62 protein-coding genes and 6 tRNA genes (2 of these 68 cut by a window edge) are annotated in these 53,521 nt (G+C 64.7%); 41 read left to right on the top strand and 27 right to left on the bottom strand.

Annotation, left to right across the window (positions count from 1 at the left end; genetic code table 11):
• Positions 1-1,251, top strand: the 3' portion of a protein-coding gene (gene ahpF / locus P0Y50_13830; protein WEK39598.1) for an alkyl hydroperoxide reductase subunit F. The gene continues 336 nt to the left of window position 1, outside the view; the window shows 1,251 of its 1,587 coding nt (coding positions 337-1,587); its start codon lies beyond the left edge, outside the window; the stop codon is at positions 1,249-1,251.
• Positions 1,252-1,445: 194 nt separating this feature from the next.
• Here the strand turns inward: ahpF and P0Y50_13825 are convergent, their stop codons facing one another.
• Entirely contained in the window at positions 1,446-2,195 is a 750-nt protein-coding gene (locus P0Y50_13825; GenBank protein ID WEK39597.1) for a glutathione binding-like protein, read from the bottom strand.
• Positions 2,196-2,549: 354 nt separating this feature from the next.
• Between P0Y50_13825 and P0Y50_13820 the strand changes: the two genes are divergently transcribed.
• Both P0Y50_13820 and P0Y50_13815 read left to right on the top strand, forming a co-directional pair.
• Positions 2,550-4,283: a site-specific integrase gene (locus P0Y50_13820; protein ID WEK39596.1), complete on the top strand. Its 1,734-nt coding sequence runs from the start codon at positions 2,550-2,552 to the stop codon at positions 4,281-4,283.
• A gap of 156 nt (positions 4,284-4,439) precedes the next feature.
• On the top strand, positions 4,440-5,342 hold the full coding sequence (locus P0Y50_13815; GenBank protein ID WEK39595.1) for a site-specific DNA-methyltransferase: 903 nt from the start codon (positions 4,440-4,442) through the stop codon (positions 5,340-5,342).
• On the opposite strand, the gene P0Y50_13810 is transcribed toward P0Y50_13815, so the two are convergent.
• Positions 5,327-6,394 (bottom strand): hypothetical protein, encoded by a 1,068-nt coding sequence (locus P0Y50_13810; protein ID WEK39594.1) that lies wholly within the window; start codon positions 6,392-6,394, stop codon positions 5,327-5,329. The genes P0Y50_13815 and P0Y50_13810 overlap by 16 nt on opposite strands.
• Positions 6,395-6,620: 226 nt before the next feature.
• Between P0Y50_13810 and P0Y50_13805 the strand changes: the two genes are divergently transcribed.
• Both P0Y50_13805 and P0Y50_13800 read left to right on the top strand, forming a co-directional pair.
• On the top strand, positions 6,621-7,193 hold the full coding sequence (locus tag P0Y50_13805) for a recombinase family protein (GenBank protein WEK39593.1): 573 nt from the start codon (positions 6,621-6,623) through the stop codon (positions 7,191-7,193).
• 9 nt (positions 7,194-7,202) lie between these two features.
• Complete coding sequence (locus P0Y50_13800; protein WEK39592.1) at positions 7,203-8,222, top strand: hypothetical protein; 1,020 nt, start codon at positions 7,203-7,205, stop codon at positions 8,220-8,222.
• A 966-nt stretch (positions 8,223-9,188) separates the two neighbouring features.
• On the opposite strand, the gene P0Y50_13795 is transcribed toward P0Y50_13800, so the two are convergent.
• A complete protein-coding gene (locus P0Y50_13795; GenBank protein WEK39591.1) occupies positions 9,189-9,428 on the bottom strand; it encodes a helix-turn-helix transcriptional regulator in 240 nt (79 codons plus the stop codon).
• 81 nt (positions 9,429-9,509) lie between these two features.
• Here P0Y50_13795 and P0Y50_13790 point away from each other — a divergent pair, with 81 nt between their 5' ends.
• Together P0Y50_13790 and P0Y50_13785 are read left to right on the top strand one after the other, a co-directional pair.
• The gene (locus P0Y50_13790; GenBank protein ID WEK39590.1) at positions 9,510-9,935 is read left to right on the top strand and encodes a hypothetical protein; all 426 of its coding nucleotides are present in this window, start codon (positions 9,510-9,512) and stop codon (positions 9,933-9,935) included.
• A 78-nt stretch (positions 9,936-10,013) separates the two neighbouring features.
• Complete coding sequence (locus tag P0Y50_13785; protein ID WEK39589.1) at positions 10,014-10,328, top strand: hypothetical protein; 315 nt, start codon at positions 10,014-10,016, stop codon at positions 10,326-10,328.
• A 116-nt stretch (positions 10,329-10,444) separates the two neighbouring features.
• Here P0Y50_13785 and P0Y50_13780 read toward each other — a convergent pair.
• The 7 genes from P0Y50_13780 to P0Y50_13750 form a co-directional block, all read right to left on the bottom strand.
• Positions 10,445-10,534, bottom strand: a tRNA-Ser gene (locus tag P0Y50_13780).
• Between the two features lie 87 nt (positions 10,535-10,621).
• On the bottom strand, positions 10,622-11,554 hold the full coding sequence (locus tag P0Y50_13775; GenBank protein WEK39588.1) for an NAD regulator: 933 nt from the start codon (positions 11,552-11,554) through the stop codon (positions 10,622-10,624).
• Between the two features lie 4 nt (positions 11,555-11,558).
• Positions 11,559-12,152 (bottom strand): HD family hydrolase, encoded by a 594-nt coding sequence (locus P0Y50_13770; protein WEK41582.1) that lies wholly within the window; start codon positions 12,150-12,152, stop codon positions 11,559-11,561.
• Positions 12,153-12,317: 165 nt separating this feature from the next.
• Positions 12,318-13,121 carry a methyltransferase type 11 gene (locus tag P0Y50_13765; GenBank protein ID WEK39587.1) on the bottom strand — a complete coding sequence of 268 codons (804 nt, stop codon included), beginning with the start codon at positions 13,119-13,121 and terminating at the stop codon, positions 12,318-12,320.
• A 73-nt stretch (positions 13,122-13,194) separates the two neighbouring features.
• A complete protein-coding gene (locus P0Y50_13760; protein ID WEK39586.1) occupies positions 13,195-14,055 on the bottom strand; it encodes a MoxR family ATPase in 861 nt (286 codons plus the stop codon).
• Between the two features lie 61 nt (positions 14,056-14,116).
• The gene (locus P0Y50_13755; protein WEK39585.1) at positions 14,117-14,311 is read right to left on the bottom strand and encodes a hypothetical protein; all 195 of its coding nucleotides are present in this window, start codon (positions 14,309-14,311) and stop codon (positions 14,117-14,119) included.
• Between the two features lie 18 nt (positions 14,312-14,329).
• Positions 14,330-14,773, bottom strand: coding sequence for a hypothetical protein (locus tag P0Y50_13750; protein ID WEK39584.1), 444 nt, complete (start codon positions 14,771-14,773; stop codon positions 14,330-14,332).
• Positions 14,774-14,918: 145 nt separating this feature from the next.
• Here P0Y50_13750 and flbT point away from each other — a divergent pair, with 145 nt between their 5' ends.
• Positions 14,919-15,341 (top strand): flagellar biosynthesis repressor FlbT, encoded by a 423-nt coding sequence (flbT, locus tag P0Y50_13745; GenBank protein WEK39583.1) that lies wholly within the window; start codon positions 14,919-14,921, stop codon positions 15,339-15,341.
• Positions 15,301-15,663, top strand: a complete 363-nt coding sequence (gene flaF, locus P0Y50_13740) for a flagellar biosynthesis regulator FlaF (protein ID WEK39582.1) — start codon at positions 15,301-15,303, stop codon at positions 15,661-15,663. Before flbT ends, flaF begins: the two co-directional genes overlap by 41 nt.
• A 267-nt stretch (positions 15,664-15,930) precedes the next feature.
• Here flaF and P0Y50_13735 read toward each other — a convergent pair whose 3' ends face one another.
• From P0Y50_13735 to P0Y50_13705, 7 genes are all read right to left on the bottom strand, one after another.
• Positions 15,931-16,569 (bottom strand): exopolysaccharide biosynthesis protein, encoded by a 639-nt coding sequence (locus P0Y50_13735; GenBank protein WEK39581.1) that lies wholly within the window; start codon positions 16,567-16,569, stop codon positions 15,931-15,933.
• A gap of 100 nt (positions 16,570-16,669) precedes the next feature.
• Positions 16,670-16,858 (bottom strand): DUF3008 family protein, encoded by a 189-nt coding sequence (locus tag P0Y50_13730; protein ID WEK39580.1) that lies wholly within the window; start codon positions 16,856-16,858, stop codon positions 16,670-16,672.
• 29 nt (positions 16,859-16,887) lie between these two features.
• Complete coding sequence (locus tag P0Y50_13725; protein ID WEK39579.1) at positions 16,888-18,057, bottom strand: isovaleryl-CoA dehydrogenase; 1,170 nt, start codon at positions 18,055-18,057, stop codon at positions 16,888-16,890.
• A gap of 43 nt (positions 18,058-18,100) precedes the next feature.
• Positions 18,101-19,210: a glycoside hydrolase family protein gene (locus P0Y50_13720; protein WEK39578.1), complete on the bottom strand. Its 1,110-nt coding sequence runs from the start codon at positions 19,208-19,210 to the stop codon at positions 18,101-18,103.
• A gap of 81 nt (positions 19,211-19,291) precedes the next feature.
• Positions 19,292-20,710, bottom strand: coding sequence for a magnesium transporter (gene mgtE, locus P0Y50_13715; protein ID WEK39577.1), 1,419 nt, complete (start codon positions 20,708-20,710; stop codon positions 19,292-19,294).
• A gap of 65 nt (positions 20,711-20,775) precedes the next feature.
• Positions 20,776-20,860, bottom strand: a tRNA-Leu gene (locus P0Y50_13710).
• 185 nt (positions 20,861-21,045) lie between these two features.
• Positions 21,046-21,354, bottom strand: coding sequence for a FliM/FliN family flagellar motor switch protein (locus P0Y50_13705; GenBank protein ID WEK39576.1), 309 nt, complete (start codon positions 21,352-21,354; stop codon positions 21,046-21,048).
• Positions 21,355-21,363: 9 nt separating this feature from the next.
• On the opposite strand from P0Y50_13705, the gene lipB reads away from it, so the two are divergent.
• From lipB to P0Y50_13685, 4 genes are all read left to right on the top strand, one after another.
• Positions 21,364-22,083: a lipoyl(octanoyl) transferase LipB gene (lipB, locus tag P0Y50_13700; GenBank protein ID WEK39575.1), complete on the top strand. Its 720-nt coding sequence runs from the start codon at positions 21,364-21,366 to the stop codon at positions 22,081-22,083.
• Positions 22,084-22,200: 117 nt separating this feature from the next.
• Entirely contained in the window at positions 22,201-23,679 is a 1,479-nt protein-coding gene (locus tag P0Y50_13695; GenBank protein ID WEK39574.1) for a hypothetical protein, read from the top strand.
• 74 nt (positions 23,680-23,753) lie between these two features.
• Positions 23,754-24,248: a peptide-methionine (R)-S-oxide reductase MsrB gene (msrB, locus tag P0Y50_13690; GenBank protein ID WEK39573.1), complete on the top strand. Its 495-nt coding sequence runs from the start codon at positions 23,754-23,756 to the stop codon at positions 24,246-24,248.
• A gap of 48 nt (positions 24,249-24,296) precedes the next feature.
• Positions 24,297-24,887, top strand: coding sequence for a hypothetical protein (locus P0Y50_13685; GenBank protein WEK39572.1), 591 nt, complete (start codon positions 24,297-24,299; stop codon positions 24,885-24,887).
• 79 nt (positions 24,888-24,966) lie between these two features.
• Here P0Y50_13685 and P0Y50_13680 read toward each other — a convergent pair.
• Positions 24,967-25,041, bottom strand: a tRNA-Thr gene (locus P0Y50_13680).
• An 81-nt stretch (positions 25,042-25,122) separates the two neighbouring features.
• On the opposite strand from P0Y50_13680, the gene P0Y50_13675 reads away from it, so the two are divergent.
• The 14 genes from P0Y50_13675 (at position 25,123) to P0Y50_13610 (ending at position 33,931) form a co-directional block, all read left to right on the top strand.
• Positions 25,123-25,437, top strand: a complete 315-nt coding sequence (locus P0Y50_13675) for a hypothetical protein (protein WEK39571.1) — start codon at positions 25,123-25,125, stop codon at positions 25,435-25,437.
• 102 nt (positions 25,438-25,539) lie between these two features.
• Positions 25,540-26,829 carry a UDP-N-acetylglucosamine 1-carboxyvinyltransferase gene (murA, locus tag P0Y50_13670; protein ID WEK39570.1) on the top strand — a complete coding sequence of 430 codons (1,290 nt, stop codon included), beginning with the start codon at positions 25,540-25,542 and terminating at the stop codon, positions 26,827-26,829.
• Entirely contained in the window at positions 26,819-27,304 is a 486-nt protein-coding gene (locus tag P0Y50_13665) for a DUF2948 family protein (GenBank protein WEK39569.1), read from the top strand. Before murA ends, P0Y50_13665 begins: the two co-directional genes overlap by 11 nt.
• Entirely contained in the window at positions 27,301-27,768 is a 468-nt protein-coding gene (locus P0Y50_13660; protein WEK39568.1) for a UPF0262 family protein, read from the top strand. Before P0Y50_13665 ends, P0Y50_13660 begins: the two co-directional genes overlap by 4 nt.
• 103 nt (positions 27,769-27,871) lie before the next feature.
• On the top strand, positions 27,872-28,090 hold the full coding sequence (gene infA, locus P0Y50_13655) for a translation initiation factor IF-1 (protein WEK39567.1): 219 nt from the start codon (positions 27,872-27,874) through the stop codon (positions 28,088-28,090).
• Between the two features lie 14 nt (positions 28,091-28,104).
• Positions 28,105-28,686, top strand: a complete 582-nt coding sequence (locus P0Y50_13650; GenBank protein ID WEK39566.1) for a Maf family protein — start codon at positions 28,105-28,107, stop codon at positions 28,684-28,686.
• On the top strand, positions 28,683-29,717 hold the full coding sequence (locus tag P0Y50_13645; protein ID WEK39565.1) for a ribonuclease E/G: 1,035 nt from the start codon (positions 28,683-28,685) through the stop codon (positions 29,715-29,717). Before P0Y50_13650 ends, P0Y50_13645 begins: the two co-directional genes overlap by 4 nt.
• 3 nt (positions 29,718-29,720) lie before the next feature.
• Positions 29,721-29,921, top strand: coding sequence for a DNA gyrase inhibitor YacG (yacG, locus tag P0Y50_13640; GenBank protein WEK39564.1), 201 nt, complete (start codon positions 29,721-29,723; stop codon positions 29,919-29,921).
• Between the two features lie 27 nt (positions 29,922-29,948).
• Positions 29,949-30,024: transfer RNA gene (locus P0Y50_13635), tRNA-Phe, on the top strand.
• 537 nt (positions 30,025-30,561) lie between these two features.
• Positions 30,562-31,443: a MotA/TolQ/ExbB proton channel family protein gene (locus P0Y50_13630; protein WEK39563.1), complete on the top strand. Its 882-nt coding sequence runs from the start codon at positions 30,562-30,564 to the stop codon at positions 31,441-31,443.
• A 5-nt stretch (positions 31,444-31,448) separates the two neighbouring features.
• On the top strand, positions 31,449-31,883 hold the full coding sequence (locus P0Y50_13625) for a biopolymer transporter ExbD (GenBank protein WEK39562.1): 435 nt from the start codon (positions 31,449-31,451) through the stop codon (positions 31,881-31,883).
• A 14-nt stretch (positions 31,884-31,897) separates the two neighbouring features.
• Positions 31,898-32,617: an energy transducer TonB gene (locus tag P0Y50_13620; GenBank protein WEK39561.1), complete on the top strand. Its 720-nt coding sequence runs from the start codon at positions 31,898-31,900 to the stop codon at positions 32,615-32,617.
• A gap of 154 nt (positions 32,618-32,771) precedes the next feature.
• A tRNA-His gene (locus P0Y50_13615) sits at positions 32,772-32,848 on the top strand.
• Between the two features lie 99 nt (positions 32,849-32,947).
• Positions 32,948-33,931 (top strand): aldo/keto reductase, encoded by a 984-nt coding sequence (locus P0Y50_13610; protein WEK39560.1) that lies wholly within the window; start codon positions 32,948-32,950, stop codon positions 33,929-33,931.
• Between the two features lie 73 nt (positions 33,932-34,004).
• Here P0Y50_13610 and P0Y50_13605 read toward each other — a convergent pair whose 3' ends face one another.
• The 3 genes from P0Y50_13605 to P0Y50_13595 form a co-directional block, all read right to left on the bottom strand.
• A complete protein-coding gene (locus P0Y50_13605; GenBank protein WEK39559.1) occupies positions 34,005-34,427 on the bottom strand; it encodes a DUF2147 domain-containing protein in 423 nt (140 codons plus the stop codon).
• 165 nt (positions 34,428-34,592) lie between these two features.
• The gene (locus P0Y50_13600) at positions 34,593-35,825 is read right to left on the bottom strand and encodes an acyltransferase family protein (protein ID WEK39558.1); all 1,233 of its coding nucleotides are present in this window, start codon (positions 35,823-35,825) and stop codon (positions 34,593-34,595) included.
• 55 nt (positions 35,826-35,880) lie between these two features.
• Complete coding sequence (locus P0Y50_13595) at positions 35,881-36,135, bottom strand: hypothetical protein (protein ID WEK39557.1); 255 nt, start codon at positions 36,133-36,135, stop codon at positions 35,881-35,883.
• A gap of 88 nt (positions 36,136-36,223) precedes the next feature.
• Here P0Y50_13595 and P0Y50_13590 point away from each other — a divergent pair, with 88 nt between their 5' ends.
• Positions 36,224-36,778, top strand: a complete 555-nt coding sequence (locus P0Y50_13590) for a LytTR family DNA-binding domain-containing protein (GenBank protein WEK39556.1) — start codon at positions 36,224-36,226, stop codon at positions 36,776-36,778.
• On the opposite strand, the gene ligA is transcribed toward P0Y50_13590, so the two are convergent.
• Complete coding sequence (gene ligA / locus P0Y50_13585) at positions 36,775-39,105, bottom strand: NAD-dependent DNA ligase LigA (protein WEK39555.1); 2,331 nt, start codon at positions 39,103-39,105, stop codon at positions 36,775-36,777. The two genes, P0Y50_13590 and ligA, sit on opposite strands and share 4 nt — an antisense overlap.
• Positions 39,106-39,215: 110 nt before the next feature.
• Between ligA and P0Y50_13580 the strand changes: the two genes are divergently transcribed.
• The gene (locus P0Y50_13580; protein ID WEK39554.1) at positions 39,216-40,172 is read left to right on the top strand and encodes a M28 family peptidase; all 957 of its coding nucleotides are present in this window, start codon (positions 39,216-39,218) and stop codon (positions 40,170-40,172) included.
• Complete coding sequence (locus P0Y50_13575; protein WEK39553.1) at positions 40,169-40,666, top strand: hypothetical protein; 498 nt, start codon at positions 40,169-40,171, stop codon at positions 40,664-40,666. The genes P0Y50_13580 and P0Y50_13575 overlap by 4 nt, the downstream gene beginning before the upstream one ends.
• Here the strand turns inward: P0Y50_13575 and P0Y50_13570 are convergent.
• Positions 40,663-40,845 (bottom strand): hypothetical protein, encoded by a 183-nt coding sequence (locus tag P0Y50_13570; GenBank protein WEK39552.1) that lies wholly within the window; start codon positions 40,843-40,845, stop codon positions 40,663-40,665. The genes P0Y50_13575 and P0Y50_13570 overlap by 4 nt on opposite strands.
• A gap of 116 nt (positions 40,846-40,961) precedes the next feature.
• On the opposite strand from P0Y50_13570, the gene P0Y50_13565 reads away from it, so the two are divergent.
• Positions 40,962-41,624 (top strand): sugar transferase, encoded by a 663-nt coding sequence (locus P0Y50_13565; GenBank protein ID WEK39551.1) that lies wholly within the window; start codon positions 40,962-40,964, stop codon positions 41,622-41,624.
• On the opposite strand, the gene rpiA is transcribed toward P0Y50_13565, so the two are convergent.
• Together rpiA and glmU are read right to left on the bottom strand one after the other, a co-directional pair.
• Entirely contained in the window at positions 41,621-42,304 is a 684-nt protein-coding gene (gene rpiA / locus P0Y50_13560) for a ribose-5-phosphate isomerase RpiA (protein WEK39550.1), read from the bottom strand. The two genes, P0Y50_13565 and rpiA, sit on opposite strands and share 4 nt — an antisense overlap.
• Positions 42,301-43,680 carry a bifunctional UDP-N-acetylglucosamine diphosphorylase/glucosamine-1-phosphate N-acetyltransferase GlmU gene (gene glmU, locus P0Y50_13555; protein ID WEK39549.1) on the bottom strand — a complete coding sequence of 460 codons (1,380 nt, stop codon included), beginning with the start codon at positions 43,678-43,680 and terminating at the stop codon, positions 42,301-42,303. Before glmU ends, rpiA begins: the two co-directional genes overlap by 4 nt.
• Positions 43,681-43,860: 180 nt before the next feature.
• Here glmU and P0Y50_13550 point away from each other — a divergent pair, with 180 nt between their 5' ends.
• The 4 genes from P0Y50_13550 to P0Y50_13535 all read left to right on the top strand — a co-directional run bounded on the left by P0Y50_13550 (position 43,861) and on the right by P0Y50_13535 (position 46,329).
• The gene (locus P0Y50_13550) at positions 43,861-44,574 is read left to right on the top strand and encodes an HAD-IA family hydrolase (GenBank protein ID WEK39548.1); all 714 of its coding nucleotides are present in this window, start codon (positions 43,861-43,863) and stop codon (positions 44,572-44,574) included.
• Between the two features lie 101 nt (positions 44,575-44,675).
• Positions 44,676-45,965, top strand: a complete 1,290-nt coding sequence (locus tag P0Y50_13545; protein WEK39547.1) for a dicarboxylate/amino acid:cation symporter — start codon at positions 44,676-44,678, stop codon at positions 45,963-45,965.
• 56 nt (positions 45,966-46,021) lie between these two features.
• Positions 46,022-46,096: transfer RNA gene (locus P0Y50_13540), tRNA-Val, on the top strand.
• Between the two features lie 77 nt (positions 46,097-46,173).
• Positions 46,174-46,329 (top strand): hypothetical protein, encoded by a 156-nt coding sequence (locus P0Y50_13535; protein WEK39546.1) that lies wholly within the window; start codon positions 46,174-46,176, stop codon positions 46,327-46,329.
• Between the two features lie 13 nt (positions 46,330-46,342).
• On the opposite strand, the gene P0Y50_13530 is transcribed toward P0Y50_13535, so the two are convergent.
• Complete coding sequence (locus P0Y50_13530; GenBank protein WEK39545.1) at positions 46,343-47,266, bottom strand: ROK family protein; 924 nt, start codon at positions 47,264-47,266, stop codon at positions 46,343-46,345.
• Positions 47,267-47,574: 308 nt separating this feature from the next.
• On the opposite strand from P0Y50_13530, the gene P0Y50_13525 reads away from it, so the two are divergent.
• The 4 genes from P0Y50_13525 to P0Y50_13510 all read left to right on the top strand — a co-directional run bounded on the left by P0Y50_13525 (position 47,575) and on the right by P0Y50_13510 (position 50,972).
• Entirely contained in the window at positions 47,575-47,715 is a 141-nt protein-coding gene (locus P0Y50_13525; GenBank protein WEK39544.1) for a hypothetical protein, read from the top strand.
• Positions 47,716-47,781: 66 nt separating this feature from the next.
• Positions 47,782-49,152, top strand: coding sequence for a 3-deoxy-7-phosphoheptulonate synthase class II (locus P0Y50_13520; protein WEK39543.1), 1,371 nt, complete (start codon positions 47,782-47,784; stop codon positions 49,150-49,152).
• A 204-nt stretch (positions 49,153-49,356) separates the two neighbouring features.
• Positions 49,357-49,932 (top strand): prephenate dehydratase domain-containing protein, encoded by a 576-nt coding sequence (locus tag P0Y50_13515; GenBank protein ID WEK39542.1) that lies wholly within the window; start codon positions 49,357-49,359, stop codon positions 49,930-49,932.
• A 281-nt stretch (positions 49,933-50,213) separates the two neighbouring features.
• Positions 50,214-50,972, top strand: a complete 759-nt coding sequence (locus tag P0Y50_13510) for a chorismate mutase (protein WEK39541.1) — start codon at positions 50,214-50,216, stop codon at positions 50,970-50,972.
• Positions 50,973-51,019: 47 nt separating this feature from the next.
• On the opposite strand, the gene panC is transcribed toward P0Y50_13510, so the two are convergent.
• Entirely contained in the window at positions 51,020-51,877 is an 858-nt protein-coding gene (gene panC / locus P0Y50_13505; GenBank protein WEK41581.1) for a pantoate--beta-alanine ligase, read from the bottom strand.
• Between the two features lie 78 nt (positions 51,878-51,955).
• On the opposite strand from panC, the gene P0Y50_13500 reads away from it, so the two are divergent.
• Positions 51,956-52,654 carry an SPOR domain-containing protein gene (locus P0Y50_13500; GenBank protein ID WEK39540.1) on the top strand — a complete coding sequence of 233 codons (699 nt, stop codon included), beginning with the start codon at positions 51,956-51,958 and terminating at the stop codon, positions 52,652-52,654.
• 127 nt (positions 52,655-52,781) lie between these two features.
• A protein-coding gene (locus P0Y50_13495; GenBank protein WEK39539.1) for a division plane positioning ATPase MipZ crosses the window boundary here: on the top strand, positions 52,782-53,521 show its 5' portion. It continues 97 nt past the right edge of the window; the window shows 740 of its 837 coding nt (coding positions 1-740); it begins with the start codon at positions 52,782-52,784; the stop codon falls past the right edge of the window.

The following is a 53,521-nucleotide window of genomic DNA, read 5'->3' as shown; positions in this document are numbered from 1 at the left end:
AAGGACCTGGACGGCGACTATCTGTTCGAAACCTATTTCTCTCTGTCCTGCCAGAACTGCCCCGACGTGGTGCAGGCCCTGAACCTGATGAGCGTGATCAATCCGCGCATCAAACACGTCGCCATCGAAGGCGGCCTGTTCAAGGACGAGGTGGACGAGCGCAAGATCATGGCCGTGCCGACCGTCTTCCTGAACGGCGAGTTGTTCGGTCAGGGGCGGATGGAGCTGGAGCAGATCGTCGCCAAGATCGACACCGGCGCCGAGGCCAAGGCCGCCGAGAAGATCAAGGCCAAGGACCCGTTCGACGTGCTGGTCGTCGGCGGCGGTCCGGCCGGGGCGGCGGCGGCCATCTACACCGCCCGCAAGGGCATCCGCACCGGCGTCGTCGCCGAGCGGTTCGGCGGTCAGGTGCTGGACACCATGGCCATCGAGAACTTCATCTCGGTGCCCCATACCGAAGGGCCGAAACTGGCCGTCCATCTGGAGCAGCACGTCCGCGAATACGAAGTGGACATCATGAACCTGAACAAGGCGGCGAAACTGATCCCGGCCAAGGTTCCGGGCGGTCTGCACGAGGTGGTGCTGGAGAACGGCGCGTCGCTGAAGTCGCGCACGGTGATCCTGTCAACCGGCGCCCGCTGGCGCCAGATGAACGTGCCGGGCGAGGACCAGTATCGCAACAAGGGCGTGGCCTATTGCCCGCACTGCGACGGGCCGCTGTTCAAGGGCAAGCGGGTGGCGGTGATCGGCGGCGGCAACTCGGGCGTCGAGGCGGCCATCGATCTGGCGGGCATCGTCGCCCATGTGACCCTGATCGAATACGACAGCGAACTGCGGGCCGATGCGGTGCTGCAGAGGAAGCTGGCGACCCTGCCGAACGTGCGGATCGTCACCTCGGCCCTGACGACCCAGGTTCACGGCGACGGCGAGAAGGTGACGGGCCTGTCCTACAAGGACCGCAACTCCGACGCCCAGCATGACGTCGATCTGGAAGGGATCTTCGTGCAGATCGGCCTGGTGCCCAACACCGAATGGCTGCACGGGGCGGTGGCCCTGACCCCGCGCGGCGAGATCGAGGTCGATCATCGCGGCGAGACCACCCAGCCGGGCGTCTTCGCCGCCGGCGACGTGACGACCGTGCCCTACAAGCAGATCGTCATCGCCATGGGCGAAGGCTCCAAGGCGGGGCTGTCGGCCTTCGACTACATGATCCGCACCGAACCGGCCGTTGAGGCCGTTGTGGCGGCTTAAGGCCGACAGCCGGTTCGTGCACACGCTTCTGCAACGGCGCCATCAGGCGGCGAGTGTTTCGTGTCATGACAAGCAAACGCCAGGGTTGGGCAGGTCGGAGGCGAACGACCGGGCGGCCCTGCGTTTCAACCCTACTGACTGCCCGCTCGCGGCCTGTAGGCGCATCTGAGATCGGCGGCGCGGCCTGATGGATTTCAGGCCAGCCCCTCCTGGCTGAGAGCCTGTTTCACCGCGCGACGGTCCAGCACCTTGTTCATCAGCCGCGCCCAGTTCGGCCAGCTTGCGTCGCTCTCAAGACCGATCCGTCGGCCCCAAAGCCAGAACACGAGAAGATAGGAATCGACGACCGTATATTGGCCGGGCACGGCCCAGTCGCGCCCATCGGACAGGATGTGTTCGATATGATCGCAAGCGCTGCGGATGTTCTCAGTTCCCTTGGCCTTCACGGCCTCATATAGCGCCGGATCAGGTACGAACCGATGCGGACGCCAGAGCTGGCCATAGCCGATGCCGTGCAGATCGATCGAAATCCAACTCAGCCATTCCAGGCACCGCGCTTCGCCGGTCGGATCCACTGGCATCAGTTTTGCCTCGGGATAGCTGCGGGCGAGAAACAGCAGGATAGCGACCGCTTCGGTCAGCAGGCCGGGCGCCCCTTCGGTCCCGCCGGCGACGCCTGTCAGCGCGGGCACCCGGCCTTTCGGGTTGAGCGTCAGATAGTCCGCCGTCGTTGTGCCTTCCCCGTTTTTCGCCGATCGAACCTCAGCCTCGTACGGCTCGCCAATCTCCTCCAGCACGATGTGGACCGCGAGCGAGCAGGCCCCGGGCGAATAATAGAGACGATGCATGGCGATCTTCCGTTTACGGATCGATGACGTGACAGGCGACTTCTGTTCGATGGCGCAGTCGCGTCGTGCTTCTGCACCGGGACGCCAGCCCGCCATATGGACAACGCTGACGAGGCCGCCGCGCAGTTGATCGCCGACTGACGCTTACAACCCGCCGATTATAGCCGAACCGCTTGCGGGCGATAAGGCGTGGATCATCGCGATCTCGCCGGGCTGATGACCTGTGTCGCTGTCGGTATTCAAGAGGTCCAGCAAATCAGGACCGGATGGCGGAGAGGGTGGGACTCTTTGTTGTGTCGCGCTCAACCAGTTGGATAGAAATAACTAGTTGACGAAAAACGTTTCATTGCGTCAGACCGCTGCACAAACTGCGACACAACGGTCTATTCAATGGCACGCGCTCCCGCTCATATCACTCGCCGCTCTGGGGTCTACATCTATCGGCGACGTGTGCCTGATGACGTCCGGGACAGCGCGTTCTTCGGCGGCAAAAGTCATTATCAGGTGTCCTTGCGAACCAATGATTTGAATGAAGCCAAAGGCCGGGCCTTGCCGCTAGGGATCAGGTTTGACGCCGAGGTCGCAAACCTTCGTGCGGGGTCGATCAAAGCGCCGATCCTGGCGTCTAGTGAACAGCGCATCCTTACCGAAGAAGCACTAGAGTCGATCCAAGGTAAGTGGTGGTCCAGCACCATTCGAAGGGATCGAGAGAAGCGTTCAATGGCGGACGTGGACCCGGGGGGCGAATGGGCTGATCGGATGGCGTCTGATGACGATCATCTGCATTTCGATGTTGCCCGGCTTATGGATCCAGCGAAAGGACGGGAGGCCCTCCTCCAAATGAAGGCCCATCTCAAAGTGGAGTGGGCCGACTTCATCGCAGTGGATGCGCGTCGATGGGGGGCGAGTCCCGGGTCTAGCGATTACAGGCGGATTGAAGAAGCAATCGTGGATGCGCAGATTGACGCGCTGAAGTCGATACATCTTGCGTGGTTGGGACAGGAAGCTGAACCCACCAGCCAAAGGGTCCAGCGCGGATTGAGCAGGAATCTCAAACCTCAATCGAGCTGGACGCTAAAGCAGTTGGCGCTACACGTGCTTGAGGTCCAGCCGAAGGGTGACTCATGGCGTCACAAGGTTATCGAACAAGTGGTTCCCCTTTTTGTCAGCCACCTCGGCGAGCCGCGACCGATCTCGGGTATCTCATCCTCAGACGTGCGTTCCTTCCTAGAGGCGATGAGCCAGTGCCCGACGAATGCAACGCAGCGCTTCCCTAAGCGGTCCCTAGCTGAGGCAATCCAGCTCAACCGCGCTAGGCTCAAGCCTTATCCGACTGTGTCGGCTAACACGATCCGTGACACACACTTCGCTGTTCTTCGAGCACTATTCGGCTACGCGGTTTCACAAGAATGGCTGGCAGCGTCGCCTGCGGAGCGCATCAAGGTGGCCGGGGCAACAAAAAAGGGGGGGAGTCGCCCGTCGTTTAAGATGGACGAACTGCAGGCTCTATTCGCTATGCCGGTTTTCACTGGCTGCAAGTCCGATGCGCAGTTTGGAACCCCAGGGGGCGTTCTACTCGACGATCATCGCTACTGGACGCCCCTACTAATGCTATTCACAGGGGCTCGCCCTAGCGAGCTGGGACAGCTGGCGGTGGCTGACATCAAGCTGAGCGGATCGACGCCCTACATAAGCATACTCACCGAATACGACCCTGATGACCCAGAGGACAGGTCGTTCTACCTCACATGCAAGACGCCTAATGCCCGCCGGGAAGTGCCACTTCACCCTGCGCTTATGGAGTTAGGGTTCGACCGCTACGTCCGGAAGATGCAAAAGGGTGGTCACGCGAGGCTGTTCCCACAGTGGAAAGCCCCGAGCGACCCGCGCAAGCTCTATTCGGGTGCATCGTGGATCAGGCGATTCAATGAAAAGATCATCAGGGCCTGCACTCAGAGACATCCCAGGCCGACGTTCTACTCGCTCCGGCATACCTTCAAGGTAGCGATGGTGCGACAAGGCATCCATTCAGCGATTCAGAACCAGATTCTCGGACATGCAAATGCGGGAATGGACGCCTATTATTTTGATGCCGTTCCATTGGACGAGTTATACGAGCAGGTCGCTAGAATCACCTACAAGAACCTGGATCTTGGACACCTAGGTCGCCTTCAGGACGGGTAGGCGCATCTCGATCCTCGCCTTTGTCGAACCTGCTACCAGAGGCACCTATAGCCACGAACTGGTCCCAAGGATGGGCCTAGGTGTGATTGCGACAGGTGTCGGTAGACGTGATTCTGGGAATGTTCTACATCAAGAAGTTGTTGGTTTGGGTTTGTGATGACGACGCTGAAAAATAAAGATCAAACAGTTCACTTTCACACATCCAAGTCCATGGATGAGGTTTCTGACGGATCTGCATCGCTTTTTATAACTAGTCCACCATATTGGAATCTAAAAGATTACGGCGATTCCTCTGACGCCATCGGCCATACCGATTATGATACTTATCTTGAAGAACTAAATGAAGTCTGGAGTGAGTGTTATAATAAAGGTTCTGAAACTTCTGTCCTGATAATAAATGTCAACTCAAGGCGCTCAAAGGGAGTGCTTTACCCCATTGCCTTTGACATTGTTTCGAGGATGAAGGGATGGACTTTATGGGACGTGAATATCTGGTATATACCTAATGCGCTGCCCCAGCCGAACTCTTATATGGAGAGGTTGCTCGATAACAAGTTTGAATATATCCTTGTATTCACAAAGGGTGGACATACGAAGTATAACTTCACGAAACCTAGAGTTCCACAAAAGTATGCGTCAGCCGACCCTCGTGCTCATAAAAGAAATATACTCGGTCGTTGCTTGGGTAACATCTTAAGAGTTCCGGCCTATCGTCCACCAAACGTCCGCGCGGGAAACTATCACATTGCCGCGTTCCCGGAAGAGCTAGTCTCGTTCTTCGTTCATAGTTACACGACCGAAAAGCAAATCGTGGTCGATCCTTTTGTTGGTTCAGGAACGACGCTGAAAGTCTGCCGTGTAATGAATCGAGTTGGGATCGGGTTCGAAGTTGAAGAAAAGTTTCAGCAGCTGATTTCATCTCGCATAGAGGAAGAGTGGGAGGTCCCTAACTGGACCAGCATTGACCTCATACACTCGACATCGATGAATACAGGAGCCGCTGCTCCACGAAGGCCAAAGAAGAAGGCGGAAGCTGATCTTTTTCAAGATGGGACCTGAACGTATCCCTCTCCAGCTAGAACCATATCAGCCGTGGAGTGAGCATCAGTAAGTTCGTGAACGTCAGTAGTAGACTTCCACCTTTCAAGGAAGGCTGACTGAGAAGCAATGGTAGCCTTAGGGAGGTAAACTTCCACTTTTCGGCCAATGACCCCAGAAGCAACGACCGCAGCCTTCCAGATCGATTTGAACTGGCAAAACTCGTCAGACCCGTCCAGCACGCCTTCCAAGCCAGCCTTGTTGCTGCGGAAGCCGATGCCGTCGATGAATGCGAGTAAGATGGGTTTCTTCGTGTCTTTGAGAGAGTTGATCCAGGTCCGTGCCTCCATCATTTCGAGGCTATCTTTGGACTCGCCGAACTGACCGATATTGGAGGTGTGGACGGTGGATTTCACCACCATGCGTGGCTTCTCTTTGGAAGGAACGATTAGATCGAATGAAACGCCTCCCAGAATGATATCTGGGCACATTGGGTTGTCGGCCTTTGCCTCTGGAGCAAACGGAAGTTCCAGGTTTCTGAGTAGGGTTGCGAGCCTCGACTCGGCCTCATGACCTGATCGCTTTGCACGTTCCTGTCGGATGTAGCCGGGCCAGGTTGCTTGGTTGAGAGCCTCGGCGGCATCCTCAAACGTCAGCGGCATCCGAGACAGCGGGCCGAGAACTGTCCGCAATCGTGTCACGAGATAGGGGCCTGCTACCACCCAAGCTGGGGAGCCTACGAGGCTCTTATATGAGCTGGGTATCCGTAACGACTTACCGCTAGCTTGGGCGGCGGCTTTCAAATCGCCTGTTATTTTCGACCTTGTCAGCCCGGACAGTTGCAAGATCATCGCCATTGGGTCAGTCGACTTTTTTTCTTTCACCAAAACTCGCTGAAGGTTCGTTGAGGCGATATCGATATCCGGCTCCACCACAGCCGCTGCAACTTTCTCTAGAAGAGCGGCCTCGTTCGAGTCTAGCTCGCGCCGCATGTCGAACTGCATCTGGAACACGTCGCTTGCGTGGTCCCAGACGTTCAGATTGAACTCAGCTTTCTTCTCATGAATCGACATAGCGCGGCCTCGCCAACTGCCCGATCGTCGAGCTTGGCTATGGCTACCCCGTTCGGCGGATTCGGGCCACAAGTCGCGTGCCGCGTCATGCTGAGAAAGTTCATCTCGGATTGTATACCCCCGCGAGGCGTCTCATAGCATCGACTTAGCCGCCTCTTTTGGGTTGTTCCCGAGTTATGGGACGCGTAGACTCTGAGGGTCTAAAACCTTTTGAGACGGAGTGTGTATGTCACGAGTCGGTTACGCCCGCGTTTCTAGCGTGGGGCAGTCGCTGGAAATCCAGCAAGAGCAGCTACGCGCTGCCGGTTGCGACGAGGTATTCGCCGAGAAGCGAAGCGGCACGTCCACGTCCGGTAGGCACGCGTTGGATGAAGCGTTGAGGTGGGTAAGGAAGGGCGATGTCCTGGTCGTCACGCGCCTTGATCGACTGGCTCGCTCATTGTCGGATCTGAGCAAAATCGTCGATCAACTCACCGCGAAGGAGGTTGGGTTTCAATGCCTTCAGCAGGGGGCGGTCGATACGACGAAGCCGGAGGGACGCCTGATGCTGCAACTCCTCGGCAGCTTTGCGGAGTTTGAGACGGCGATCCGTAAAGAGCGTCAAATGGAAGGTATCGAGAAAGCGAAAGCCGATGGCCGTTATAGGGGGCGCCCGCCATCTATAGATGTGCCGGAGGTGCTGCGGCTCCTAGCGACCGGTATGGGGCCTGCAGCGGTCGCCAAGACGCTTGGGATCGCGCGCGCTTCCGTCTATCGCGTCAAATCCAGTGGCGGCATCGAGGTGCCCGTGAGTGTGTAAGGCTGAAGCGTGATCGATTATCTAGATGTGGATTTGTCTGTCTGGGCGGAACAGGAAATCGACTCGCTCCTTGACGCCATGCCTGATCCCGACATGCGACGTGTGTGGGACAAGAAGCTTCGAAAGATCTTCGGTCGAAAGGCAGAGAACGCCGGCGAGAACCAAGCCAGCTTTAACGAGGCGTTCGAACGTGCCTTGAGGCTGGGTATCGAAGATCCGCTTTCATATTCTCAGGTCGCGGTGATGTATGCGGTCAGAGAGAAGATCAACGCCTACATTCGCAAGCGTATCGCAGCTGGCCTCAAAAAGGGCGAGCGGCTTGCGGCGAACAAGGAGGCTGAGGCGTTGGAACGAGCGTCCAGAACTGCCAGCCCAAAGCAGCGCCGGAGAGCTCAGGATGATCGCAAATACCTTGATATTGTGGGCTCAGCCGAAAAAGACGCCTCGTTGGCTTCGTCCGGTTTAGTAAGGTCAAAAATAGAAAAGCAGATCGGGGCCTATAGCCTTCCTCATTGGGAGAAGACGACTATAGCGCTGAAGGTCATGGCGCTTTCTTGTGAGACAGCGAAGCGTGGAGGACGGGCGATCAATCTCCGCATCAGCGATGCAATGTCCGACAAAGCCCTCTCATCCCAGCGTGGACCAGTCAGCTTCGTCCAAAACCAGGTGCGTGAGACTCTGAAGCGACGCTTCGCAGCGGATGCTCCTGAGTTCTGGTTTGTAATGGAACGCGACAATGATCGCCGTTTCCATCTCCACGGTGCCTACGAGACCGCCGACCATATTGACCATCGCCTGGTAGATGCAGCCCTTCGTGATGCTGGGGGATGGAGTGCAGATGCAGGAAAGGGAACGGCGCAGCTATCAAGGCCGCTTACCGAACCGTTGTTCTGGGCATCCTATGTGGTCAAGACGATAAACCTGACCTCCACGATGACGGACCGTAAGCTTCTCGGGTCAACAGCGGAGATCAAAACTTCGGCGCGAGGAGGTTGGGACGCGCTAAGTGGGGGGCTTCCTAAAGCGTAACTTTGGATGCACTGAGTGCAGACAGGGTGCATACAGTGTGCGTCCACAATGCGTCCACAGTGCATCGATTTTTCGATGTCCTAGACTTACAGCAGTCATAGCCACCCGGATGCCTTCGATGCCGACCGCTCGGGACCGCCTCCCTTATAGAAGGCGTAGGAGGTGGACGAGGGGTGTAAGATATGAGGTGTGCGTCGTGCATACCTCCAAATCACCTGAACTCCGCTTCATTGGCGAGCCGCCAAAATCACGTTCGCCTTACACCCCAACGCGGAGACAGATCGGCCTCTCGCGGTTGAACTGCTCCCAGATGACGGTGGTGCCGCTGCGGACCATGGCGCAGTTCACTTCAACCTGAGACGGTGTCCAGCAGATTGCTGTCACGCGGTTGTAACTCTTGCCGGTTTCAGAGCAAGAGACCGTTCTGCCAGCCACCAAGCGCTCTAGTTCGGCCTTGGCGGACGCTGCTGATGCCGACGGGCAGCGGTGCCTTGGCGAGCATGTTTCATTCGACTCTCTCGCTGCGACAGCGTGCAGCCTAATCCTCGTCCCGCCTTCGCACCGGAAGGTGTCGCCGTCGTTCACGTAAGCGACGACACATGGAAAGCGATCATCAGGTTGGTGTTCGGCGTCGAGCCCAATCTGACATCCGATGCCCACCACAAGCCCGCTAGGACCGCCAGAAGTCCAAATGCGAGCGCTGTCGAGGTTCTGGTAAGGATCGAGCGTTTGGGGGCTCCCCGGGGCGCCCCGGGGCCATAATCTGGTCCTGACATCGCGCCCTGTCACGACCGTCAGATCTTCGTCTTGGGGATTGGAGACGGACGGACTGGACTGGTTGACGTTCCAGCGTCCTCAAAACGAGCTTCTAAGGCCCTCTAGAGGGGGCTCGCTGTCTGTGGGTAAGGTATTTCCATAAGGAGGGCGCATGTCGAGCGAACGGCAAGGCATCTGGCGCCGCTCAAGTCAGCGACCCTCGCTCACCGACTTGAAAGCCGCGACAGGATCGCTTCCGAGAGCTCGGGCCATTGCATCGAACTCGGCGGGGTCAAGCCGGCGCTCGTATCGTTCGACCTTCGAAACGTAAGATTGTGGTTTGTCGAGGCGTCGAGCGAGCTCGCTTTGAGTGACGCCTGCAGCCTTCCTGATCTCGACTAGGCTGCTGACGAACTGCCTGTATTCCGGACTGTGCAGGGAGATGGTCATGACCGCCGCTTGCGAAAAGCAGCCGTCCCAGTAGAACCCGTAACGGGTTAACCCAAATCGGGTTTTTTTGCAGGGGCGTTCGTGAAAGTAGTTTATGCATGTGCGGTTGGCGTCGTGACGCTCGCATTGACTGGATGCGACCAGGAGGGCGCGCGGCAGCGCGAAATGATCGAGAGAGCAAAAGCGTCGGTCACATCTGAGATGATTGATCCGACCTCGGTGGTCTTCACCGACGTGACCGCCGACTGGTCGTCAGTTTGCGGGTGGGTGAACGGAAGGAACCGCTTCGGAGGCTATGCTGGCAAGCAGCGGTTTGTCTGGGTTGATGGCGGAAGCATCCAGTTTGAGTCGGACGCGGATCCTGCCAAGTTCCCGGATCTCAAACCGGAGGCTGCCAATGCCAGCCTTTGCATGTTCAATGAGAGTTTTGATCAATGCAAAAGTGATGGACCGGCACTCGGTTCGTCATCTTGCATACTGCCGCTCACCTCATCGTCAGTGAAATAGCCTGCTGCACAGTCAGAAGGCCACAAGTTATTGAAAGATATGATGATATAGTCGCTCCATAACAAACGTGGAGCGACTATGACGATCTTCAATCTCATCACGATGTTGGGTGAGCGAGTCTCCGGCATCGAGCCGATTATATGCGGTGACCAGCAGGACGCCGTCGCCTACTCGTGCGGCGCCCTGACCGAGCGGACCAAGGCTCACGCAGAGATGTATGCGAACCTCAATGTTCATTGGTCGCTGGAAGAAGGCGAGCGCTCTCTTGGCGATGCAACAGTCCCAGCGGGTCGAAAAGTTGGCACTTGGCAACTGGTATTTTCTGGTGGTCAACCGAAGCTCGTTTGGGCCGATTACGTAGGCCAGAAACGGCTGAAGTCGAGTGAGGGGTGAGGGCTTCTAAGCCTCGTGGCGCACCCCTTAAGCGAACATTTTTTGCGACACAAACTGCAACACATTCCCGAGTGGGGATGGGCTAACCGTTTGTCTTTAAAGCCCAAATAGGGCGATGGCGGAGAGGGTGGGATTCGAACCCACGGTACCCTTCCAGGCACGCCGCATTTCGAGTGCGGTACATTCGACCACTCTGCCACCTCTCCGCGGCGCCGATATCGCTTGGTCGAGCGAGGGGCTTCTCTAGTCGGAGCCGCTGCGGTTCGCAAGCGGTCTGTGAAAGAAATCCGACGCTATCTTTGGGCGGGCAGGGACAGGCCGGGCGCGGCGCCGGTCTGGTCGTCCACGCCCTTGAATCGAAACAGTTCGGCTGGGCGACCGCCGGTCGTGGAGGACATGTTTCCGGTCGGTTCGACCAGGCCCGTGCGCTCGACCCCGCGGCGGAAGTTCTGCTTGTGCAGGCCAAGGCCGGATACGGCCTCGGCGCCGGCCTGCAACTGCGACAGGGTGAACAGGCCCGGCGTCAGATCGAACAGGACCGGGCGATATTTAAGCTTGCTGCGCAGGCGCCCGAGCGCGGTGGCCAGGATGCGGCGGTGGTCGGACGCCATGGGGCGGCCCGGGGTGGCGAAGGGCGCGGTCTGACCGGCGTCGCGCCAGGATTCGGAGACCAGACGCGCCTCATAGAGCAGTTCATAGCGCTCCAGCACCCGTTCCTCGTTCCAGCGATGGCCGGGCGTCAGGGCGAACAGGCTGCGCGCGCGGGTCAGGCGCGGTTCGTCGCCGTTCGCCCAGTCGATCAGACGCTCGGCCAGGCGGGGATCGGCGGGCCGACGGCGATCCTCCCAGGGGAAATAGTCGAAGACGGCGTCCCAGCGGGCGTCATGGACCTGGCGGTCGACGGCGTCGGGGGTCAGGGCCAGATAGCCGACGGAAACTTCGCGCTGGCGGCCCGGCCCCGGCGTGGCGCGCGGCGAGGCGCGGCCAGCGTCGCCGAAAGTATAGAGCTGTTCGACGAAGCCCAGCCGAAACCCGGTCTGCGCCGTCACGAAGTCGCGCAGGGCCCGTTCGAAGGTGCGATCGCGCGCGGGATCGAAGGGACCGAAGGGCAGGGCGCGGGCGCCGTCCTCGGCCGGGGTGGTCAGGACGACGGCCTGGCGTGCTTCAAGCGTCATGACGACCGCCGACAGACCGATGCGAACGCCGTCCTCCGCCCCCTGGGTCATGGTTCTATTCCGTATGCCAGGCGTCGTCGGCGGGGATCAGGCCGACCGCCCCGGCCAGGACGCGATAACGCTCCAGATAGCGGGCCTGGGCGACCGGGGCGGGCTGGGGTTCGATCAGCAGGCTGTAGCCGGCCGGCGGGCTGCCGAAGAAACCCAGGGACTCCTTTTCGGTGAAGCCCGCCAACTGGGTCGCCTCAAAGAAGGCGCAGGCCTTGTCGGCCTTCTTGATCAAGGTCTTGATGGTCTGCGGCGTCTTGGGCGGCAGGCCGTAGCGCAGATGGATGGCCGCCTCCAGCTTGGCCTCGAAATCCTTGTAGCCCGATCCCAGCGCGGCCTTGAACGGCGAGATCATGTCGCCGATCACATATTCAGAGGCGTCGTGCAGCAGGGCGGCGAGGCGCCATTTCGGGTCCAGCCCCGGCTTGATATGGGCGGCGATCTCCTCGACCACGACGCTGTGCTGGGCGACCGAAAAGGCGTGTTCGCCGATGGTCTGACCATTCCAGCGGGCCACGCGGGCCAGACCGTGGGCGATGTCCTCGATCTCGATGTCGAAGGGCGAGGGGTCCAAGAGATCCAGGCGGCGGCCCGACAGCATCCGCTGCCAGGCGCGGGGGGCGTTCTTCTTTGCGGGGCGCTCGGCCAAGGGACGTGTCCTGATCGCTTACGGGACGGTCAGGTGGCGCAAAGACGCGCCGGGATCAAGCGTCGCCCCACGATACGGCCCAACTATCCCACGCAACCGTCCCGCTTTCGGGCGGCGTCAGCGGCCGACGTTCAATGTGACCAGATCGCGGGCGTCGTCGAACACCCCGCCGTCGCGACGGTCCTTGGATCGAACCACGGCGATGACGATAGGGCCGCCGGAAGGACCGCGCGCCTCGAAGCCGACACGGCGCCAGCCCGCGTCTGCGGACTGGTCGTCGGACAGGATATAGGTCATGCGCGTCGCCGCGCCGGGCGCGCGGGTGCGAACACGCGTCGACTTGTCGGCGGAATCCACACTGACCGTCGAGGTTTCGGTGCGGGTGTTCTGGCCGTCCTTGGACTGAATGTTGATGCCGCCGATGCGGACGCTGGCGTTGTCGCCCTGGGTTTCGATCCGCAGGCCGGGCAGGCGGACCGAGGCGTCCTCGCCGCGGGTCTGGATGTCGACGCCGGGCGCCTGGACCGAGGCGGTCTGCTCGCCGTTCGCGGCGGCGGTTGGGGCGGTCGCGGCGGCGGGCGAGGGCGCCAGACGGGCCGAGGCCTTGGGCAGGTCGGCGCTGACCCGGGCCTCGAAATCGCGCAGGACGTCATCCACCGAGCGGCCGTCCAGCCGAACCAGATGCAGGACCACATCCGACCCCTTGGGTCCGCCATAGATGCAGTTGGCGCCGCCGGCGGCCGCCAGTCCCTTGCGCGTCAGGACCCCCAGGCTGTCGGGGCATTGCAGGGTGTCGATCACCTTCAGAACGCCATCGGCCTGATCGTCGCTGGACTGGGTGGTGGTGATCCGCACCGAGTTCTCGCCGTCGCAGGCGGACAGGCTGGTCGCGAGAGCAAGGCAAATCAGAACATGGCGCATGGTCGAACCTCTCTTGGTCCCTATTCTGCGCGCCGCAGTCGGGCGTTCCAGTGAAATCGCGGTAAGGCGGGCTTCAGCCGCCGGGACGCGCGCCTTCGCGGCGGTTCAGGAAGGCCAGTCGCTCGAACAGATGCACGTCCTGCTCGTTTTTCAGAAGGGCGCCGTGCAGGGGCGGGATCAGGCGATTGGGCGTCTTTTCCCTGAGCGTTTCGGCGTCGATGTCTTCGACCAGCAGCAGTTTCAGCCAGTCCAGCAGTTCGGAGGTGGACGGCTTCTTCTTCAGGCCCGGCGTGTCGCGGATCTCGTAGAAGGTCTTCAACGCCTCGGACACCAGGCGCGGCTTGATGCCGGGGAAGTGGACGTCGACGATGGCCGACAGGGTGTCCGCGTCGGGGAAGCGGATGAAGTGGAAGAAGCAGCGGCGCAGGAAGGCGTCGGGCAGCTCCTTTTCGTTGTTCGAGGTGATGATGACGATGGGGCGCACATCGGCGCGGATCGTCTCGTCGGTTTCCTGGACGTAGAACTCCATCCGATCCAGTTCCTGGAGCAGGTCGTTCGGGAACTCGATGTCGGCCTTGTCGATCTCGTCGATCAGCAGGACGGGGCGCGCGGGGGCGGTGAAGGCCTCCCACAACTTGCCCTTCTTCAGATAGTTTCGGACGTCGTGGACCCGTTCCTCACCCAGCTGGCTGTCGCGCAGGCGACTGACGGCGTCGTATTCGTAAAGGCCGTTGTGGGCCTTGGTCGTGGACTTGACGTGCCAGGTGATCAGGGGGGCGTCGAAGGCCTTGGCGATCTCGTAGGCCAGAACCGTCTTGCCCGTGCCGGGTTCGCCCTTGATCAGCAGGGGCCGCTCCAGCGCCACGGCGGCGTTGACCGCCACCTTCAGGTCGTCGGTGGCGATATAGCGATCGGTGCCTTCGAAACGGCTCATGAAAAACCCACTCCGTGTTTCCACGGAGTGGGTAGCGTATCACAATCGGCGTGAACAGCGATCAGGTGATGCGTTTGGCCGAGACGGGATCGCTGGCGGGGAATGTCTCTTCCAGACCCTCGTCCACCAGGGCTTCCTGACGGCTCTCCGATTTATCGATCTTGTCGAGCTGATCGGGCTTTTCGACCTTGTCGTCCGAACGCCTGGCGTGGGGAGCGTCGGTCAGGGCGTCATTGCGGGCTTTTTCATGATCCATGGCGTGATCCTCTCTGGATTAGACGGCGGGGCTGTCCTGATCGCCGTCCGGGCCGTAGCCCAGGTCGGAGATGTCGTCGTCGGACAGACGTTTGGCTTCCCAATGGGCGGCGCTGGCCTGGGCGCCGCGTTCGTTCTCCATCAGGCCGGAATAGACCAGTTCGACCTCGTCGGGGGCGGACGTCGGTTCTCCATCGGCGTCCAGTTGGCTGCGGTTCTCACCATCCACGCCTAACAGGGCGTCGGCCTCGCGTTCTATGCCGTCCAGCGCGAGCTGGTCATCCAGATCGACCTCGGCGTCGGGATCGAAATCATCCTCGTCGGCGTCGCCCTCGGCCTGGGTGACGTCCAGAACCTGATCGGCCTCGTCGAGCAGGAAATCGCCTTCGCCTTCGTCGTCCAGGTGGGTTTCGTCGAAGGTTTCCGACTGTTCCTGGTCGTCCTGATAATCGTTGTCCGGCATGGTCGCCTCCTGTGTCACAGGCAAACGCGGCGTCGGCGAAACCTGTTCCCCGACGGGCGGCGGACAAGGGATGGTTAACCGATGCCGGGTTAGATGGCGCCGATAAAGCCTGTCCATGGGATGGCTGGCTGGAGTTCGATCCTCAATGGCCCTGAAGCTGTCGCTGAAGCCCGGCGAAAAATTCGTCCTGAACGGCGCCGTGGTCCAGAACGGCGATCGCCGGGGCGTGCTGATCCTGCAGAACCGCGCCAGCGTCCTGCGGGAAAAGGACATCATGCAGGCCGAGGATGTCACCACGCCCGGACGCCGCATCTATTTTCCAATCATGATGATGTATCTGGACGAGAGCGCGGCGGCCAAATTCTACGACGAACTGGCGCTTCGGATCACCGAATTCATGGGGGCGACGCAGAACCCTGACATCCTGGCGGAATGCGTCGCCGCATCGCGGCATGTGCTGGCGCGCGAGTACTACAAGGCCCTGATGTCGGCGCGTAAGATTGTCGAATACGAAGAGAGAGTGCTGAATGTCGCTTCAGGCCTACACAGCGGCGACGGCCAGGGCTGAAAGCCCGCGCGATCTGGAGTACCGCCTGTTCGGCCAGGTCACGCGCGCGCTGGTCCACGCCTCCACGCTTGATCCGTCGGATATCGGCGGGCGCATCGACGCGCTGGATTGGAACCGGCGCCTGTGGTCGACCCTGGCGGGCGACTGCAGCGACCCGGCCAATGCGCTGGCCAACCCTTTGCGAGCGCAGATCATCTCGCTGAGCCTTTTCGTCAATCGCCATTCCTCGGCGGTGATGCGGGGCGAAGAGACGTTTCAGGACCTGATCGACATCAACCGGATGATGATGCAGGGGCTGTCGGGCGCCGCACAGGCCGCCTGACAGGCGCAGACTTCACGAAAACGCGAAGCCTCTTGGCGCAAGGCGTTGATGAGGCTTAGGTTCGACCTCCCTGTTCAACAGTCGAAAGGAGGTGATCCAGTGTCTCATTGTCATCAATCGCGAGCGACGGCCGCGAGCCTGGGCCTCGGTAAGGCCCTGGTCTGATCCTTTCAGACTGGTTTTGCGGCCTGATCGTCAGCGATCAGGCAATGAAGGGCCGTCGGAGCGATCCGGCGGCCCTTTTGCTTGGCCGTCGCTGCAAGCCGATCAGTGAAAAATCTGGGCCATCCAACTCGCCGCATGGTGGGCGACTTCGATCACCGTGCGCCAGATCAGGAACAGATAGAAGCCGCAGGCCCCGGTGAAGACCGCCCCGATCAGGATGGCGATGCCGTCGCGCTGCATCATGCCCAGAGCGAAGAAGACCAGGGCGATGCCGGGCAGGGCGTCTCCGAACGGGATGGGCAGGGCCATGATCAGGGCCAGAAGGACACAGACCAGACCCGTCACCGTGTCGGCGATCTCGCCCGTCAGGAAGGGCAGGCGCGGCCGGGTCAGGTTCTCGACATAGCGCACCGCCTTCATGATCCGCGACACCCCGGCGCGATAGGCCGGGCGGCTGATCGAGGCGTTCAGGGCCCAGCGGGGCAGCCAGATGGCGTCGCGCTGAAACGCCAGTTCCAGAGACATCAGGATGATCGGCACGGCGAACACCGCCTTGCCGCCCGGCGGCCAGGGCAGCAGGGCCAGCATGGACAGAATCAGGATCATGGCCCCGAAGCCGCGCTCGCCGAAGGCGGCGACCAGTTCTTCCAGCTTCAGCTTGGGATCGGCGCTTTCGCCGATTTCCTCCAAGACGTCGGAGAACCGCCGCAGGTCGTCGTTTTCAGGCGGTGGGACGGGCATCAAGAACGGCGCTCGGCTGAAGGTTCGAGCCATCTAGGCGCGCAACGGTTTCCACGCCACCTACAGCAGGGGGCGACGACGGAATAATCACGAAATGCGACTATTTTTCCGCAACGTGATCGGGTTTGCCCTTGCGCTTCGTTTGCGCCAGATCCTCCAGCTGATCTTCGGTCATGCTCTCGACCATCGATCTGGACGCGCCTTTCAACTTGGATTTGGGCGTGTCGCCGCGCTTGGCCGACAGGGCGGCGCCGGCGGCCTTTTGCTGGGCGGCGGATTTTGCGGGCATCGGATGTCTCCTCTGACGGAGACAAGCCGTCAGCCGCCCAGCAGTTCCCGCCCGATCAGGAAACGCCTGATCTCATTGGTGCCGGCGCCGATGTCATAGAGTTTGGCGTCGCGAACCAGACGCTCGACCGGCCATTCCCGGGTGTAGCCCGCGCCGCCCAGCGCCTGGACGGCTTCCAGCGACACCTTCACGGCGTTTTCCGACGCCAGCAGAATGGCGCCCGCCGCGTCGTAGCGGGTGGTCTTGCCCTGATCGCAGGCGCGCGCGACGGCATAGACATAGGCGCGGGCGCTGTTCAGGGCGACATACATGTCGGCGACCTTGGCCTGCATCAGTTGGAACGAACCGATCGGCTTGCCGAACTGCTTGCGGTCGCGAACATAGGGCAGGACCACGTCCAGCGCGGCCTGCATGATGCCCAGGGGACCGGCGGACAGGACCGCGCGTTCATAGTCCAGGCCGCTCATCAGCACGCCGGCGCCGCCGCCCAGCGGACCCATGATGTTTTCCTCCGGCACCTCGCAGTCCTCGAACACCAGTTCGGCGGTGTCGGAGCCGCGCATGCCCATCTTGTCCAGCTTCTTGGAGACGCTGAAACCCTTCATGCCCTTTTCGATCAGGAAGGCGGTGCAACCCCTTGATCCCGCGTCGGGATCGGTCTTGGCGTAAACGACCAGTGTGTCGGCGTGGGGGGCGTTGGTGATCCAGAACTTGGTCCCGTTCAGGACGTAGCGGTCGCCCTTACGGTCGGCGCGGGTGCGCATGGACATGACGTCCGAACCCGAACCGGCCTCGGACATGGCCAGGGAACCGACGTGTTCGCCGCTGATCAGCCTGGGCAGATATTTCTGCTTTTGCTCGGGCGTGCCCCAGCGACGAATCTGGTTGACGCACAGGTTGGAGTGGGCCCCGTAGCTGAGGCCGATGGAGGCGGAGGCGCGGGAAACCTCCTCCATCGCCACGACATGTTCCAGATAGCCCAGGCCCAGGCCGCCGAACTCTTCCTCGACGGTGATGCCGTGCAGGCCCAGGTCGCCCATCTCGGGCCACAGCTCGCGCCTGAATTCGTTCTTTTCGTCGATCTCGGCCGCCAGAGGGGCCAGGCGATCGGCGGCCCAGCGGGCGGTCGTGTCGCGAATGGCGTCGGCGTTCTCGCCAAGGCCGAATTCCATGGATTGGGGCGCGAAGGGAATGCTCATGCTCAAAGAGGTAGCATCGCGCACGGGTCTTCGCCAAGCGTCGTCAGCCGCGGTCGGGACGGCCCCACCGACGATAGAGGTTGTAGGCCGAGACGCCGATGCAGGCGACCGCGATCAAGGCCAGAACCCAGGCCACCGTCGCCGTGTCGCCGCTGCGCGTCGCCGAAGCGCGCTGAAAGGCGGCGGCGGCGACCCCCAGCGACACCATGCCCAATGCGCCCATGGCCAGGAAGGTGACCAGTTCGCCCAGGCCAGCCCGCCGCGACGCCTTGGCGCGGGCCAGGGTGTCGCGAACGCCCAACGCCTGGTCGGGCGGGGTGAAGTCGGGGTCGAGAGCCGTCAGGGCGGGATCGGCCTGAACCGGCGCGGCCAGACTCTGCGTGGCCAGACCCGGCGCTGTCAGGACGACGCTGGAAGCCTCGGCGGGCGCGTACTCGGCGGGTGCGGTCTTGGTCGGCGCTCCGACCAGCGGCTCATGCGCATCGTTCGCGGCGACGATCGGAACGGTCTCGACCGCTTGGCTCGCCAGCGGCGCGACATCGGCGAGGGGGCCGACCGTCTTGGCGGCATGGGTCGCCTCGGCGACGGGGAAGGGGGCGACGGCCTCGTCCAGGGCGCCGTCGACGGCGGGCAGGGCGGTCTGGGGCGTCTCGAAAGGAGACGGCAGGGGCGCGGCCAGCAGGTCGGCCAGGGTCACGGGCGCACCCGGCGCGGCGTTGAATAGAGCGTGTTCGGCCGAACGGCGGCGGGTGGGCTTTTCGGCGGCGGCCTCGTCGGCCCAGGCGCTCATCGTGGCGGCGGCCTGCCGGGCTGAACCCGCGTTCAACTGGGCGACCACATCGGAGGAGGCGAAACGTTCGGCCCCGATGGAAAAGGCGAAGCTGGCCAGGGCGTCGAACTGATGCTGGTTCAGCGGAACCTTCACATGATCGACCACAGCCTTGACCACCGGCAGCAGGTCATACTGCATCAGCAACTCGGCCTCGGCCTCGGACACCGTGGCGCCCTCTCTGGCGGACCGGGTGTGGCCATAGCCGATGACCCAGCGGCCGTCGCTGCGCAATCCGGCGCGATGGCGGAAACCTTCGAAGCTCTTGATCAGAAGGACCCCCTCGCGGGAGACCCTGGTCGGTTTGGCTAGGACGTCGGACACAGGTGACCCAATTAAAGACAGGCGGGTGGCGTTCGCGCCGTTCCCAGCAAGGGCCGCGCCGGACGCCGGTTCGCGTCGCGTCTAGAGCAGGACCAGTGTGGCCAGACCAAGGAAGATCAGGAAGCCGAAGAAGTCGGTGGTCGCCGTCACAAAGACGGCGGACGACACGGCGGGGTCGAACTTCAGCTTGGACAGGGTCAGGGGCGTCAGAACCCCGATACAGGCCGCGACCAGCAGGTTCAGGATCATGGCCGCGCCGATGACCAGGCCGATCTTCCAGTCCTCGTCGCGGAACCAGAAACCGGCCGCGATCCCGATCAGAGGCGCCAGGATCAGGCCGTTGGCCAGGCCGACGACCAGTTCGCGCAGGAAGGTCCGCATGGCGTTGGCCGAGTTCAGCTCGCGCGTCGCCAGCGCCCGCACGGTCACGGTCAGGGCCTGGGTGCCGGCGTTGCCGCCGATGGCCGAGACGATGGGCATCAGGACGGCCAGGGCCACGATCTGCTGGATGGTGGCCTCGAACAGGCCGATGACGCTGGCGCCCAGAGCCGCCGTCGCCAGGTTGATGGCCAGCCAGGGCACGCGGCCGCGAACGATCTCGGCCACGGACGAACCGCGGTCCTCATCGGCGACGCCGGCCAGACGCAGGATGTCCTCGCGGTTCTCTTCCTGAATGATGTTGACGATGTCATCGACGGTGATCTGACCGACCAGACGCCCGCCCGCATCGACGACGGGCGCCGAGATCAGGTGGTATTTCTCGAAGATGTAGGCGACCTCTTCCTGGTCCTGATCGACGGCGATTGCGTTGATCGGCTCCATCAGATCGGTCAGGGCCACGTCGCGTGCGGCGCGCAGAAGGCCGCTGATGGGCACGCCGCCGACCGGCCGGTTGACCGGATCGACCACATAGATGTCGAAGAACAGCTCGGGCAGGTCGTCGCCCTGTTTGCGGATGTGGTCGATGGTGTCGCCCACGCTCCAGAACTGGGGCGCGGCCATCACCTCGCGCTGCATCAGGCGGCCGGCCGATTCCTCGGCATAGCCCAGGCTGCTTTCGATGGCGGCCCGGTCGACCTCGGGCATGGCGGCCAGAACGCGCTCGCGCTGATCGTCCTCCAGATCCTCCACGACGGCGGCGGCGTCGTCGGAGTCCAACTCCTGCAGCGCCTCGGCCAGGGTTCCGTGCGGCACGCGCTCCAGCACCTCCTCGCGGATGCCGTCGTCCAGTTCGGGCAGGGTCTCGGCCAGCAGTTCCGGCGGCAGCCACAGCACCACGACCGCGCGATGCTCGGCCGTCAGAAAGCCCATCAGGTCGGCGACGTCGGCGGGGTGCAGGTCTTCCAGCAGCGAACGCAGCCGCATGCCGTCGCCGTCGTCGGCGGCGTCCACGACTTTCTCGACGAATGAGGGGGTGAGGACATAGTCCTCGTCCAGGGCGGCGTGGTCTTCGTTCTCAGGCGCTTCGGCTGGCGCGAAGGCGGTATCCGTGGTGCTCACGTTGTCGCCTTCCTTGGTAGTATGTCCAGCCGGAGTTAGCCGATGAATCGCCCTGTTTAGCCAGATGGTGCGGTCGAGAAGACTCGAACTTCCACGGGTTGCCCCACAGCGACCTCAACGCTGCGCGTCTACCAATTCCGCCACGACCGCTCGCATCGGAGCGGCGGCGAATAGACGAAGCCGTTGGAAAAGGGAAGGGGCGATTTGAGTGGCGAGTGGCGAGTGGTCAACAGCGCGTTGTTTCGGGCGATTTCAGCGATGGCGATCTGACGCCCGGTCTGGAAAGGCGGGCCTATTCACTCGCCACGCGTCACTGGCCACGCGTCACTGGCCAATCAGGCCGCGCCGGCCATGAAATCATAGACGTCGGCCTGGCGGGTGACGGTGATGGCGATACGGTCGTCGCGAATCTCGATCTCGCCGCGCGCCACCGGATAATTGTTGGCCAGGATCCACACCTCGTCGCCCTCGGCTACGTCCAGGGGAATCACCGCGCCGCGTCCCATGCGCAGCAGTTGCGACATCGGCAGCACCGAACGCCCCAGCACGACTGAGATTTCGACATCGACGGCGTTGATCTGGGTCACGAAAAGCTCTCGGTCACGGCAAGGCCGTCTCTTGCGGAAACGCCTTCGCGTCCACATTGAAGCGTCATGCTTGCTGAGCCGTTAAGTCCGTCCCTTCAGAAACTGCACCTCGACGACGGTCGACCCGTCGAATGGGCGGTGTCGGAGGATTATGTCGACTACGCCGCCGCAGAGGCCTTCATGGAGGCGCGGGTCGCCGCCATCGCGGCGGGCGAGGCGGCCGAGATGGTCTGGCTGCTGGAACATCCGCCGCTCTACACCGCCGGAGTGTCCGCCAAGGACGAGGATCTGCTGGACGCCGGCCGGTTCCCCGTTCACCGCACCGGGCGGGGAGGTCAGTTCACCTATCACGGGCCGGGCCAGCGGGTCTGTTATGTGATGCTGGACATGAACCGGCGGGGCAGGGACGTGCGCTGTTTCGTGCGGGGGCTGGAGCTGTGGCTGATCGACGCCCTGTCCGACTTCGGCGTCGTCGCGGACGTTCGGCCGGGCCGCGTCGGGGTCTGGGTGGAACGAAAAGGTCCGGGCTGGTCGCGCGAGGACAAGATCGCCGCGATCGGCGTCAAGGTCCGCAAATGGGTCAGCTTCCACGGCGTCAGCCTGAACGTCGAACCGAACCTGGAGCATTTCGGCGGGATCGTGCCGTGCGGCATTCAGGAGCATGGCGTGACCAGCCTGGTCGATCTGGGCGTGCTGGCCACGCTGGACGAGGCGGACGCGGCGCTTAAGCGCAGTTTCATCGGCCTGTTCGGGCCCGTGACGACGGCGACGCCTCCGCGTTTCTGACGGACGGCTCATGTGACAATGCGGCGAAATCGGGTCGTGCGGGCTTGGCAAGCGCGGGACGCATGAGGTTTAACGCTGGGCAAGCGTTTACCTTTGAGAAGACCGCAGGAAACCCCCATGAATCGCATGATCGCCGCCGCATCGGCCGCCGTTCTGTCCCTGGCCGCCGGCGCCGCCGTCGCCCAGGACTTCCGCGCTCTGGCCCAGCAGGATCTCCAGGCCGCCCACGATGCGCTGGCCGCCAACCATCCCGCCGCCGTGATTCCCGGCGCGTCCAGCCAAGCCTTCCGCAACTGGATCGACGCGGGTCTGGCTGAGGCGAAAGGCAAGGTCGGGCAGGTCAACAGCGGCGACAGCCACGCCTATCTGATGCGCTATTACGCCAACGGCTTCCGCGATTCGAACATCGCCATCCGCCCCACCTACGAGGGTCTTGGCCCGTTCTTCGCCACCAGCTGGCCGGGCGTGACCACGGCATCGCGCAACGGCGAATATGTCGTCTCCTACGCCAAGCCGGGCGTTCGCAACCTGCCGCCGGTCGGGGCGACCCTGGTGAAGTGCGGCGACAAGACCGCGGCGCAACTGGCCGAAGAGCGTCTGGATCGCTGGGAAGGCGACCTGACGACCGAGGCCGGCCGGGTGCGCACCGCCCCCTATCTGCTGTGGAACCGCAACAATCCGTTCACCGGCGGCGTGCCGTCGCTGTGCACCTTCAAGGTCGGTCGTCGCGACCGCGACTTCCAGATGCAGCCTCAACCGGCCGACGCCGCCGGCCTGGAAGCCGCCTATCGCGCCACCGTCTATGCGCCCGGCGCCAATCCGCTGTCGATCGAGACGGTGAACGGTCGGCCCTGGATCAATGTCCACACCCTGGCCGACGATGCCGGTTGGGACGCCTTCTTCGCCGCGGTCGAGGCGCAGCTGCCGGCCCTTCGCGGGGCGCAGGGGCTGGTCATCGACCTGCGTGGCGCGAACGGGGCGTCGCTGAACGCCACGGGGCGCGGCTATGGCCTGGCCAACCGCATCTGGACGCCCGAATTCACCGTCAGCCGCCAGCCCGAGGCCGGTTCGATCACCTATCGCGCCACCCAGGCGAATCGTCAGTGGTTCGCTGACACCCTGGCCCGGATGCAGGCCGATCCGCGCTTTGTCGCCGAATCCGGCCCGGTGATCGAACAGACCCAGGCCATCGTCGCCGCCTTTGATTCGGCCCTGGCCGCCAATCAGGCCACCTTCACCCTGCCGGGCCGTCCGTCGGTGCCGGATACGGGCGCCGCCAATCCGGTCGCCGGGCCGGTGGTCGTCCTGGTGGACGGCGGCTGCACCAGCGGCTGCCTGGACACGCTGGACCTGCTGACGCGCCTGCCGAACGTGCGTCTGGCCGGGTCGGTCACGGCCGAGGATTCGATCTTCATCGAGCCCACCGTGCTGCGTCTGCCGTCGAACTACGCCGAGCTGAGCTATGGTCACAAGGCCTGGACGACGCGCCAGCGCGGCAATGACGCGCCCTTCACCCCGGCGCAGGGCCTGGCCTACACTGGCGACGCGACCGACGAAGCCGCCGTGCGCGCCTGGGTCGGAACCCTGTTCCAGTAAGCATCGCATCATCGTGTGAATCGAGGGGGCGGGCAGGGGTGGAACCTCGGCCCGCCCCTTCCCATTTGCAGACCATGACCGATCTCGCTTCCCACGCCCAAACCCTGCGCTCGCCTTCCGGCTACGACCTGACGCCGCCCGACGCGGAGGAACGCGCCCGGCTGGAGGCGGGCCTGAGCCCCGAAGAGAAGCGCGTCCTGCTGTCGCACGGCACCGAGGCGCCGTTCTGTGGCACGCTGCTGGGCGAAAAGCGGACCGGCGTCTTCTGCTGCCGCGAATGCGGCCTGCCGCTGTTCCGCAGCCGGACGAAGTTCGAAAGCGGCACCGGCTGGCCCAGCTTCACCGAGCCGGTCGATGCGGCCCACGTTCACGAAATCCGCGACACCAGCTATGGCATGATCCGTATCGAGACCCAGTGCGCCCGGTGCGGCAGCCACCAGGGCCACGTCTTTCCCGACGGCCCGCCGCCGACCGGCAATCGCTACTGCATCAACTCCGTGGCCCTGTCGTTCGTGGCGGAAGGCGAGCCCCTGCCGGACCCGTTGGAACGGGGCGACGCAAACGCCTGACCATCGCCTTATTCGCCGTGCTATGATGATGTCGAAGGGAGAGGCGAAATGCTGATCGCAGGTTTCTTGGCCGGCATGGTCCTGATGGCGCCCGGCGCCGACCCGGATGGGGTGGTCGCCACCGCCCCGACCAACGCCCCGACCCTGGCCCAGGCCATGAACGCCGCCCCCCAGGTCGCCGTCGCCGCCCCGACGGCGCAGGACGCCCAGCCGCACGGCATGACCACCGAGCAGCAGATCCAGAACTGGATATCGAACCGCACCCCCGGCGCCAGTTTTGAAGAGGGGCCGTCGCCCGGTCCGCAGGACGACCGTCAGATGCATGGCATGGTCGAGGCGGGCATCGGCACCGGCGGCTATCGCACCTATGGCGCCGCCGTCTCCATGCCGGTCGGCGAGAACGGACGACTGGACCTGGCCTATCGCGAGGCGCGCAACGAGCCCTGGGGTTACGGCTATGGCTATCCGGGGCGCTATGGATTGGCGGGACCCGGCTTCTATTCGCCCTATGGCGTCCGCGCTCGCGGCTATGGCGGCGACACCACCAGCAAGTCCCTGTCGATGGGTTTCAGCTGGAGCAAGGATCGCGATTCGGATGAGCGCGACCCGTTCCGGGGGCGGATGTCGGCCTTCGACTGAACCATCAACGGTTCCGCCGAACAGACAGGCTCGGAAAACAAAAAGGCCCGGCGAAAGCCGGGCCTTTTCAGGTCTCAGATGGTGCCGCCGGGGGGAATCGAACCCACGACCTCAGCCTTACCAAGGATGCGCTCTACCACTGAGCTACGGCGGCCCCGACTGAGGAAGCGGCCGTATAGCCAAACCCTTCCGGGGAGGGAAGCGGCTTTTTGACGATCTGAAAGAAAGTTTGGACATGGCCCGTGATCGCGGCATTCTGCAGCTCATGACTCGTTCTCCGCACGACGCCGTTACGCCGCCCGCCGCCGCCGCGCCGCCGCGTGTCGAATCGCCGGCCAAGGCCGAGGCCGTGCAATCGCCCGCCGCCGCGCCCGAGCCTGCCCAGTCCGAGCCTGCCCAGTCCGAGCCTGCCCAGTCCGAGCCTGCCCAGTCCGAGGCGGCGCGCGCCAAGGCCGAAAAGGCCATCCGCCTGGCGTCCGCCCTTCGCGCCAACCTGCGACGCCGCAAGGCGCCGGCGCGGACCCCGGCGGCGCCCAGAGACAGCAACTGAAAGTCATCGGCGCGACGTCGCCCAGCCCTTTGGCAAGCGCGCGCCGGCTTGCTACAGACCCCTTTCCCCGAAGCGTTTCCTTCGGGCGCGCCTAAGGACCACATGGACAGCATCGCCATTCACGGCGGCGCCCAGCTTTTCGGGGACATTCCCGTCAGCGGCGCCAAGAACTCGGCCATCAAGCTGATGGCGGCCTCGATCCTGACGGATCAACCCTTGCTGCTGACCAATATGCCGCGGCTGGCGGACACGCGTTTCCTGGGGCAACTGCTGCGCCAGTTCGGCATCGAGGTGACCGAGCGCGACGGCGCGGACGGGCAAGAGAGCCTGTTCCACGCCAAGGACCTGACCTCGACCTTCGCCCCCTATGATCTGGTCCGCCAGATGCGCGCCTCGTTCAATGTGCTGGGGCCGCTGCTGGCGCGCACGGGCGAGGCCAAGGTGTCGCTGCCCGGCGGCTGCACCATCGGCGCGCGTCCGGTGGATCTGCACCTGCAGGCATTGACGGCCCTGGGCGCCGAGATCGAGCTGGAAGAGGGATATGTCACCGCCCGCGCGCCCAAGGGGCTGCGCGGCGCCGAGATCGAGTTCCCGTTCGTGTCCGTCGGCGCGACCGAACACGCCCTGCTGGCGGCGGTGCTGGCGCAGGGCGTGACGGTTCTGCGGCGTGCGGCGCGCGAACCCGAGATCGGCGATCTGGCCCGCTGCCTGACGGCGATGGGCGCCAGGATCGAAGGCATCGACACCGATGTTCTGACCATCACGGGCGTCTCGTCGCTGAACGGCGCGACCTGGTCGGTGATTCCCGACCGGATCGAAATGGGCTCCTATGCCGTCGCCGCCGCCATGGCGGGTGGCGATGTGCGCCTGACCAAGGCGCGCGCGGAACTGATCGGTTCGCTGACCGACAAGATGATCGAGGCGGGCGTCGATGTCTCCCCCGCCGCCGACGGCGTGCGGATCAAGCGCGATCCGAAGCAACGGCTGAAGGCCGTCGATGTCGAGACCGCCATCTATCCCGGCTTCGCCACCGATCTGCAGGCGCAGTTCATGGCCCTGATGACCACGGCCGAGGGCGTCAGCACGGTGCGTGAGACGATTTTCGAGAACCGTTTCATGCACGTGCCGGAGCTGGCGCGTCTGGGCGCCGAGATTTCCGTCCACGCCGGCGAGGCGCACGTCACGGGCGTCGAGGTTCTGCACGGCGCCCAGGTCATGGCCACCGATCTGCGGGCGTCGATGTGCCTGGTCATCGCGGGCCTGGTCGCCCAGGGCGAAACGACGGTGGGCCGGGTCTATCATCTGGATCGCGGGTTCGAGCGTTTGGAGGACAAGCTCGGCGCGTGCGGCGCCGATATCCGACGCATAAAGGGAACAGGTGATGAGCACTGAGATCGACGCGGTCCCGCCCGTTCCCAGCACGCCGGTCGAGCCGCTGCGCCTGCTGGCCGAGGACGCCGACGATCTGCAGATCATTTCCGCCGCGTTGCAGGACGCCATCCTGCGGCCCGTCGATATCGTGTGGGAAAAGCAGGCGCGCACCCTGACCATCGCCTTCAGCCGTTTCTGCTGGGAATGCGGGGGGACGCGGGTGATGTGCGCGATGCAGTTCGGGGACGTGCTGGCGGTCAAGAGCCGTCGCCTGTCGCGCAGCCCCGACGCATCGCTGGAACTGCTGGCGCTGGACTTTATGCCGACCGAGGCGCCCAGCGGCCGCGTCATCCTGATGTTCGCCGGCGGCGGCGATCTGCGGATCGACGTGGAATGCCTGGACGCCGTGGTCACCGACATCTCCGAACGCTGGCCCGCGCGCATCGCGCCGACCCACCTGGACGGCCCCGAACTGGAAGAAGGGAATGCGGCATGAGCGGTCCGCACAGGCTGGCCTCGGTCGAACTGGACGCTGCGACCCTGCCGGCCGCGACGGCCGAGATCGAGCATGAGCGGCGCGTCGCCATCTTCGACCTGGTGGAGAAGAACAGCTTCGAACCCCAGGGCGCGCCGGGCGGGCCCTACAGGCTGAGGCTGTCGCTCCAGGACAATCGTCTGGTGTTCGACATCGACGGCGAGGATTTCACCCGCACCTACGCCATCAGCCTGACGCCGCTGAAGGGCGTGCTGAAGGACTATCTGCTGATCTGCGACAGCTATTACGAGGCGCTGCGGGGATCGTCGCCCAGCCAGATCGAATCGGTCGATATGGGCCGTCGCGGCCTGCACAACGAAGGCGCCGAGGCGTTGAAGTCGCGGCTGGAAGGCAAGATCGTGGTCGATCAGGAGACCGCGCGACGTCTGTTTACGCTGCTGTGCGCCCTCTACCGTCGCGGCTGACCTCGACTATCTCTGCGTTTTCGGGCATTAGGCCCCTCCATTCCGCCCCACGCGCCCGCCCGGCGTGGGGCTGAACGCATTTCAAACGGGCGTGAGAGGCCGCATGGCTAAGGAAGAACTGCTCGAGTTTCCCGGCACCGTCAGCGAACTGCTGCCGAACGCCACTTTCCGCGTGACGCTTGAGAACGACCACGAGATCATCGCCCACACCGCCGGCAAGATGCGCAAGAACCGCATCCGCGTGCTGGCCGGCGATAAGGTGCTGGTTGAGATGACGCCCTACGACCTGACCAAGGGCCGCATCACCTACCGCTTCAAGTAAAGGCCGGCCGGCATTTGTCTGGGGCCCGTCCTGAACTTGTGCTGGCGTCGTCCAGCCCGCGTCGCATCGAACTGCTGGCGCAGGTCGGCATCACGCCCGACCACATCGACCCTGCCGATATCGACGAGACGCCGCTGAAGGGTGAAACCCCGCCGCGTCTGGCCGAGCGTCTGGCCACATCGAAGGCGCAGGTCGTCGCCGCCCGTCATCCCCAGGCCGTGATCATCGCCGCCGATACGGTGGTGTCGGTCGGCCGTCGCTTTCTGGAGAAGGCCGCGGATGCGGCGGAGGCGACCCGATTCCTGAAACTGCTGTCCGGGCGCAATCACCGGGTCTTCACCGGTGTCGCCGTCGTTCGGGACGGAAAACTGTCTTCGCGGGTCAACGAGACCCGAGTGACCTTCAAATCCTTGTCCGACCGTGAGATCGCGACCTATGTCGCCACGGGCGACTGGCGCGGCAAGGCCGGCGCCTATGGCATCCAGGGACCGGCCGGCGCCTTCGTGCAGCGAATCGTAGGCAGCCATCCGTCCGTGATGGGGCTTCCGGTCTATGAGGCCGTCCAACTGCTGCACGGCGTCGGCTGGCGGCCATGAGCGGCGCGGTCGAGGTCTTCCTCGACGAAACGCCGGGCGAGACGCGCGGCGCGATCCAGCGAAACGGTCGGTTCACCCATCTTCTGATTCAGCGCGAGAGCGACCGGGCGCAGATGCGGCTCGGCGCCCGGTCGATCGGCCGGGTGATCGAGGTCAATCCCGGCCTGCGCGGCGCCTTCATCGACCTGGGCGCCGATGCGCCGGCCTTCCTGCCGTTCAATCGCGCGGATCGGTTGACCCAGGGGCAGAGGCTGGAGGTCGTCGTGTCCGCAGAGCCGAGGTCGGGCAAGGGCGCCGTCGTTCGCCGTCTGGGACCAGGGGAGGGGGCGCCGCGTCTGATCCAGGCGGGTCCCTCAGTCGCCGAACAGTTGCGCGCACTCGCGCCTGGCGAGGAATCAGTCGTCGGCGTTCCCGCCATCGACGCCGTGACGGAGGCCGAAGAGGAGGCGCTGGCGGCGACGCACCGCTTTTCCGCCCAGGGCCTCGATCTGTCTCTTGAGCGGACCCGTGCGCTGGTCGCCATCGACATCGACCATGCGCCTACGCCCGGCCGCGACCCCAAACAGGGCAGGGCGGCGGCGAATCGCGAAGGGCTGCACCAGGCGGCGCGCCTGATCGGCCTACGCCGCTGGGGCGGCCTGGTGGTCGTCGATCTGGTCGGGGACGGGCAGGACGCGGCGGCGCAAGCCAAGGCCGCGCGCGCCGCTTTCGCCCACGAACCGCAGGCGGTGTTCGGCGGCGTCAGCCGGTTCGGCCTGTTGGAACTGTCTTTGCCCTGGCGCGAAACGCCGCTGGATGAGGTGCTGCTGGACGCCGGCGGCCGGCCGTCGCTTCCGACGCGCGCTCTGGCGTTGGTGCGCAGCCTGAGACGACATCTGTTGTCCGATACGGCGGCGCCGCGCATCGTCATGTGTTGTACGCCGGAAGAGGCCGCCATCGCTGGTCCGCTGGCCCAACGGCTGGGGCCGCGCGCCGGGGTCCGGCCGGATGCCGCCGTCGCCGCCGGACGCGGCCATATAGAAGAGACCTGACCGATGTCCATCTGCCCCATATGCCGCAAGTCCGACGCCGATCCGAAGTACAGGCCCTTCTGCTCGCGCCGGTGTTCCGAGGTGGATCTGCAGCGCTGGTTCACCGGCGCCTACGCCATTCCCGCCGCCCTGGACGAGGGCGCCGAAGATGATGGCGAAAACGATGGATTGGGCGCTGGACAGGCGCAAAAGCCTCCCCTATAGACCCGCCTCTCGCGACGCCGCGTCGGCGCCTGGATAGCTCAGCTGGTAGAGCAGCGGATTGAAAATCCGCGTGTCGGTGGTTCGAACCCGCCTCCAGGCACCATTATTTTATCGCCCCTAGATTTCCCCCTGATTGCTGGTGAGCGACCCGCGCGCTCGTCCATGGAACCTAATCGTTCCGAGCCGATAAGGACGATCCGTCGCGATCGGCGCATTTCCGGCATGAAACCGCCGATGGATCGCCGTTTGGAACAAGCTTGCTCCAACTGACGCCGGGCCTTCATCAAAATGTCGCGCGGTAGCGCTTCAATGCCGGGCGCGGGAGAAAGTTTTCTCTCGTCCTCTTGCGGGACTTAAAAGCCGTCCTTGTCCCTTGACGCTCCGGTAAGGGTTCTTCAAAGGGGTTGAGACGCCTTCCCATGAAGGTGTTAACTCGAATGGTCGGAGAGGCACTCTTCGGCGGTTCGGACATCGAAGGCGACGCGGGAGACCGCATCGACCTTCACCAAAGATTTCAGCGGGCTTCGATCCTCGAGCAGGACGGCGTGCGCTGAAGGAAACATTTCAGGTTGGGGGGCGGTCGCTGACTATGGCCGCACCTTTGGTTCCACGAGTCAGACCAAGCAGGAACTGGCGAACTATGCTGAACAGCAAAAAGACGAACATCCTTCTCGCCATGGCCGGCGCCGCCGCGCTGATGGCGAGCTCGCCGGTTCTGGCCCAGGCCCCGGCCGAGCCGACCCCGGCTGCCTCGACTGCGGCCCCCGCCGCAGCCCCGGCGACGCCGGAAGCCGATCCCGCATCGGTGAACCAGGCCGTCGGCGGCCATCACGGCAGCGGCATCACCCCCATCTCCATGTTCATGGAAGCCACGGTGGTCGTTAAGGTCGTCATGGCCGGCCTGCTTCTGGCCTCGATCCTGTCGTGGACCCTGCTGCTGATCAAACTGTTCGAGTTCGGTTCGCTGAACCGCAAGACCGACAACTTCCTCGAAAGCTTCCGCGGCGCCCGCACGATCGCTGACATGCGCGCCGTCGCCACCCAGGAAGAGTTCGACGGCAACCCGCTGGCCGACATGGCCGCCGCCGCCACCGAGGAAATCGAACTGTCGCGTCAGTCGGGCCTGTCGGTCACCGGCGATCACCTGGATTCGGCCCTGGGCCGCGCCCAAGCCGCCGTCGCCGCCGTTCAATCCGGCCTGGCCAAGCGCCTGTCGGGCGGCCAGCAGTTCCTGGCTTCCGTCGGGTCCATCGGGCCGTTCGTCGGTCTGTTCGGCACCGTTTACGGCATCATGAACTCCTTCATCGGCATCGCGGAATCCAATACGACCAACCTGGCCGTCGTTGCTCCGGGTATCGCTGAAGCCCTGCTGGCCACCGGCATCGGTCTGTTCGCCGCTATCCCGGCCGTTGTCTTCTACAACTACTTCAACACGCGCATCGCCGGTTACGGCACCCGCGCCGACGGCTTCGCCGCTGAGCTGCTGAACGGCATCTCGCGCCAGCTCGACAAGGGAGCGTAAGACGGATGGCCGCCAAGATTAAATCGGGCGGCGCTGGCAACGTGGTCGAGGCCAACAGCGATATCAACGTTACGCCTTTCGTTGATATCATGCTGGTCTTGCTCATCATCTTCATGGTGGCGGCTCCGCTAGCCTCCGTGTCGGTGCCCGTCGAGTTGCCAATCGCCGTCGCCAAGGCGGCCCCGAACCCGCCCAAGCCGGTCTATATTTCGATCCAGAACGACGGCGACGTCTATGTGGGCGACTTCAAGACCAGCGTCGGTGCTCTTGGTGAAGATCTGCTCAAGCAGATCGGATCCCGGAACCCGGCGGATGAGCGGATCTTCATTCGGGGCGATCAGAACACCCGTTACGGTGACTTCATGCAGGTCATGAATGCGCTTCAGGATAACGGTTTCTACAGCGTTGCACTGGTCGGCGAAGACCAGGCGACGAGCTAGAGCGCGGAGATAGTATGACAGACGTCGAATATCATCGCAGTCGTTACGACGTACCCAGGTCGAAGGGCTTCATGGGGGTTTCCTACCCCGTGCTAATCGTTTGCCTGCTGATCGTCACCATCCTGTTCGCCTTGCTGATCTTCTTCCTGCAGCAATCCAAGTTCAAGCTGAAGGAATTCAACTACGTCGACGAGTCCGTCGAGGTCGAGTTGGTTGAGCCGGTTCCCCCGCCTCCGCCGCCTCCGCCCCCGCCGCCGCCGCCGACGGATCAGCCGCCGCCGCCTAAGCTTCAAGTGCGCGTGCCGGCGCCGGTCCCGAACGTCACGCCTCCTCCGCCGGTGAACATCACGCCGACGAAGAAGGAAGACCGGGTGGAATACACGGGCCCGCCCGTGAATATTCCCGGACCGCCGCCGCCGCCCGCTCCGCCGGCTCCGGTTCGCCCGTCGACGATCACGAACGTCCAGTGGGCGCGCCAGCCGCGTCCGACCGCGGACGACTTCCCGGCGCGCGCGCTGGAACGTGAGATCAGCGGATCGGCCACCGTCGAGTGCACCGCGCGCTCCAACGGGTCTCCGGCCAACTGCCAGGTGGTCTCGGAAGAGCCCGCTGGCATGGGCTTCGGCCGCGCCGCCATTCGGGTGGTTCAGCGTGGACAACTGTCCCCGCGAACCGTTGATGGCGCCGCTCAGGACGCGACCTTCCGCGTCCGGGTGCCGTTCAACCTCGGTTGAGCCAAAAGCGATAAGAGACCAAACGCCCCGGAGAGCCATCTCCGGGGCGTCTTTTATTGGATCAGAGGTCCGCAGAATTCTCCTGACGAAATCGCACGAAGTCGCTTGATCGCATCGGTCAGGCCCGGTAGAGAACGCGCCTCGCGATGAGCGGGCCGCCTTAGCTCAGTTGGTTAGAGCGCCGGTTTGTGGAACCGGAGGTCCTCAGTTCAAGCCTGAGAGGCGGTACCATCACGAAGTGTCCACGCGCCTTGTCAGGCTTGGGTTGGACACCCATCTCCTGGTCGTCGGCATGAATGCCGATCCCCCACATCGACAGGAGAGCGCTTCATGAAGATGCGCAAGCTGGGCCGCGACGGTCCTGAGGTTTCAGTCATCGGCCTGGGCTGCATGGGCATGAGCGCCTTCTACGGCGGTTCTGACGAAGCCCAATCCATCAAGGTCATTCATCGCGCGCTCGATCTGGGCGTCACCCTGTTCGACACGGCGGAAATGTATGGCCCACACACCAATGAGGTTCTGGTCGGCCAGGCGTTGAAGGATCGTCGCGATCAGGCCTTCATCGCCACGAAATTCGGCATCAATCGCCAGCCGGATGGCTCTGCCGTCACCGACGGCTCGCCGGCCAATGTGCGTCGGGCCGTTGAAGGCAGCCTGAGTCGCTTGGGGGTCGATCACATCGATCTCTATTACCAGCACCGCATCGATCCCAATACGCCGATCGAAGAGACGGTCGGGGCCATGGCCGCGCTGGTGAAGGAGGGCAAGGTTCGCTTCCTGGGCCTGTCCGAGGCGGCGCCCGAGACGTTGCGCCGGGCCCAGGCGACCCATCCGATCACCGCGTTGCAGACGGAATACTCGCTGTGGAGCCGTGATCCGGAGGACGGGCTGCTGGATGTGGTGCGTGAACTGGGGATCGGCTTCGTACCCTATAGTCCGCTGGGCCGGGGCTTCCTGTCTGGCGAGATCAAGTCGGTCGACGACCTGGCGCCCGACGATTTCCGGCGCACCAATCCGCGCTTCGCCGGCGCCAATTTCCAGAGGAACCTGGACCTGGTCGATGCGGTCGGCGCCATCGCGGCCGACAAGGGTGTGACGGGCGCGCAACTGGCCCTGGCCTGGGTGCTGGCTCAGGGCGATGATCTGGTCCCAATCCCCGGCACACGCCGGATATCCACCTTGGAGCAGAACGTGGCGGCGACGGATATCGCGCTGACGTCCGAGGACCTGGCGCGGATCGAGGCGGTTTTCCCGCGCGGCGCGGCGGCGGGCGAACGCTATGCGCCAGGCGGCATGAGTTCGCTGAACCGCTGATTCGGATGTCGTGAATGAAAAAAGGCCCGGTCGGATCGCTCCGGCCGGGCCTTTTGTCTGTTTGCGGCGAAATCTACTGGATACGGGTCCAGGTCTGGGTCTTGCACAGCGGGGCCACGATGCAGCCGCGCAGGCGCAGACTGTTGTCATTGGTCATGGTGATGGTGCCGCGATAGGTGCCGCCGTCAGCCGGATTATAGACCGAACCGTTGCGCCATTCCGTCGGCCCGCCCGTGAAGCCGGTCAGCATAGGCAGGTTGCGAAGGGTGCGGTTCCGCTGAGCGGCATCGCGGTTGTGCTCGTCGCGGGCGTTGGCGTCGGCGCGAATGTGGTCAGACGTCACCAGCGTGCCGCACAGGGCCTGACCGCAGTGCGCGATACGCACCTGGCCCCCGTTGGTCGGGGTCTGCCAAAGGCCCGTTGGGTCGCCAGCCAGGGCCGGGGTGGCGAGCGCGCCGGTCAGGGCTGCCGCAGCCATCAGAATCTTGATCTTCATGGTCGTTTCCTTTGTCCTCAGGTTGTTTGCGGGCGGTCCTATTGCACAACACGCTGATCCTGATTTCCGTCGAAAACAAGTCGGAAATAGCGTTCGGCCGACGGCAATACAGGCGACGTTACGTCAAGTTTTCAGATGCTTGACGGAATTGTTTCCTCACAGGTTTTACGGTTCGGCGATCCGGCGAGGGGGTTTGACACCCAAAAGAACACCCAGCCAACCACTCCGCCGCGCGATCTCGTAGGCGGCGAGGCAGCCCAGCGCAGTGATCAGAATGACAAGACCGGCTTCCAGCCCCAAGGGCAGGTCTAGCTGGGCCAGATTGTGCGCCGCCACGACGATCACGGTCTGGTGCACGATGTAGAAGGTGAACACGCCTGTCGAAAGATAGCGCAGCGCCGGGCCGGTCCGGTTCAGCCACCGGGCGCTAAAGCCCAGGATGGCGGCGATGAAGCCAGCCTGATCCAGCACATAAACCACCCTCATCGCTTGCCGAAGAGGTTCGGGAGGGGCGAGATCGCCGCGGTAGACCCAGGCATAGGACGCCCATCCCGCCCAAGCACACAGCCCTACGAGCAGGGCTGGCCAACGCACCTGGATCATCGTCTGCCGCACGGCTTCGGATCGAGCGGTCAGATAGCCGAACAGGAATGCGCCGAAGCTGAGGGCGTGATTGTACCAGTCGTCGGTCAGGGCGTGGGTGATCTCGAAACGTGGGGCCAGGACCCAGCGGATCACCAGCAGATAGACGACCGGCCAGACAATCACGCCCCATCCGCTGAACACGCGGTCCGCTCCAGCCTGAACCCGCCGCCGCACGGCCGGAACGCCGATCAGGGCCGCGAGGATCAGGCTGTAGGGCAGCAGATAGGCGATGAACCAAAGATGGTTCCAGGTTGGGGTGGTCAGACATCCATCGGCATCGCACCAGTGCCCGTTCGACGTGGCGTAGCGGACCCAGAAGTCCTGCAGCACAGGGCTATGCGCCGGGTCGGCCATGCCCAGGCCCTTGGCGGCCTCGACGACTTCGTAATAGCTTTGGGGCGGCACAATCACGAACACGCCGAACAGCAGCGGCGGCAGCAGGCGTAAGGTGCGCGACCCGGCCAGGGCCCAGCCGCTCTTGCCGCGCGCCTCAAATCCATCGGCCAGGAACCGTGTCGCGCAGCCGGACACCAGGAACAGAAGCGTCAGCCGCCACGGGTTGGTCAGCATCATGACCGGCTCCAGAACCTCGATCTGACGCGGGCTGTTCACATGCCAATCCCAGGGCACGTAGAACATGCCGACGTGATAGAGGATCAGCAGCATGAAGGCGCCGACGCGAATCCAGTCCAGATCGTATCGTCGGCCCGTTATCATGCCGGGCGGCGACGCGAGCAGGGGCGATGAAGACATGCGAGAGTTCCTTGGCCAATGATATGAGGCGCGTCCTCGCGGATGAGCAGTCGGATCAGCAATCGTCAGGGGGCACGCGGCGGTCTGGCCGGGATGGTGTCGGTTTCGCGGGGACGAACGGCGCGCCTGCCGTGACGAGCGGATGGTCGCGGATAAAACGGCGTCTCGACCCAAGTGACTTCTGGGTCTGCGCCTTGGGTGTTCTGGCCTTTTCGTTGGTGGATACGACGGTCAATGTATTGAGCGTCCAAGCGGACAACCCGAACATCGCAGGCTGGAAGCCGATGCTCTGGGAGGTGTCCAGCAGCATCGCCATTCTTGCGACAATGTGGATTCCGTGGGTTGCGATCAGCTTGGCCCGGCCAGATGAACCCGCGGGCGAAGGCTGGCGGCCAAAAGTGCGGTTCGCCCTGATCCATCTGACGGGCGTACTCGCGTTTTCCATCCTGCATGTCATCGGCTTCGTGCTGCTGCGAAAGCTGGGTTATGGTCTGATGGACGCCGGACGATACGAGTTTGGTGACGCTTTCATCTATGAGCTGCGCAAGGATTTGGTGACTTATGGGCTGCTGGCGGGGGCCTTCCTGCTTACAGCCTATCTGCGGCGGCGGCGTGATGAGCCGGTGCGGCCGGTCAGTTTCGACATTCGCGATGGCGCCCGGATCATCCGTGTGCCGCTGGCCGATATCCTGGCGGCGAGTTCTGCGGGGAACTATGTCGAGTTCCGGCTGGCGGATGGTCGGCGACCGCTGATGCGGGCGACGCTGGCGGCGGTGGAGGCGGAACTGTCGCGGTTCGGCTTCGTGCGGGTCCACCGCTCGTGGCTGGTCAACACCGACCGCGTCACCGGTCTTCGCCCTGACGGATCAGGCGACTGGACGGTGGAGCTGGGCGCGGTCGAGGCCCCGCTGTCGCGGCGGTTCCCGGCGGCGCTGGAGCAGTTGCGCGGTTAGGCGATCAGGGCCAACCACTCGTCTTCGGTCAGCACCTCGACCCCATGCTTTTCGGCGTCCTTCAGCTTTGACCCCGCGCCGGGGCCGGCGACGACATAGTCGGTCTTTTTCGAGACGGACCCCGACACCTTGGCGCCCAGGCTTTCGGCTCGCGCCTTGGCCTCGTCGCGGGTGAAACGCTCCAGCGATCCGGTGAAGACGACCGTCTTGCCGGCGACCGGGGTGTCGGCCTTGGGGCGTTCGGCATCGACGATCTCGGTCATTTCGGCCTCCAGCGCGGCGACGACTTCCAGATTGTGCGGTTCGTGGAAGAAGTGGGCCAGAGCCAGGGCCGCGACAGGACCGACGCCGGTGACGGCGCTGATCTGGTTCAGCATCTCCGACGGGCCTTCATTGCGGGCGATCCCGGCCAGATGCACCAGACCGGCCCAGTCGTTGGTCATGGCGGCCAGGGACCGGCGGGCGGGGGCGGCCATGCCGGGGAAGGCGAGGGCGATCTTCTGGTCCATCGGAGCATCCGGCCACGGATCATCGGCGGCGGGGGTCGCCTCGGCCATCAGGGCCAAGACCCGGGGCGATATGGCGTGGGCGCCGGCCAGATCGGTCCAGGCGTCGGACTGCACGCCGTTGGCGGCCTGCAGGCAGGCGGCCTTCAACGCGGTCCAGCTTTCGAAGGCGCGGGCCAGGACGATGGAGGTCTGTTCGCCGATGTCGCGCACCCCAAGGCCGAACAGGAAACGGTCCAGCGAGATGATGCGACGCGCGTCGATACCGGCGATCAGGTTGCGGATGCTGGTCTCGCCATAGCCGTCGTCTCGCTCCAGCTCGGCCAGTCGCTGCGGATCTCGCGCCAGACGGAAGATGTCGGCGGGCTCTCTGATCCAACCCCGCTGGTGGAAGGCGACCAGCTGTTTCTCGCCCAGACCCTCGATATCAAAGGCGCGGCGGCCGACGAAATGCTTCAGCCGCTCGACGATCTGGGCGTCGCAGATCAGGCCGCCGGTGCAGCGGCGCTTCACCTCATCGCCCTCGCGCACCGCTTCGGAACCGCAGACGGGACAGTGATCGGGAAAGACGTAGGGGACGGCGTCGGCCGGCCGTTGGTCAAGTTGCACGCCCAGGATCTGGGGGATCACGTCGCCAGCGCGTTGCAGGCGCACGGTGTCGCCGATGCGGACGTCCAGACGCTGGATTTCGTCCTCATTATGCAGGGTGGCGTTGCGGACGACCACACCGCCGACCGTCACCGGATGCAGCCGGGCGACAGGCGTGAGCGAGCCGGTGCGGCCGACCTGGATGTCGATGCCTTCCAGAATCGTGGTCGCCTGCTGGGCCGGGAATTTGTGGGCGATGGCCCAGCGGGGGCTGCGGGCGACGAAGCCCAGGCGGCGCTGCCAGTCCAGGCGGTCGACCTTGTACACCACGCCGTCGATGTCATAGCCCAGGGTGGCGCGGTCGCGTTCCAGTTCGCGATAGACGGCGATCAGCCCCTCGGCGCCTTCGACCCGTTTCGACCGGGCGTTGACCGGGAAGCCCCACGCCTTCAGCTTCTGCAACGCCTCCCACTGGGTCTCGGCGAAGTCGCTGGAATGCTCGCCCCAGGCATAGGCGAAGAAGTTCAACGGGCGGCCCGCCGTGATCTTCGCATTCTTCTGACGCAGCGAACCGGCGGCGAAGTTGCGGGGGTTGGCGTAGGTGCGGCGACCCTCGGTCTCGGCGTCGGCGTTGAAGGCCGCAAAGGCGTCGTTGGGGGCATAGACCTCGCCCCGCACCTCGATCCGCTCGGGCCAGTCGTCGCCCGCCAGCGCCTGTTTGACATCGGTGATGGTCTTCAGATTGGCGGTCACGTCCTCGCCCGTGCGACCGTCGCCGCGCGTGGCGCCGACGCTGAGCCTGCCATCGACATAGAGCAGATTGGCGGACAGGCCGTCGATCTTGGGTTCGGCGACGAAGGCGATGGGCTCGTCAGCTGGCAGTTTCAGGAAGCGCGCGATCCGGGCCACGAAATCGCGCACCTCGCCTTCGTCGAAGGCGTTGTCCAGCGACAGCATGGGCACGCCATGCCGCACCTCGGCGAACTGGATTGAGGCGGCGGCGCCGACCGTGTTCGAGGGCGAATCCGCGCGGACCAGATCGGGGAAGGCGGCCTCGATGGCGGCGTTGCGGGCGCGCAGGGCGTCATAGTCCGCATCGGAAATCTCGGGCGACGCCTCGGCGTAAAGGGCGTCGTGACGCGCCATCTCGGCGGCCAGCCAAGCCAGTTCGTCCGCCGCCGTCTGAGGCGTCAGGTCTTGGAGGGCGGGGGGCGAAGGATTCGTCGGGGCCATTCGTGTGCCTTATCATCTGTCGGCGGTCGCGTGCATCGTCGTGACCACGAACGAACGGCTGACGCGGAGTTCGGCTGCGGCTAGGGTTGATCGGCCTTTGTGGAGTTCGCATGATCCGCCCGACCGCCTTTTGTCTTTCCGTGGCCGCCGCCCTGCTGAGCGGCTGCACGCCGGTTTCGACCACGCCGGTCGCCGTCGCACCGACGACAGTCTCCGTCGTCTCGGGCCCCTTGCTGGATGATGTGCGCATTCTGTCGGGCGACGACATGCAGGGGCGCGACACCGGGTCGGCGGGGGGAGAACGGGCGCGGGCCTATATCGTGTCGCGGCTGGAGGCGATGGGCGTTCAGCCCGCATCCTTCGGTCGGCTTCAACCGTTCGAGGCGCCGGGGCGCACGCGCGAGGGGGTGAAGCGGTTCAACGGCGTCAACATCGTCGGCCTGATCCCCGGCACGCGCGTTGCGGACCGCTATATCGTGGTGACGGCCCACTATGATCATGTCGGGATGAACGACGGCCAAATCTATCACGGCGCGGACGACAACGCCTCGGGCGTCGCGACGATGCTGGAGCTGGCGCGGCGGCTGAAGGCTCAGGCCGCGGAGCATAGCGTGCTGATCGTGGCGCTGGACGGCGAGGAGCGGGGGCTGCTGGGCGCGCGCGAGTTCGTCAAGGCGCCGCCCGTGCCGCTGTCGTCCGTCAGCCTGAACCTGAACTTCGACATGACGGCGCGCGCCGAGACGGACGGGCATCTGTGGGTCGCGGGCGGCTATCAGCACCCCGATCTGCGTGGGCTGCTGGAGCCTGTCGCCGCGCAGGGGCCCGTGTCGTTCGCCTTCGGCAAGGACACGCCGCAGGACACAGGCGAGAACAACTGGGTCGAGTCGTCGGATCACGCCGCCTTCCATGCGGCGGGCGTGCCGTTCCTCTATATGGGGGTCGATTATCACCCCGACTATCACCGCCCCAGCGACACGTTCGAGCGGATCACTCCGGCGGTGTTCGCCAGCGCCACCGAACTGGCCATCGCCGGCTTTCACGCCCTGGACAAGGGGCTGGACCGATGAGGCGTCGTCTCGGCGCCTTAGCCCTTCTGGCGGTGCTGGCCGTCGGGGCCTGCGACCAGCGGCATGACGATACGCAGCCGCGTAACGATACGAAGACCTCCGTCTTTCGCCACGCTCTCAGCGAAGACCTGTCGGGCGAGTACCGGCCGGTCGCGCCTGACAGCGCCGGTGTCGTCTCGCTGTTCATCGGTCAGCGGTCCGCGTTCGCGGCTTGGGAGGCGGGGGATCGCGGCGCGTCTCCCCTGATCCTGACGCTGGCTACGGCTGAGGGCGAAAAGACGGTCTTGCCTATCCGCTATCAGATCACCGATGACGCCGTTCGCATGACCGGCGCGACGGGGACCGGCGAGGTCCAGCTTGATGCGCGGATCGACCAGGGGGCCTTGGCGACCGCGCGACGTAATCTGGGAGATCGCACCGTGGTCATATCGGGAACCGTGCAGATCGATGGCCGACGCGCGCCCCTGGCCCTGACCGCCTGGAGCGGCGACTAAAGCAGGATGCGCACGATCATATAGACGCCGCCGGCGATCAACGCCCACAGCAGAAGGCTGAGCCCCGCCAGCACGCCCACCGTCATACGGCCCGACCAACGGGATGCGGCCGGCTGTTCCATCGCATAAGGCTGATGCGACCTGGTCCGGTCGTCGTCATTGGCGGGCGGAAACTGCATAGACAACCTATGGTGGTTTTTGCAGATGTCGTCAATTCGCGCTGATCGACCATGCGATTATCGAGCGTTGTTTTTAACTCAACCAGACGCGATTGTTCGTTGGGGGAGGCGATGCGATGTCGATCATGGAGGCGATCCAGGCGCCGTTGGCGGTAAGGCGTCTGCGCGCGGCGACGCCCGAACGGCAGGCCGATAGCCTTATAAGAACGCTGGATCTCGGTCTGGCGTCGGCGGCCATCCTTTTCCTTCTGCCCCTGATGGCGCTGACAGCCTTGGCGGTGTGGAGCCAGGGCGGCGGGCCGGTGCTGTTTCGCCAGCAAAGGATCGGACGCGGCGGGCGACTTTTCTCGTGTCTGAAGTTCCGCACCATGGCGACCGATGCGGAGGCTCGGCTGCCCGGCCTGGTCGACGCGGAGTGGCGCGCGTCGCGAAAGTTTCGCCACGATGCGCGCGTGACGCGTCTGGGCGGCCTGCTGCGGCGTTCCAGCATCGACGAGCTGCCGCAGTTGCTGAACGTGTTGAGGGGCGAGATGTCTCTGGTCGGGCCACGGCCCATCGTGATGGATGAGGCGAGCCTGTACGGGCGGCGGCTGGCCGACTATTGCGCCGTTCGACCGGGCCTGACGGGGCTGTGGCAGGTGTCCGGTCGCAACGACGTGCCTTATCGTCGTCGGGTGGCGATGGATGTCTGGCTGGCCAGACACCTGACCCTTGGCGTCTATCTCGCCCTTCTGGCGCGCACGGCGCCGGCCGTGTTGAGCCGACGCGGCGTCTATTAGGGCAGGCGTTCCTCGAAGCCGTCGTCGGTCCCGATGATGGCCAGGTCGGCCAGGTCCAGGAACAGGCCGTGTTCGACCACGCCGGTGATCAGTTTCAGGTCGTCGGCCAGACGCACCGGGTCGCTGATCGCCTTGCACGCCGCATCATAGATCAGGTTGCCGCCGTCGGTGCGGACCAGGCCGCGATCCGCCTGACGCACGCGGGCGGGCTGGTTGATCTCGTGGTCGATCAGGACGTCGGCGATGCGGTTCGCGGTGGTCTTGTGACCGAAGGCCACGACCTCGATCGGCAGGGGGAAGGTCCCCAGCACCGGCACGACCTTGGCGGCGTCGGCGATGACGATACAGCGGGTGGACGCCTCCCACACCAGTTTCTCGCGCAGCAGGGCCGCGCCGCCGCCCTTGATCAGGGCCAGGCCCGGCCCAACCTCGTCGGCGCCGTCGACGGTCAGGTCGATGCGCGGCGTGTCCTCCAGCGTCGACAGCGTCAGGCCCAGATCGCGCGCCAGATCGGCGGTCTTTTCGGACGTCGGCACGCAGCGCAGGCCGGACAGGTTGCGCGCGGCCAGCGCCTTGACGAACCAGGCGGCGGTCGAGCCGGTGCCCAGGCCCACGATCATGCCGGCCTCGACGTGGGCGGCGGCCGCTTCGCCGGCGTTCTTCTTCTGGAGGTCGCTCATTTGGAGGGATCGCTTTTGGACTGGGCGGCCTTGGCCGCAGCCTTCCTGGCCTTGGCGGTTTCGCGGAAGGCGGCGGCGGCGTCGGGTTTGATCGTCTGGCGGGCGCGACCGAAGGCCAGGGCGTCGGCCGGCACATCCTCGGTGACGACCGAACCCGAGGCGATCAGGGCGCCGTCGCCGATGCGGACCGGGGCCACCAGGCTGGAGTTCGAGCCGACGAACGCCCCGGCGCCGATCTCGGTCCGGTCCTTGTTGAAGCCGTCGTAGTTGCAGAAGATCGTGCCGGCGCCGATGTTGGCGCCCGCGCCAACCGCCCCGTCGCCCAGATAGGACAGGTGGTTGGCCTTGGCGCCCTTTGCCATGGCCACATTCTTCACCTCGACGAAGTTGCCGATCTTGACCCCTTCCGCCAGATTCGCGCCAGGACGCAGGCGGGCATAGGGGCCGACCTCGGCGCCGGGGCCGACGCGCGCGCCCTCGATATGGCTGAAGCTGCGGATGCGGGCGCCGCCTTCGACTGCGGCGCCGGGGCCGAAGACGACAAAGGGTTCGATCACGGTCCCGCCGCCGACCTGGGTGTCCCAGGCGAAGTGGACGGTGTCGGGCGCGCTCATGGTCACGCCGGCGGCCAGGAAGGTCTCGCGCTGAACCTGCTGGAACAGAGCCTCGGCCTGGGCCAGTTCGGCTTGGGAGTTGACGCCCATCACGGCATCTTCGGCGGCGAAGACGGCGCGGGTCGGATGACCGCCCTTGCGCGCCAGTTCGACCACGTCGGTCAGATAGTATTCGCCCTTGGCGTTGTCGTTCGTCACATCCGCCAGCAGCGCGAACAGCAGGGCGGCCGGGGCGGCCATGACGCCCGAGTTGCAGGCGGTCACGGCCAGAACCTCGGCCGACGCTTCCTTGGCCTCTGTGATGGCGGTCAGTGCGTCGCCGTCCAGGATCAGGCGGCCGTAGGCGCCGGGATCGCGGGCCTCGAAGCCGATGACGGTCACGCCGTCCGCGTTGAACACCGGCGCGATGTCGGCGGCCTTCAGCAGCGGCACGTCGCCATAGGTGACGACCACTTCGCCGTCGAAGCCGGCCAGGGCCTGTTCGGCGGCGCGGACCGCGTGGCCGGTGCCCAGCGGCGGGTCCTGAACCGCGATGGCGGCCTCGCCAAGCCGTCTGACCACATGGGCGCGGACCTCGGGGGAGTGAGCGCCCACCACAACGACGATCCGCTCGCAGCCCAGACCCTCGGCTGCATCGATGGCATGGTCCAGCATGGCGCGATGGGCGACGGGGTGCAGCACCTTGGGCAGGGGCGACTTCATCCGCGTTCCCTGGCCGGCGGCGAGAATGATGGCGGCGCGAGCGCGTGTCTGTCTGGTCATGAATCGTCCCGAAGGCTAGTCGTCTCGCCGTCTACAACGACCGTCACACGCCGTCATCCTCGGGCTTGACCCGAGGATCGGATTTGGCGAGCAGCGGTGCGTCGCCGTTTCGCATAGAAGGCGGACCTTCCGATCCTCGGGTCAAGCCCGAGGATGACGGAGAAAGAACGAGGAAAGACCATGACCGATCGCGACCTGGAAGGCTGGACCATCGCCTTCGACCTGGATGGGACGCTGGTCGATTCCGCGCCGGACCTGATCGGAACCCTGAACCGACTGTTGGTGGAGGAGGGACTGCCGCCGGTGGCGATGGACGCGGCCTCCACCCTGATCGGATCGGGGGCGCGGGCGCTGCTGGTGCATGGGTTCGAGGCGGCTGGCGCGCCGGTCGAACGGGCGCAGTCGAACGACCTCTTCGAGCGGTTCCTGGTCGATTACGCGGCCCACATCGCCGACGGCTCCCAACCCTTCGAAGGCGTGGTCGAGACGCTGGAGCGGCTGACGGCGCGCGGCGCCTTGCTGGTGGTGGCGACCAACAAGCGTTCGGACCTGTCCGAACTGCTTTTGCAGAAGCTGGATCTCGCCCGACATTTCGCAGCCATCGTCGGCCCCGACCGTGTCAGCGCGCGCAAACCATCGGGCGCGCATCTGAAGGAGGCCGTGGCCCTGGCCGGCGGCGATCCCGAACGGGCGATCATGGTCGGGGATGCGGCGCCGGACGCTGGGGCGGCCAAGGACGCGGGGATGGCCTGCATCCTGGTCACCTTCGGCTTCACGCCGGTTCCGGTCGAGACCCTGGGCGCGGATGTGCTGATCGACGAATTCGAGGATGTGGAAGAGGCCATCGACGGCCTGTTGTCCGACTTCTACGTCCTGAAGGCGCTGAAATTCTGAAGACGGTCGTCAGCAAAACTCTCGACGAATGATCGCCGATACGGTTGCGGATCGGCCTGGCGATGGACAGATTGGCGCACCCCGTCGAAAGTGCTTCCCCTATGTTCGCTCGTTTCCTGAAAATTCCGCTGTGGCAGCGGACCGCCGCCGGCTTCGTCCTGGGCATACTGGCCGGTTTGATCCTGCGGGAGCGGGCGGAGGTCTGGCTGCAGCCGATCGGCGACGTCTATCTGAATCTGATCCGCATGGTGGTTGCGCCGCTGGTGCTGTTCACCATCGCCAGTTCCATCGCCAAGCTGGGCGAGGGGGCAGGGGCTGTGCGGCTGGGCGTGCGCACCATCGTCTGGTTCGCGATCACCTCGCTGTTGGCCGTGCTGGTCGGCTTCGCCTTCGGACACATCATCAATCCCGGCGTCGGCCTGTCGAACCTGCCGCTGGGCGAGGTCAGGGAACGGGTGATTCCGACCCCGCTGGAGGTGCTGATCGGCGTGGTGCCGACCAACCCCTTCGCCGCGCTAGCCGAGGGCAAGGTGTTGCAGATCATCTTCTTTTCGGCCCTGGTCGGTATGGCTCTGGTCGCGCTCGGTGACCGGGCGCAGGGGGTGCGGCGACTGGTCGATGAAGGCGCGGCCATCATCTTCCGCATCACGCGCTGGGTGATCCAGCTGACGCCCATCGGGGTGTTCGGCCTGATCGGCTCGGTGGTCGGCGGTTACGGCTGGGAGGCCCTGCTGCCGCTGTTGAAGTTCATCGCCGCCATCTACGCCGCCTGCCTGTTCCACATCCTGATCGTCTATTCGGGCCTGCTGAAGGTGCATGGCCTGAAGGTCACCAGCTTCTTCCGGGGCGCCTTCGCGGCCCAGCAGACGGCCTTCGCCACCTCATCTTCGTTGGGAACCCTGCCTATCACCCTGCGCCAGACGGTCGAGCGGCTGGGCGTGCCCCAGGCCTATGCCGCCTTCGCCGTGCCCTTGGGGGCCAATGTGAAGATGGACGGCTGCGGGGCCATCTATCCGGCCATCGCCTCGATCTTCATCGCCCAGTATTTCAAGATCGACCTGACCCTGACGCAATATGTGCTGATCGGCCTGACGGCGGTGCTGGGGTCGCTGGGCACGGCCGGGGTGCCGGGGACCAGCATCGTCATGCTGACCCTGACCCTGTCGACCGCCGGCCTGCCGCTGGAAGGCATCGGCTATATCGTCGCCATCGACCGGGTGATCGACATGATGCGTACGGCGACGAACGTGACCGGCCAGATGCTGGTGCCGGTTCTGGTGGCCAAGGAAGAGGGCATATTGAACCAGGACATCTACAATGGCCACGTGGCCTGGCTGCCCGGCGACCCCGAGGCCGAGACGCCCGAAACCGTTCGCGCCGCCGGAATCTGAAACGGACGCTTGCGCGGGGCGGGCGACCGGGCTATGTCGCCGCCTCCGCAAGGCATGGATGCGTAGCTCAGCGGGAGAGCACCTCGTTCACACCGAGGGGGTCACAGGTTCAATCCCTGTCGCATCCACCATCTTCTCCGGATTTGATTCTCGTTCGCGGTCGGCGGTGCTGGCCTGAACCCGTCGTGCACCGGCGCGTTGCGTCACTATGAACATGATCATCCTCGTTGTCGGCGCGGTGCTTCTGGCGGGAGCCTTGTTCGCCCTATCCAGCGTGTTCGAGGGACGAAGGCGGACGCATTTTACCGACAAGGACGCGGATGGCGAGCCGGACGAACCGAACGGTCCCGCTAGGGACCTCTGATCGGCGCCGAGCGCTAGACCGCCCAGTCATTGGGCCAGTCCCCGGTCGCCTCGCGATAGGCCAGCGCCAAGGCCCCATGAAGACCGGCCGATGCGCCCGCTGACGGGGCCGCGATATAGTCGTCCATGTCCAGTTCGCGCACGCTGGCGTCATAGCCTCCCAGTTGCTGGATCAGTGCGCGTCTGACCCGATCGTAAAGGTGCGGCTGCATCACGCCGCCCCCGATGATGATGCGCTGAGGCCGAAGCACATAGGTCAGATTGGCGCACAGGCTGGCGATATAGTGGGCCGCCGTCGTCCAGGCGGGATGGTCCTGCGCCAGGGTCTCGGCCGGGGCGCCCCATCGAATCCGCATCGCCGGTCCGCTGGCCAGACCTTCCAGACAGTCTCCGTGAAACGGGCAGGCGCCGGAAAAGCCTTCGTCGCCTTTCGCGCGCGGAACTCGGATGTGGCCCGCCTCGGGATGGTTCGCGCCGCCGTGCGGCTGTCCGTCGATCATGACGCCGACCCCGATGCCGGTTCCGACGGTGATATAGCAGAAGCTGTCCAGACCGCGCCCGCTGCCGAACAGTCGCTCGCCGATGGCCGAGCCGTTGACGTCGGTCGTCAGGACAATCGGCGTATCCGTTCCGCGCCGCAGACGATCCAGCAGGTTTGTTCCGCTCCAGCCCGGCTTGGGCGTGGCGGTGATCGCGCCATGGTCGGCCGCGCCGGGGTTCAGCGACAGCGGGCCGAAACTGCAGACGCCTAAGGCGGCCAGATCTCCGTGATCGGCCTCGGCCCTGGCGAAGAAGGCGTTGACGGCGGCCAGGGTTTCCTCAGACGTGGTCGTGGGTATCCGGACCTGGTCAAGGACGAGGCCGTCAGGAGCGCCCACGCCGCAGACGAACTTGGTGCCGCCGGCTTCGACGCCTCCGATCAGGATGGGTTTTGGCATGGTGTCGGCTCCAGAATGATGGGGGTGTGAAGCGTCGCCGGCGATCGGCGTCCGGCGGCGCGGCATGAAGGCGGATGCGGCGCCTGCGACCAAGCCTCGCGCCTCAGAACAGGTTCATCCTTGGAGCGTTCTATGGTCATGACCCTTCTTGCTCGCCTTTTCATCATGGTGGACGTCCTGACCAAGTTCGTGACCCGACAGGAACGGCTGCTCTGACGTTGCTCAGGCGACGGAGGGATTTGGCGCATTGCGCTGAAGGCCTCCTGCCGCCACCTTGTCGCCGACGTGATTTGACGAAAGGACGCCTGATGGCCCGCAAACCCAACTATAGTTTCGAACGCCAGGAACGCGAGCGGGCGGCGGCGGCCAAGGCGGCCGAAAAAGCGGCGGCCAAGGCCGAACGCAAGGCCGAGGCTGCGGCTGAAAAGGCGCCGCCCGCCGAAGACTGAGGCTCCGCCGCAAAATCTATTCTTGTTTTCGTTGTTCAGGCGACCGTGAAGCTCTATTCTTGCACGATGACACGCTGGACCCCCGAAAGCTGGAGAACCAAGACCGCCCTGCACATGCCGGCGGACTATCCCGATCCCAAGGCCCTGGCCGTGGTCGAGGACGAGTTGCGCGCGCTGCCGCCGCTCGTCTTCGCCGGCGAGGCGCGCCGCCTGACGTCCAAGCTGGCGCAGGTGGAGCAGGGGGAAGCCTTCCTGCTGCAGGGCGGCGACTGCGCCGAGAGCTTCAAGGAGTTCTCGACCGACAATATCCGCGACAGCTTCCGCCTGATCCTGCAGATGGCGGTGGTCCTGACCTTCGCCGGCCGCAAGCCGGTGGTGAAGGTGGGGCGGATCGCCGGTCAGTTCGCCAAGCCGCGCTCGTCGCCGCTGGAAGAGATCGACGGCGTCGAACTGCCCAGCTATCGCGGCGACATCATCAACGGCATGGGGTTCACGCCGGAAGAGCGCGCGCCCGATCCGCAGCGCCTGATCCGGGCCTATAACCAGTCCGCCTCGACGCTGAACCTGCTGCGCGCCTTTGCCGGAGGCGGCTATGCCGACCTCTACAATATCCACCGCTGGACGCTCGGCTTCGCCGGCGACAATGCGGCGGGCGCCCAGTACCGCGAACTGGCCGACAAGATCACCGAGGCCCTGGCCTTCATGGAGGCCGTCGGCGTCACGCCCGAGACCCATCCCGATCTGAGCCGGGTCGAGGTCTTCACCAGCCACGAAGCCCTGCTGCTGAACGTCGAAAGCGCCCTGACGCGGCTGGACGGCGGTTCCGGCGACTGGTTCGACACCTCGGCCCACATGCTGTGGATCGGCGAACGCACCCGCCAGCTGGACGGCGCCCATGTCGAGTTCATGAAGGGGATCAAGAACCCCATCGGCGTGAAGTGCGGACCGACCATGACCGCCGACGACCTGCTGCCGCTGATCGACGCCCTGAACCCGGACAATGTCTCGGGGCGTTTGACGCTGATCGGCCGTTTCGGTCACGACAAGGTGGGCGAGCGTCTGCCCAAGCTGATGCGCGAAGTGAAGGCGTCGGGCCGCAAGGTGATCTGGTCCATCGACCCGATGCACGGCAACACGCTGAAGGCCGGCAACGGCTACAAGACCCGGCCCTTCGACCGAATCCTGGGCGAGGTGCGGACCTTCATCGACGTGGCCGAGGCCGAGGGCGTCCATCCGGGCGGCGTGCATCTGGAGATGACCGGCCAGAACGTCACCGAATGTCTGGGCGGGGCTCAGGCGGTGACGGAGGACGACCTGTCCAACCGCTATCACACCCATTGCGACCCGCGCCTGAACGCCGATCAGGCGCTGGAGCTGGCCTTCCTGGTCGCCGAACGGCTGAAGTCGGGCCGCATCAGCCGGTCAGAAGCCGCCTGATCGACACAGCCAAAGGGCGACCGTCGCGGCGGTCGACCCTAGGCTTGCGCCAGACAGCGCGCCGTCGCACCACATTCGACTTGTGGGGCAGGGACTGGCGCCGCAGATACGACCGGATGCGGTCACGGCGCGGACATGGACGCGCTGTCTGATCGACCTGCAACGACAAAGGGCTTTCCGGGCCGCGTTCGGAGAGTAACGGATATGGACACGCCTGCGCACCAAGACGAACAGCCCGGCCGTGTCGCCTATCAGGGCGCGCCGGGCGCCTTCAGCCACGAGGCCTGTATGGCGTTGCGGCCGTGGGACGAGGCGGTGGCGTTCGAAACCTTCGAAGGCGCGCTTCAAGCCTTAAAGTCCGGCGATTGCGGCTGCGCCCTGATCCCCGTCGAGAACTCCACCATCGGCATGGTCGAGCCTGCAGCGACGCTGGTGCGCGAACTGGGGATCGAGCCGGTCGCAGAGGTGTGGCGTCCGATCCGTCACGCTCTGATGGGATTGCCCGGCGCCCGCCTGTCGGACATTCGAACGGTGGAAAGCCACCCCATCGCCCTGGCCCAATGCGCGCAGACGTTGAAGACGCTGCACATGAAGGTCATCGAACATTTCGACACGGCGGGGGCCGCGCGCGATGTGGCCGAAGCTGGAGACCCGACCCGCGCCGCCATCGCCGCCATCGGCGCCGCAGAAGCCTATGGTCTGTCGATCCTGCGCAACGATTTGCAGGATTCGAGCGATAATCGAACGCGCTTCGTTCTGTTGAGCGCTTCCGTGGGTTGACGACGCACGGTCTTTGCGTGTCTTAAGACCGCACGGATCGCAAACCGATCCGCATAACCGGAACCGGACCATGTCCCGCCAGCGCGCCCTCACTGTTTCGTTCGACCGTTCGCGCGCGGTGTCCGGCCTCTATTTCGGCTACGGCTTTTACGGCTTTCGATACGCCGGCTGAGGCGTCGGGCGCACTTCGTCCCTGACTGCTTCACCGGCGACCGCTCTGGATCAGAGCGGCTGTTCGCCCCTGCACATATCGAAATTCAGAATGCCGAAAGCCCTATCCCATGCCCAATTCCAACATTCAGCAAGTCTGGCCTGACGTGGCCGACCTGACCCCTGAACAGCAGGCCCTGGCCGCCCTGCGCGCCGAGATCGACGGGATCGACGATCAGATACTGGCCCTGTTCGAACAACGGCTGGCGGTCGCCGCCACCGTCGGGCGCGCCAAGGATGCGCCTTCCGGCCCCCACACCAAGCTGCGCCCCGACCGCGAGCAGACGGTGCTGTCGCGCATGTTGGCGAAATGCCAGCCGGAGAACGCCGAGGCGGTCGAACATCTGTGGCGCGAGATCGTCGGCTGGGGCCTGGCGCGTCAGGGGCGTTTGCAGGTCCAGGTCTGGGCCCCGATCGAGCCGACGCGGGCCTTCGACGGCGCGCGTCTGCGTTTCGGCGCGGCGGCCGACATCAGGATGGTGCGCGATCCGCAAAAGGCCCTGGCCTTCGCGGCCGAGGGACACGGCGTCGCCGTCCTGGCCATCAACACCGAGGACGCCTGGTGGATGGGCCTGCGCCGCGAATGGTCGATGCTGAGCGTCTTCGACGGCTACGGCGGCGCGACGCCCACCTCGCTGGCGGTCGGCAAGATCGATCCGCCGGCCCTGCCCAAGGGCCGCCGCGTCATCGTGACGGCGGGCGGCGATGCCGGCGATGGCGGCGGCGCACGGCGCTGGGGCCTGAATACGCACCACGGCTGGACCATCGCCCTGACCGACGCCGAACTGGCGCCGGGCGATGCGGAAGGCTGCGTCGGCGCGATTGGTTGACATGAGGAAGCGGGCCGCATCCGGCGACGGATGCGGCCCGACGTGTTTCAGACCGCCATATTGTCGATCAGGCGCGTCTTGCCGATCCAGGCGGCGGTAAGAATGCGCCCTGGAGCGTCCACGACATCGTTGCGGAAGACGCCGAGATCGTCGGCGCGGCGAACGGCGACATAGTCCACACGGTCGAAGTCGGCTTTGATTATGGCGGTCTGGGCGTCGCGTTCCACGTCCGGCAGAGGGCGCCCGGAGGCGGCCTCCGATGCGGCCTGGGCCAGGACGCCGTTCAGTTGACGGGCCGACGCCAGTTCAGTCTCGGACAGATAGGCGTTACGCGAAGACAGGGCCAAACCCCAGCCGTCCCGTTCGGTCGGTGCGCCGACGATCTCGACCGGCAGGTCCAGGTCCCGCACGAACCGGCGAATGACCATCAGTTGCTGATAATCCTTCTCGCCGAAAACGGCGACGTCGGGCTGAACCTGATTGAACAGTTTGGTCACGACCAGAGCGACGCCGCCGAACATCTGCGGTCGGAAATCACCTTCCAGCCCCAGGGCGGGGCCGGTCATGGCGATGCTGGTGGAGAAGCCGTCGGGATACATTTCCCCAGCCGTCGGGGCGAACATCAGGTGACACCCGGCGCCGGCCAGCAGGCGCGCGTCTTCTTCCTGCTGGCGAGGGTATTTGTCCAGGTCTTCATGGGCGGCGAATTGCGTCGGATTGACGAAGTTGGAGGCGACGACGCGATCGGCGCGACGGGCGGCCTCGCGCACCAGGGTCAGATGGCCTTCGTGCAAGGCGCCCATGGTGGGAACCATGCCGACGCTGAGACCTTGTCGTTTCCAGTCCCGAACGGTCGCGCGCAGGTCGGCCAAGGTGCGGACCACGGGCAGGGGAGGAGCGTCCATCATGATGAAGCGATTAACCTTTCCGCTTAAGCCTGTTGATGCACCAGACCTAAAAGACTGGGCCTTAGGGTCCTGCTTATGACGCCCGCAGAAGCGACCCGTCCAGTTCTGATCCTCCGGGCCGTGATTACGGCTCTGGTCGGCGCCGCCGCGCTGTCCGGTTGCGGGGCGGCCAATACCGATCCGCATCGGTTCACGTCCCTGGCCGACCAGGTGGCCTCGGTCGAGGTGCCGCTGACGCCGGGCGCGGCTCAATCCGTCGGGCGCGGGCGGTCGGCCGAGGCGGCGGGCCTGAGACCCGTCAAGTTCAGCGCCATGAAGGTCGCGGTGATGGATCCCCACGCCATGTGGGACGCGCGCGATGATCAGGCGGGCGTGCGGCGGGTGGCCGTCGAAGCCGGGCTGCGCGACGCCGTGATTCGCAGGGTGCAGCCGGAGGCTCAGGCTGCGGCGCCTGTTCCTGTTCGCGAAGCCGTCACAACGACCTCGGCCCCGGAACGGGCCTTGTCTATACATGAGGCGAGCCTGCGCCAGGCGGCGCCGAGCGGCCGCACCATTCAGCTGGGCGCCTATTCCAGCCCGCAGGCGGCGCGTCAGGCCTGGGCGCGGCTGAAGGCGTCCGCCGACCTGGCGGCGCTGGCGCCGGTGTTCGAGCCCGTGGAGGTGCAGGGCCGGACCTTGACGCGGTTGAAGGTCGGACCCATCCCTAAAGAGACCGCCGCCGCCGTATGTCGCGCCGCCGATGTGGCGGACGCCTGGTGCGCTCGCAACAGCTGATCCCGCTTTTGTCGCCGTCCACAGGTCTGCGTTAAGGTTCCGTTGACGTTTGGCGCGCGGCGGCCGACTCTTGTTCGAACTGGACCGCGCCTGAGTCGCGTCGGTCGGCAAAGAGGATTCCCTCGAAATGACGCAGCCGCATGTGATCGTTCTCGGCAACGAAAAGGGCGGGGCGGGCAAGTCCACCCTGGCCATCCACATCGTCACGGGCCTGCTGCACGCGGGCCGGACGGTGGCGATCATCGACCTGGATCTGCGCCAGCGGTCGATGCAGCGCTTCTTCCACAATCGCCTGGCCTGGCTGGCCGCGAACGGACATGAACTGCCCCAACCCTTCATTCCCGACATGGGCGACGGCAAGGCGCTGGCCAAGGCCGATATCGCCGACCAGATCGCGGCCTTCGAACGCGCCTTCGATGAGGCGGGGGCACAGGGGGTGGACTGCATCCTGATCGACACGCCGGGCGGCGACACGGCCGTCTCCAACGCCGCCCACGCGCGCGCCGACCAGATCGTGACGCCGATGAACGACAGTTTCGTCGATTTCGACCTGCTGGGCGAGGTCGATCCCGTCTCGCTGGAGCTGCTGAAGCCGTCCATCTATTCCGAAAGCGTGTGGGAGGCGCGCAAGCAGCGGGCCATCGCCCAGGGCCGCCATGCGACCATCGACTGGCTGGTGGTGACCAACCGTCTGGCGGTCGCCGAGGCCCGCAACCGCAAGCGTCTGGAAGAGCGGATGACCAAACTGGCCAAACGGGTCGGTTTCCGCGTCGGACCGGGGCTGCGCGACCGCGTCATCTATCGCGAACTGTTTCCCTTCGGCCTGACGGTGGCGGACCTGTCCAACGACATCCGTCCCGTCGCGGT

This window comes from Candidatus Brevundimonas colombiensis (assembly GCA_029202665.1).
Taxonomy (GTDB): Bacteria; Pseudomonadota; Alphaproteobacteria; order Caulobacterales; family Caulobacteraceae; genus Brevundimonas; species Brevundimonas colombiensis.
Note: the sequence above shows the minus strand (reverse complement) of the source record. Positions and strands in the feature narration are given on the sequence as shown.

Bases quoted from the DNA above. Each gene is read 5' to 3' on its own strand.
- P0Y50_13825 (WEK39597.1), bottom strand. From the start codon at position 2,195: ATGGCGGGCTGGCGTCCCGGTGCAGAAGCACGACGCGACTGCGCCATC.
- P0Y50_13815 (WEK39595.1), top strand. From the start codon at position 4,440: ATGACGACGCTGAAAAATAAAGATCAAACAGTTCACTTTCACACATCC.
- P0Y50_13810 (WEK39594.1), bottom strand. From the start codon at position 6,394: ATGTCGATTCATGAGAAGAAAGCTGAGTTCAATCTGAACGTCTGGGAC.
- P0Y50_13805 (WEK39593.1), top strand. From the start codon at position 6,621: ATGTCACGAGTCGGTTACGCCCGCGTTTCTAGCGTGGGGCAGTCGCTG.
- P0Y50_13795 (WEK39591.1), bottom strand. From the start codon at position 9,428: ATGACCATCTCCCTGCACAGTCCGGAATACAGGCAGTTCGTCAGCAGC.
- P0Y50_13785 (WEK39589.1), top strand. From the start codon at position 10,014: ATGACGATCTTCAATCTCATCACGATGTTGGGTGAGCGAGTCTCCGGC.
- P0Y50_13775 (WEK39588.1), bottom strand. From the start codon at position 11,554: ATGACCCAGGGGGCGGAGGACGGCGTTCGCATCGGTCTGTCGGCGGTC.
- P0Y50_13770 (WEK41582.1), bottom strand. From the start codon at position 12,152: ATGCTGTCGGGCCGCCGCCTGGATCTCTTGGACCCCTCGCCCTTCGAC.
- P0Y50_13765 (WEK39587.1), bottom strand. From the start codon at position 13,121: ATGCGCCATGTTCTGATTTGCCTTGCTCTCGCGACCAGCCTGTCCGCC.
- P0Y50_13760 (WEK39586.1), bottom strand. From the start codon at position 14,055: ATGAGCCGTTTCGAAGGCACCGATCGCTATATCGCCACCGACGACCTG.
- P0Y50_13755 (WEK39585.1), bottom strand. From the start codon at position 14,311: ATGGATCATGAAAAAGCCCGCAATGACGCCCTGACCGACGCTCCCCAC.
- P0Y50_13750 (WEK39584.1), bottom strand. From the start codon at position 14,773: ATGCCGGACAACGATTATCAGGACGACCAGGAACAGTCGGAAACCTTC.
- flbT (WEK39583.1), top strand. From the start codon at position 14,919: ATGGCCCTGAAGCTGTCGCTGAAGCCCGGCGAAAAATTCGTCCTGAAC.
- flaF (WEK39582.1), top strand. From the start codon at position 15,301: ATGTCGCTTCAGGCCTACACAGCGGCGACGGCCAGGGCTGAAAGCCCG.
- P0Y50_13735 (WEK39581.1), bottom strand. From the start codon at position 16,569: ATGCCCGTCCCACCGCCTGAAAACGACGACCTGCGGCGGTTCTCCGAC.
- P0Y50_13730 (WEK39580.1), bottom strand. From the start codon at position 16,858: ATGCCCGCAAAATCCGCCGCCCAGCAAAAGGCCGCCGGCGCCGCCCTG.
- P0Y50_13725 (WEK39579.1), bottom strand. From the start codon at position 18,057: ATGAGCATTCCCTTCGCGCCCCAATCCATGGAATTCGGCCTTGGCGAG.
- P0Y50_13705 (WEK39576.1), bottom strand. From the start codon at position 21,354: ATGTGGACGCGAAGGCGTTTCCGCAAGAGACGGCCTTGCCGTGACCGA.
- lipB (WEK39575.1), top strand. From the start codon at position 21,364: ATGCTTGCTGAGCCGTTAAGTCCGTCCCTTCAGAAACTGCACCTCGAC.
- P0Y50_13695 (WEK39574.1), top strand. From the start codon at position 22,201: ATGAATCGCATGATCGCCGCCGCATCGGCCGCCGTTCTGTCCCTGGCC.
- msrB (WEK39573.1), top strand. From the start codon at position 23,754: ATGACCGATCTCGCTTCCCACGCCCAAACCCTGCGCTCGCCTTCCGGC.
- P0Y50_13685 (WEK39572.1), top strand. From the start codon at position 24,297: ATGCTGATCGCAGGTTTCTTGGCCGGCATGGTCCTGATGGCGCCCGGC.
- P0Y50_13675 (WEK39571.1), top strand. From the start codon at position 25,123: ATGGCCCGTGATCGCGGCATTCTGCAGCTCATGACTCGTTCTCCGCAC.
- murA (WEK39570.1), top strand. From the start codon at position 25,540: ATGGACAGCATCGCCATTCACGGCGGCGCCCAGCTTTTCGGGGACATT.
- P0Y50_13665 (WEK39569.1), top strand. From the start codon at position 26,819: ATGAGCACTGAGATCGACGCGGTCCCGCCCGTTCCCAGCACGCCGGTC.
- P0Y50_13660 (WEK39568.1), top strand. From the start codon at position 27,301: ATGAGCGGTCCGCACAGGCTGGCCTCGGTCGAACTGGACGCTGCGACC.
- infA (WEK39567.1), top strand. From the start codon at position 27,872: ATGGCTAAGGAAGAACTGCTCGAGTTTCCCGGCACCGTCAGCGAACTG.
- P0Y50_13645 (WEK39565.1), top strand. From the start codon at position 28,683: ATGAGCGGCGCGGTCGAGGTCTTCCTCGACGAAACGCCGGGCGAGACG.
- yacG (WEK39564.1), top strand. From the start codon at position 29,721: ATGTCCATCTGCCCCATATGCCGCAAGTCCGACGCCGATCCGAAGTAC.
- P0Y50_13630 (WEK39563.1), top strand. From the start codon at position 30,562: ATGCTGAACAGCAAAAAGACGAACATCCTTCTCGCCATGGCCGGCGCC.
- P0Y50_13625 (WEK39562.1), top strand. From the start codon at position 31,449: ATGGCCGCCAAGATTAAATCGGGCGGCGCTGGCAACGTGGTCGAGGCC.
- P0Y50_13620 (WEK39561.1), top strand. From the start codon at position 31,898: ATGACAGACGTCGAATATCATCGCAGTCGTTACGACGTACCCAGGTCG.
- P0Y50_13610 (WEK39560.1), top strand. From the start codon at position 32,948: ATGAAGATGCGCAAGCTGGGCCGCGACGGTCCTGAGGTTTCAGTCATC.
- P0Y50_13605 (WEK39559.1), bottom strand. From the start codon at position 34,427: ATGAAGATCAAGATTCTGATGGCTGCGGCAGCCCTGACCGGCGCGCTC.
- P0Y50_13600 (WEK39558.1), bottom strand. From the start codon at position 35,825: ATGTCTTCATCGCCCCTGCTCGCGTCGCCGCCCGGCATGATAACGGGC.
- P0Y50_13595 (WEK39557.1), bottom strand. From the start codon at position 36,135: ATGCTGCTGGACACCTCCCAGAGCATCGGCTTCCAGCCTGCGATGTTC.
- ligA (WEK39555.1), bottom strand. From the start codon at position 39,105: ATGGCCCCGACGAATCCTTCGCCCCCCGCCCTCCAAGACCTGACGCCT.
- P0Y50_13580 (WEK39554.1), top strand. From the start codon at position 39,216: ATGATCCGCCCGACCGCCTTTTGTCTTTCCGTGGCCGCCGCCCTGCTG.
- P0Y50_13575 (WEK39553.1), top strand. From the start codon at position 40,169: ATGAGGCGTCGTCTCGGCGCCTTAGCCCTTCTGGCGGTGCTGGCCGTC.
- P0Y50_13570 (WEK39552.1), bottom strand. From the start codon at position 40,845: ATGCAGTTTCCGCCCGCCAATGACGACGACCGGACCAGGTCGCATCAG.
- P0Y50_13565 (WEK39551.1), top strand. From the start codon at position 40,962: ATGTCGATCATGGAGGCGATCCAGGCGCCGTTGGCGGTAAGGCGTCTG.
- rpiA (WEK39550.1), bottom strand. From the start codon at position 42,304: ATGAGCGACCTCCAGAAGAAGAACGCCGGCGAAGCGGCCGCCGCCCAC.
- glmU (WEK39549.1), bottom strand. From the start codon at position 43,680: ATGACCAGACAGACACGCGCTCGCGCCGCCATCATTCTCGCCGCCGGC.
- P0Y50_13550 (WEK39548.1), top strand. From the start codon at position 43,861: ATGACCGATCGCGACCTGGAAGGCTGGACCATCGCCTTCGACCTGGAT.
- P0Y50_13545 (WEK39547.1), top strand. From the start codon at position 44,676: ATGTTCGCTCGTTTCCTGAAAATTCCGCTGTGGCAGCGGACCGCCGCC.
- P0Y50_13535 (WEK39546.1), top strand. From the start codon at position 46,174: ATGAACATGATCATCCTCGTTGTCGGCGCGGTGCTTCTGGCGGGAGCC.
- P0Y50_13530 (WEK39545.1), bottom strand. From the start codon at position 47,266: ATGCCAAAACCCATCCTGATCGGAGGCGTCGAAGCCGGCGGCACCAAG.
- P0Y50_13525 (WEK39544.1), top strand. From the start codon at position 47,575: ATGGCCCGCAAACCCAACTATAGTTTCGAACGCCAGGAACGCGAGCGG.
- P0Y50_13520 (WEK39543.1), top strand. From the start codon at position 47,782: ATGACACGCTGGACCCCCGAAAGCTGGAGAACCAAGACCGCCCTGCAC.
- P0Y50_13515 (WEK39542.1), top strand. From the start codon at position 49,357: ATGGACACGCCTGCGCACCAAGACGAACAGCCCGGCCGTGTCGCCTAT.
- P0Y50_13510 (WEK39541.1), top strand. From the start codon at position 50,214: ATGCCCAATTCCAACATTCAGCAAGTCTGGCCTGACGTGGCCGACCTG.
- panC (WEK41581.1), bottom strand. From the start codon at position 51,877: ATGGACGCTCCTCCCCTGCCCGTGGTCCGCACCTTGGCCGACCTGCGC.
- P0Y50_13500 (WEK39540.1), top strand. From the start codon at position 51,956: ATGACGCCCGCAGAAGCGACCCGTCCAGTTCTGATCCTCCGGGCCGTG.